Source organism: Mycobacterium zoologicum, from assembly GCF_020181635.2.
Lineage (GTDB): Bacteria > Actinomycetota > Actinomycetes > Mycobacteriales > Mycobacteriaceae > Mycobacterium > Mycobacterium zoologicum.
The window spans coordinates 228,667-286,337 of record NZ_JAYJJS010000002.1 but is presented as its reverse complement, the minus strand read 5'-3'; the positions used below and the strand labels follow the sequence as shown (position 1 = coordinate 286,337).

Below are 57,671 nucleotides of genomic sequence, written 5' to 3'. Positions count from 1 at the left end.
GAGATGGGCAAGCTCCAGGAGGAGCTCGACGCCGCCGACGCCTGGGACATCGACTCGCAGCTCGAACAGGCGATGGACGCGCTGCGCTGCCCGCCGCCCGACGAGCCCGTCACCCACCTCTCGGGGGGCGAGCGCCGGCGGGTGGCCCTGTGCAAGCTGCTGCTGGCCAAGCCCGACCTGCTGCTGCTCGACGAGCCCACCAACCACCTCGACGCCGAGAGCGTGCTCTGGCTCGAGCAGCACCTGGCCTCCTATCCGGGCGCGATCCTGGCGGTCACTCACGACCGCTACTTCCTGGACAATGTGGCGCAGTGGATCCTCGAACTCGACCGAGGCCGGGCCTACCCGTATGAGGGCAACTACTCGACCTACCTGGAGAAGAAGGCCGAGCGCCTCGAGGTGCAGGGCAAGAAGGACCAGAAGCTGCAGAAGCGGCTCAAGGACGAACTCGCCTGGGTGCGTTCGGGCGCCAAGGCTCGGCAGGCGAAGAACAAGGCCCGCCTCGGCCGGTACGACGAGATGGTCGCGGAGGCCGAGAAGACCCGCAAGCTCGACTTCGAGGAGATCCAGATCCCGACCCCGCCGCGGTTGGGCAGTGTGGTCGTCGAGGTGGAGAATCTGGACAAGGGCTTCGATTCGCGCCAGCTGATCAAGGATCTGTCGTTCACGCTGCCGCGCAACGGCATTGTCGGTGTGATCGGCCCCAACGGCGTCGGTAAGACGACCCTGTTCAAGACCATCGTCGGTCTGGAGGAGCCGGACAGCGGCACGGTCAAGGTCGGTGAGACAGTCAAGCTGAGCTACGTCGACCAGTCCCGCGCGGGTATCGACCCGAAGAAGACGGTCTGGGAAGTGGTCTCCGACGGGCTGGACTACATCCAGGTCGGACAGAACGAAATCCCCTCCCGCGCTTACGTTTCGGCGTTCGGATTCAAGGGCCCCGACCAGCAGAAGCCGTCCGGCGTGCTCTCCGGTGGTGAACGCAACCGGCTGAACCTGGCGTTGACCCTCAAAGAGGGCGGGAACCTGATCCTGCTTGACGAGCCGACCAACGACCTCGATGTCGAAACGCTCAGCTCGCTCGAGAACGCCCTCGAACAGTTCCCCGGGTGCGCCGTCGTCATCAGCCACGACCGCTGGTTCCTCGACCGCACCTGCACCCACATCCTGGCCTGGGAGGGTGACGACACCAACGAGGCCAAGTGGTTCTGGTTCGAGGGCAACTTCGGTGCCTACGAGGAGAACAAAGTGGAACGGCTCGGCGCCGATGCGGCCCGTCCGCACCGAGTGACCCACCGCAGACTGACCCGCGACTAATGTGAACCCGGTAGCGGCAGCTGCCGGAACTCACGCGGGGCGGGGAGGGTTCAGATGACGGGGTCCATTCCACACGGATCGATGGCCTGGACACGTTTCACCGATCCATCCGATGTTCCCGAGTGGGTAGCCGCCGCCTACATCGAGAGCTATCGCGGCCCGCACAGCGACTCGCTGGGCGTCGATGACTCAGAAGCCGACTCGGCCGGCCGTGCCGCGGCGGCCGCAGTGGTTACCCCGGCGGTGCTGGCCGCCCACGCGCGGTTGGCGCGCGAACGCCCGGGTGCGGCAACCAGGGTCGCTGTCTACGCCGCCGACGATCCGGCCGGCTTCGGCCCGGCGCTTCAGATGATCACCGAACACGGCGGCATGCTGATGGACTCGGTCGCGGTACTGCTGCACAGGCTCGGGGTCGCCTACCTAGGGATCATGACCCCGGTGTTCACCGTGCAGCGCGATGCCGCCGGTGAATTGTCCAGTGTGGAGCCGAATTCCGCGGGCTTGAGCGGCGGTTCGAGCCTCGCCTCACCAGGCACCGAAGCCGGCGCCGAGACCTGGATCCACGTCCAGCTCTCGCCGTCGGTCAGCCACGGCACCCTGACCGAGATCGAGCAACTGCTGCCGCATGTGATGGCCGATGTCCGTCAGGTCGCCGCGGATTCCACCGCGATGCGCGAGGCGCTCGACGCCCTGGCCGCTGAGGTCGAAGCCGACGCGCACGGTCACTACGACGCCCCGGACCGTAACGAGGTGGCCAAACTGCTGCACTGGCTGGCTGATGGGCATTTCGTACTGCTCGGCTACCAGCGCGGGGTGGTGCAGGACGGGCGGGTGCTGGTCGAGGACGCCGACCGGATGGGGGTGCTGCGGGTGCGGGCGTCCTTGCGGCCCAGGCTCACCGGCGACAAGTTGCTCACCCTGGCGCAGGCCACCGTTCCCAGCTACATGCGGTTCGGTTCACGCACCTACGTCGTGGTGATCCGGGAGGACACCGGCGAGAGCATCGTCGCGCATCGCTTCGTGGGGTTGTTCACCGCCGGAGCCATGAACGCCGACGTCTTCGAGATACCGGTGATCTCCCATACCGTGCGCGAAGCGCTCGCTCTGGCCGAGAGCGAGCCCGGCCACCCCGGTCAGCTACTGCTCGACATCATCCAAACCGTCCCGCGCTCAGAGCTTTTCGCGGTCGACGCCGCCCAGCTTCTCAAGATGGCGATGGCGGTCTCGGATCTGGGGTCGCGGCGCGGTGCGCTGCTGTTCCTGCGCGGTGACCGAACCGGGCGATTCGTGTCCTGCTTGGTCTACCTGCCGCGGGACCGCTACACCACCCCGGTCCGGCTGCAGATGGAGGACATCCTGGTCGGTGAGTTCGCCGGGACCGGCGTCGAATACAGTGCCCGGGTCAGCGAAGCCCCCTGGGCGCTGGTGCATTTCATGGTCCGGCTCTCCGACGAACCGCAGGCGCGCACCGTCGACGTCTCCGAGGCCAACCGGGTTCGGATCCAGGGACGGCTGACCGAGGCCACCCGCACCTGGGCGGATCGGATGGTCGGCCTGGCGGACGGTGCGCTGACCGAGGCGCAGGCGCAGCACTACGCGGGGGCGTTCGCCGAAACCTATAAGCAGGCGGTCACGCCGGCCGAAGCCGTCGATGACATAGCAATCATCGAGCAGTTGTCGGACGACTCGGTGAAGTTGGTGTTCACCCACTACGGCGAGGCCGACGGAAGTCAGTTGGCCTGGTTTCTCGGCGGGCACGGCGCGTCGTTGAGTCAACTGCTGCCGATGCTGCAATGCATGGGGGTGGCGGTACTCGACGAGCGGCCATTCACCGTCACCCGCGCTGACGGTCTACTGGTGTGGATCTACAAGTTCAGGGTGTCGGCGCACCCCAGCATCGATATCCCGGAGACCGGAGCCGAACGCGACGCCGCCGAGCAACGCTTCGCCGACGGTGTCACCGCGATCTGGGAGGGCAGAGTCGAGGTCGACCGGTTCAATGAGTTGGTGCTGCGAGCCGGACTGACCTGGCAGCAGGTGGTGGTGCTACGCGGCTACGCAAAATACTTGCGCCAGGCCCGTTTTCCCTACAGCGAGAGTCACATCGCATCGGTGCTCAACGAACATCCGGGGACCGCGCGGGCATTGGTGGAGTTGTTCGAGGCGCTGTTCGTCCCGTCCCGGCCGGCCGGCGGCCGTGATGCGCAAGCCGCTGCCGCGGCTGTCTCGGCCGGCATCGACGCTGTGGTCAGCTTGGACACCGACCGGGTGCTGCGCGCGTTCGCCTCGCTGATCCAGGCCACCATTCGAACCAACTACTTCATCACCCGACCCGATTCGGCTCGCGCGCAGAACATTCTGGCGTTCAAGCTCGAGGCGCGCCTGATCGACGAACTTCCCCTGCCGCGTCCCAAGTTCGAGATATTCGTGTACTCACCACGCGTCGAGGGGGTACATCTGCGATTCGGCTTCGTGTCCCGCGGCGGGCTGCGCTGGTCGGACCGGCGGGAGGACTTCCGCACCGAGATCCTCGGGCTGGTCAAGGCCCAGGATGTGAAGAACGCCGTCATCGTCCCGGTCGGGGCCAAGGGCGGATTCGTGGTGAAGAACCCGCCGCTGCCCACCGGTGACGCCGCGCTCGACCGTGACGCCACCCGCACCGAAGGAGTGGCCTGCTACCGGCTGTTCATCTCCGGACTGCTGGAGATCACCGACAACGTCGACCACGCCACCGGTGCGATCAGCACGCCGGCGCAGGTGGTGCGCCGCGACGGCGACGACGCCTACCTTGTGGTGGCCGCCGACAAGGGCACCGCCAGTTTCTCCGACATCGCCAACGACGTCGCGAAGTCCTACGGATTCTGGCTCGGCGACGCCTTCGCCTCCGGCGGCTCGGTCGGCTACGACCACAAGGAGATGGGCATCACCGCCAAGGGTGCATGGGAGGCGGTCAAGCGGCACTTCCGGGAGATGGGCGTGAACACCCAGACCGAGGAGTTCACCGTCGTCGGTGTGGGGGACATGAGCGGCGACGTATTCGGCAACGGAATGCTGCGCAGCCGACACATCCGGCTACTGGCTGCGTTCGACCACCGGCACATCTTTCTCGACCCCGATCCGGACCCGGCTCACTCCTTCGCTGAACGGCAGCGGATGTTCGACCTGCCCCGATCCAGTTGGGACGACTACGACAAGTCGCTGATCAGCGAAGGCGGCGGCATCTACCCGCGCGATCTGAAATCGGTTCCGGTCAGTCCACAGGTGGTAGCGGTGCTGGGTCTCGACGAGGGCACCACCGAGCTGACCCCGCCGGCACTGATCCGCGCGATCCTGCGCGCGCCGGTCGACCTGCTGTTCAACGGCGGCATCGGCACCTACGTCAAAGCCGAGACCGAATCCGACGCCGACGTCGGTGACCGCGCCAACGATCAGGTCCGGGTCAATGGAAATCAAGTGCGCGCCAAGGTGATCGGCGAAGGCGGCAACCTGGGCGTCACGCCGCTGGGCCGCGTCGAGTTCGACCTGGCCGGCGGCCGGATCAACACCGACGCGATGGACAACTCCGCGGGGGTGGACTGCTCCGACCACGAGGTCAACATCAAGATCCTGATCGACTCCCTGGTCACCTTCGGCAAGGTGGACCCGGCCGACCGGGCGCAGCTGCTGGCGTCGATGACCGACGAGGTCAGCGCGCTGGTGCTCGAAGACAATGCCGCCCAGAACGATCTGATGGGCACCAGCCGCGCCAACGCCGCCAGCCTGCTGCCGGTGCACGTAGAGCAGATCCGGCACCTGGTCGCCGACCGCGGCCTCAACCGGGAGCTGGAGGCGTTGCCGTCGGAGAAGGAGATCATCCGCCGCGCCGACGCCGGGCTGGGGTTGGCCTCACCGGAGCTGGCGACGCTGATGGCCCACGTCAAGCTGACCCTCAAGGCCGAGGTGCTGGCCACCGACCTGCCCGATCAGGAAGTGTTCGCCGCCCGGCTGGCGCAGTACTTCCCGAGTGCGCTGCAGCAGCGCTTCGCCGACGAGATCCGCTCGCACCAACTGCGCCGCGAGATCGTGGCCACCATGCTGATCAACGATGTGGTGGACACCGCCGGAATCACCTACGCCTACCGGATCACCGTGGATGCGGGCGTCGACCTGATCGATGCGGTGCGGGCGTATGTGGCCACCGATGCGATCTTCGGGGTGGGCGAGTTGTGGCGCCGGATCCGGGCGGCCGGTGAATGCGACGGACTGCCGGCCGCGGTGACCGACCGGATGACGCTGGACCTGCGGCGGCTCATCGACCGGGCCGGGCGCTGGTTGCTCAACTATCGACCGCAGCCCCTGGCGGTGGGTGCGGAGATCAATCGGTTCGCCGAGCAGGTGCGGCTCTTGACGCCGCGGATGGCCGAGTGGCTGCGCGGCGCCGACGCCGACATCGTCGCCAAGCACGTCGGTGAGTTCAGGGCGCAGGGTGTGCCCGAGGATCTGGCCGCCGACGTCGCCGTCGGCCTGTATCGCTACAGCCTGCTCGACATCATCGACATCGCCGACATCGCCGAACGCGATGCCGCCGAGGTGGCAGACACCTACTTCGCTTTGATGGATCGGCTCGGCACCGACGGACTGCTGACCGCGGTCGCCGAGCTGCCCCGCGCAGACCGTTGGCATGCGTTGGCGCGGTTGGCGATCCGTGACGACATCTACAATTCGGTGCGAACGCTGTGCCGGGATGTGCTGGCGGTCGGAGAACCGGACGAGGACGGGGTGCAGAAGATCGCCGAGTGGGAATCGACCAACGGGTCACGGGTGGAGCGGGCGCGGCGCACGCTGACGCAGATCTATGACTCCGAGCAGCGGGATCTGGCCACGCTGTCGGTGGCGGCGCGGCAGATCCGCAGCATGACCCACGCCAGCGGTCAGGTATCGGTTTCATGACCGCCAAACCAGGTTTCGTCGCGGCGGTTCCGGTGCGCTGGTCGGACATCGACATGTACCAGCACGTCAACCACGCGGTGATGGTCACCATCCTCGAAGAGGCGCGGGTGCCGTTCCTGTCACCGGCGTTCGCGGTCGACATCACCACCACCGGCCTGCTGATCGCCGAGGTGAAGATCGGCTACAAAGGCCAACTGCGGCTGATGGATTCGCCGCTGCAGGTGACGATGTGGGTGTCACGGCTGCGGGCGGTGGACTTCACCATCGGCTACGAGGTCCGCTCGGTGCACGCCGCGCCGGACTCCAAGCCCGCGGTGATCGCCGAGACCCAGCTGGCGGCGTTCAGCATCGACGAGCAGAAGCTGGTGCGGCTGTCGCCGGAGCACCGGGCCTACCTGGAGAAATTCGTGCACTGAGCTGCAACAGGCATCGAAATGTCGATAAAGTTTGGCGCACCATGAGCGACGACGCCAGTTCTCTTCCCGCGGAGGCACGGGCCCGTGTGCTCATCGACCAGCAGCTCACCCAGGCCGGTTGGCAGGTTCAGGACAAGAAGAACCTCAATCTGTTTGCCGGTCAGGGAATCGCGGTCCGCGAGGTCATCATGAAAGCCGGGCACGGCCGGGTCGACTACCTGCTGTACGTCGACAAGGCCGTCGTCGGCGTCATCGAGGCGAAACCGGCAGGCACGCCGCTGTCGGGAGTCGAATGGCAGTCGGCCATGTATGCCGACGGGCTCCCCGCAGACGTGCGGCTCAAAGCGACGACCCGGGACGGCCGGCTACCGTTCGTCTTCGAGGCATCGGGCGTCGAAACCCACTTCACCAACGGTTTCGACCCGGCGCCGCGGGCCCGGCTGATCTTCAACTTTCCGCAACCGGCCACCTTGGCCCGAATCCTGCGGGACGCGCAGAATCCGCGCGAGCGCCCGACGTGGCGTGCCAAGGTCCGCGACCTGCCGGCTCTGGACACCACCGCGCTGCGCCCTGCACAGATCACCGCCATCAACGGCGTCGAAACCAGCCTGGCCGATCAGCGCTTCGACCGGTCCCTGGTACAGATGGCGACCGGCGCCGGTAAGACCTATACCGCCGTCACCGAGGCCTACCGGCTGCTCAAGCACGGTGGTTTTCACCGAGTGCTGTTCCTGGTCGACCGGAACAACCTCGCCGATCAGACGCTGGCGGAGTTTCAGAACTACCGCACCCCCGACGACGGACGCCGATTCACCGAGCTCTACAACGTCGCCAAACTGTCCAGTGCGGGGCTGCTGGGGTCGACCAAGGTGTCGATCTCGACGATCCAGCGGGTCTACAAGTTCCTGAATGAGGGTGAAGTCAGCGACGCCGACGATCCCGGCCTCGACGAGTTCACCCCGGACGTCCCGGTGACCGTCGCCTACAGCGCCGCCCTTCCCCCGGAAACGTTCGACCTGGTCATTGTGGACGAGGCCCATCGCAGCATCTACGGAGTGTGGCGCGGGGTTTTGGAGTATTTCGACGCCCACATCGTCGGGCTGACCGCCACCCCGGGCAAGCAGACCTTCGGGTTCTTCCGGCAGAACCTGGTCTCGGAGTACACCTATCCGGAGTCGGTGGCAGACGGTGTCAACGTCGACTTCGACATCTACCGCATCCGCACCAAGATCAGCGAGCAAGGTAGCCGGATCGACGCCGGAACCATCGTGCCGAAAGTCGATCGCCGCACCCGTGTGCAGCGCCTCGAAACCCTTGATGAGGACCTGGAATACGGCACGACCGACCTCGACCGCAATGTCACCACCCCCGATCAGATCCGCACCGTGTTGGAGACCTTCCGGGACCGGTTGTTCACCGAGATCTTCCCGGGGCGCTCCACCGTGCCCAAGACGCTCATCTTCGCCAAGGACGACAACCATGCCGAGGAGATCGTCACCCAGGTCCGGCAGGTGTTCGGCAAGGGCAACGACTTCGCCGCCAAGATCACCTACAACGCCCGCAATCCCAAAGAACAACTCCAGGCGTTGCGCACCAGCCCGGCCCTGCGGATCGCGGTCACCGTCGACATGATCGCCACCGGTACCGACGTCAAACCGCTGGAATGCGTGTTCTTCATGCGCGATGTGCGCTCCGCCCAGTACTTCGAGCAGATGAAAGGTCGTGGGGCGCGCACCATCGCCTCCGCCGACTTTCGGTCGGTCACTCCCGATGCCGACAACAAGACCCGATTCGTCATCGTCGACGCGGTCGGGGTCACTGAGCATCCGTTTGTCGAGCCGCCGTTGAACCGGCAGAAATCGGTGAGCCTGAAGAAGCTGCTGGACAAGGCCGCCGCGCTGACCCTGACCGAGGACGAGGCGGCCACGCTGGCGTCGCGGCTGGCGAAGCTCGAACTCGACCTCACCGATGAGGAACGCCACGAGCTCGACGACGTTGCCGGGCGGTCTGTGCGTGACATCGTGCGGTCCCTGGTCGGCGCGGTTGATCCGGCGACGACCTCAGCGGAGGTCATCGAGCGGGCCGTTCAACCCATTGCGTCAAACCCGGAGCTGCGCAACCGGATTCTGGAGCTGCGCCGTGCCCATGATCGGGTGATCGATGAAGTCAGCAGCGACGAGCTCCTGGAGGCCGGCGGGGTGGTCGACACCGAGCGGGCCCGCTCGATCGTGGAATCCTGGCAGGCGTACCTCGATGAGCACCGCGACGAGATCACCGCGATTCAGCTCGGTTACGAGGCCGGTCAGCAGCGCATCGACTTCGCGCACATCCAGGGACTGGCGGTCCGGATCGCGCGCCCGCCGCACAACTGGACGCCCGAAATCCTCTGGGATGCCTACGCGGCGGTCGACGCAGCCAAGGTGCACACCTGCGCGACCCATACCCTCACCGACCTGGTGTCGTTGATCCGGTACACCGTCGGCGTCGACGACGAACTGGTTCCCTACGGTGAGCGGGTGCGCGAGAGGTACGCGGGCTGGCTGGCCCAGCAGCAACAGGCGGGTGTGGAGTTCAGCGCCGCCGAACGCTGGTGGCTGGACCGGATGGTGGCGGTGATCGCCAGCTCCGCGGGCATCCGCGTCGAGGATCTCGACGACGCACCGTTCAGCGAGCGCGGCGGAACCGACGGGGCGATAAGGGATTTGGGGGAGCGGGCGGGAGAGTTGGTTGACGAGTTGAATGCGGAGCTGACGGCGTGAGGTGGCCGTTGGTGCAGCTCGGGGATCTCATTGAGGATATCACCGCAGGCAAATCGTTTGGCGCTTCAAACGCGCCTGCGGAAGAAGGGCATTGGGGCATCATCAAGGTAAGTGCGATGACGTGGGGCAAGTTCAAACCAGAGGAGAACAAGGCCGTACCGGCCGAGCTTGCAGACCCGAGGTTTGAGATTCGCGAAGGTGATCTACTTGTAAGTCGGGCCAACACAGCCGAATATGTGGGAGCCAGCGTCCTTGTCCCCGCTGTTCGCCCGAAGCTACTTCTGAGCGACAAGAGCCTTCGACTGACGCCCAAGTCCAGCGTTCACCCGGAGTGGCTCTGGTACACGCTACAAGCACCCGCGGTTCGCAGTCAGATTCGCGAATTAGCCACTGGTACAAAAGATTCAATGCGCAATATATCGCAGTCAGCTTTGCGCACGATTCAGATCCTGTTCCCGCCGCTCGACGAACAACACCGCATCGTCGACCTCCTCGAAGACCACTTGTCGCGTCTCGATGTGGCCGGGATTGGAATCGCTAGATCGATCAAGCGCCTCGACGTGCTGCGTGGTGCAGCACTCGCTGAGTGTGTATCCGAGGCTGAGTCCGCTGCTGACTGTCGGATCATGGAACTCGGCAATCTTGGCCGGGTAGCAACTGGGGCGACACCGCTCAAGAGCAACAAGGCCTTTTACGACAACGGCACAATACCTTGGATCACCAGTGGCGATCTTCATCAAGGCCATATCACCGAGGCGTCGCAATTCGTCACTGAGCGTGCTTTAGCGGAGACCAGCCTTAAGCTCTTTCCGGCCGGTTCCATCTTGGTTGCGATGTATGGCGAAGGGCGTACGCGAGGCACCGCTGCGCACCTAGCGATTGCGGCAACAACGAACCAGGCTTGCGCTGCAGTGATAGTTCAAGAGCCCGAGCTTCGGCCATGGATACGTCTGGTGCTTGACGCTAACTATGTCGGACTGCGGCGAATGGCTGCCGGCGGAGTCCAACCGAATCTCAACTTGTCCCTGGTGCGTGCCATTCAGATCCCCGTGCCGGGTGCGCGTGTACAGGAGCAACTGCTGGCTAGGATGCTTGAGATCGATACTGCGCGTGAGCGTTTGAAACGTTCGTTGGACGCTGCGCATGCCCGGGGCCTGAATCTGCGGAGTTCCCTCCTCGCCGCAGCCTTCTCCGGCCGCCTGACAGGCTCACCCTTTGACCTGTCAGCGATTGACGAGACGATCAACGCATGAGCGGCAAGCAGATCAAGCTGTTCCTCGTCGACGGCACACCCGGCGGATTGACCACGGCGGAGATCACCAACTGGACCGGCCATGTGCTCTCTGGCAGCCGTTCGGACCTGGCGGATCTGCTCAAGCGTGACGAAGCCCAACGCACCGGGGCCTACATCCTGCTGGGTGATGACGAGGCGGCCGTCGGCAACACCCGCTGCTATATCGGGGAAGCCGACATCGTCGCCGAACGGCTGCGCTATCACCAGCGGGAGAAAGATTTCTGGGACCGGGTGGTGGTCATCACGTCCAAGGACGCCAACCTGACCAAGGCCCACGGCCGTTACTTGGAGTCTCGGCTGATCGCGTTGGCGACACGCGCCGGCCGGGTCACGCTGGAGAACGGCACCGCTCCCGCGCTCCCGGCGCTGCCCGAGGCGGACGCCTCGGATATGGACTATTTCGTGTCCCAGCTGCAGATCGTGCTGCCGGTGCTCGGCGTCAACGCCATCCGGGTTCCGGTGGCCAAACCCGTGGCGCCCGCGGCTTCCCCAGCGGCCGAATCACCGATCTTCCGGCTCCGGCACGCCAAGCTCGGCGTCGATGCGCAAGCCCAGCAGATCGACGGGGAGTTCACCGTGCTGCCGGGTTCGCTCGTCGTCGGGGCCTGGCACGGCGTCGGCAAAGCCGACAGCACCATGAAGGCCTACGCCTCCTATCGGGCTCAGCACGAGCAACTCATCGCCAACGGCGCCATCGCGGTCGACGGTGCGATCGGCCGGATCACCCGTAGCGTCGTGTTCACCTCCCCATCGACCGCCGGTGCCGTCGCGCTGGGCCGGTCCTGCAACGGCCGGCGCGAGTGGATCTCGTCGGAAGGGACCTTCGGCGCGTGGGAGAGCCGGGGGGTCGAGTAGTGCCGGCAGCGTTGGGCAGCGGCACCGACCTGTCGGAGGCGACTGCCACCATGTGCAAACGGGGTGCAGTTCGACGACGAGGGCAAAACAGCGTGGACGGTCCGCAGGTACATGGCGAGGTACCGGAGCAAAAGAATTGCCCCGGCGCGGCGACCGCGGGAGCGGCCTCGTCCGGGGCTTACCGTAATCAGGATACCCTCGCCGATGGGGCCGCGCCAGCGTCCGTCGATATCACTGAGTTGAGCAGGCTACTGAGCGCGGGTCGGCTTGCGACGTATATCGATGCATGCGGAGGTAACCAGGAAAGGGCCTTGCGGTTGTACGCCTGGAACGTGGCAGTGGCGTCGGCGTTCTGGGGCGGGTTCAATGTGCTCGAAGTCGCGGTGCGCAATGTCATCCACAGCCAACTGGCGCGACTTGCCGGGCGGGAGGACTGGTGGACCGGAGGACTTCGTTTGCATCCGTTTGAGCAGCAGCGCATCGCGGACGCGATTTCGACGGCGCGACGGGCGAAAGGTGACAGGATGCTGCCCGGGCATGTGGTCGCCGAGCTCAGCTTCGGCTTCTGGACGGGTTTACTCGCCAACCGCTATCACCAACGACTGTGGGTACCCGCGCTGAGCCAGGCATTTCCGTGCCTGACGGGCCCGCGCCGTGAGCTGCATCGCCAGCAGGAGAGTCTGCGCAAGCTGCGCAATCGGATCGCCCACCATGAGCCGATCTTTGGCAGGGACCTCGCTGCAGATCACGATCGACTCATGAGCGTCTTGAGTGCGATTTCGCCTGCCGCAGTTGTGTGGGTTCAGAGCAACTCACGCGTCCCCGATGCCCTCGCCGGCCGCACGTCAGTGACGACTGGCGTTGCAAGCAGCACATTCTAGGAAGAGGCGGCCATATGGCGACCGACAATGATGATGTCAGGGTTACAACAGCGTCTGATTCGCGTCGTCTTGTCGACAAGCTCTGGTCCTACTGCAATGTGCTGCGCGATGACGGCGTCGGCGTCATCGAGTACACCGAGCAGCTCACGTACCTGTTGTTTTTGAAGATGGCGCACGAGCGGGCCACCCGAAAGCTCAACCCGCAGCAGATCGTTCCCAGCGAGTACTCGTGGCAGACGCTCCTGGACGCCGAGGGCACCAGACTTGAGGTCAAATACACCGAGATCCTGGTCGCTCTCGCCCAGCAGCCCGGCACGCTGGGCACCATCTTCCGCAAGGCGCAGAACAGGATTCAAGACCCGGCAAAGCTCAAACGGCTGATCGTCGATCTGATCGACAAAGAGAACTGGTCAGCGTCGGGAACCGACCTCAAAGGCGACGCCTACGAGTCGCTGCTGGCCAAAGGCGCCTCCGACAAGGGCTCCGGAGCCGGTCAATATTTCACCCCGCGCGATCTGATCCGGGCGATCGTCGACGTGATTGACCCCACGGCCACCGACACGGTCGTGGACCCGGCCTGCGGCACCGGCGGTTTTCTGCTGGTCGCCCACGAACACGCCGCGAGCGATGCCGACAACCTCACCCCGCCGCAGCGCAAGCATCTGCGTGACGACTTCGTCTCCGGCTACGAGCTGGTCGACGGCACGGCTCGGCTGGCCGCGATGAACCTGCTGCTGCACGGCATCGGCACCGCCGACGGCGACTCACTGATCGACGTGCGAGATGCCCTGGTCGCCGACCCCGGTCAGCGTTGGTCAGTGGTGTTGTCCAACCCGCCCTTTGGCCGCAAGTCCTCGCTGACGATGGTCGGTGCTGACGGCCGCGAGGTCCGCGAGGACATCGAGATCGAGCGGCAGGATTTCGTCGTCACCACCAGCAACAAGCAGCTGAACTTCTTGCAGCACATCATGACGATCCTGGACATCAACGGCCGCGCCGCCGTCGTCCTACCTGACAATGTGTTGTTCGAGGGCGGTGCGGGGGAGACATTGCGGCGGAAATTGTTGGCCGACTTCGATCTTCATACGATGCTGCGTCTGCCCACCGGGATCTTCTACGCCCAGGGCGTCAAGGCCAATGTGCTGTTCTTCGACAAGAAGCCCGCCTCCGAACAGCCCTGGACCACCAAACTCTGGGTGTACGACTTGCGTACCAACCAGCATTTCACGCTCAAGCAGAACCCGTTGCGCCGCCAGCACCTCGACGAGTTCGTCGATCTCTATCTCAGTGGCAAGCCACGCGACGAACGTGTCGAGTCGGAGCGGTGGAAGGCGTTCAGCTACGACGAGGTGATCGCCCGCGACAAGGTGAACCTCGACATCACCTGGCTGCGCGATGATTCACTGGAGGACACCGACAACCTGCCGGCACCCGAGATCATCGCCCGCGAGATCGTCGAAGACTTGACCGCTGCCCTTGCTGAGTTCGAGGCGGTGGCGGCGGCTCTGGAGGCTGCGGCGAACGGGCCGAGGTAGCGGGGTCAACCGTTGGTCAGCATGGCGTCGAGCAGGCGGTGCACCACGTTGCTCACCTCGGCGCGCGTCTGCTCGGGGTCGTCGGCTGTCGCGATCAGCATCGCGGCCTCGTCCAGTGCGCCGATCAGTACGTGTGCCAGCGCGCGGACCGGCTGTTCGGGGAGTTGCCCGGCTTTCATCGCCTCGCTGAGCAGTTGCTCGGTCATGCCCAGGCTGTAACGCTGTGCCACATCGCGAAAGCCGTCCCAGCCCAGGACATTCGGGGCGTCGAGCAGGATGATCTGGCGTACCTCGGGGTCGTCGGCCACTACCAGCCAGCTGTCCGCCGCCGACCGCAACGCGGCGGCGGGAGTGGTAGCAGCGGAGGCGGCCACCGCATCGGCAAGGCGCGCCATGATGTCCGCCTCGACGGCCTCCACGACCGCCAGGAACAGCGCCGCCTTGTCCGGGAACTGGTGATACATCGCGCCGCGGGTCACGCCGGCGGCCTCGGCGATCTCGGGCGTGCCCACGGCGGCATACCCGCGCGCCCCCCACAACGTGCGGGCAGCGCTGGTCAGCGCAGCGCGAGTGGCGGCCGAGCGCTCGGCCTGCGTCCGACGCTTGATTTCCGTACAGGCTGTCGGTAAGTTATCGGCAGGTTGCACGTAACTATGTTAGGAGCTTCCCATGCCCACCGTTGACATTGACGCCGGAACCATTCACTACGACACCGCGGGCCCGCAGGACGGGCGCCCGGTGTTGTTCGTCCACGGCTACGCCATGGGCGCCTCGCTGTGGGGGCCGCTGAGCGCACGCCTGGCGAAGCAGAATCTGCGCTGTATCGCCCCGAACTGGCCGCTGGGCGCGCATCCGCAGGCGCTGCGGGCCGGCGCGGACAGGACCTTGCCGGGGATCGCCGCGATGGTCGACGCGTTCATGGGTGCGCTCGGCCTCGAGGACGTGGTGTTGGTGGGCAACGACACCGGGGGCCTGGTCAGCCAACTGGTCGCAGTCGACCACCCGGACCGGCTCGGGGCGTTGGTGTTGACCAGCTGTGACGCCTTCGAGCATTTCCCGCCGCCCATCATCAATCCGTTCATCGTGGCCGCCAAGACCGCGTTCACCTTTCGGGTTGCGCTACAGCCGATGCGGCTGCGCGCGTTTCGGCACTACGCCTACGGGAAGCTGGCGCACCGCGACATCCATGACCTGGTGCGCGAATGGGTCAAACCCGCCCTGCGCGACGCGGCGGTCGCCGAGGACCTCCGTCACCTCACCAAGTCGCTCAACCAGCAGACCTCCCTCGATGCCGGGGCGCGACTGTCCGGGTTCACCAAACCGGCCCTTGTCGCCTGGTCCGCCGACGATCTGTTCTTTCCGGTCGAAGACGGCAGGCGAGTGGCCAAGACCTTGCCCGACGCGCGGTTCGAACTCATCGAGGGCGCGCGAACCTATTCGATGATCGATCAACCGGACCGGCTGGCAGATCTGGTCGCCGAATTCGCCAGTGCCGCAAGTGGTCCAGGGGCCCGTAGTCGACTCTGAGGTGACCCGGCTGTTCAGATCAGCCAGGCGGCGGTGTTCGGTGCCAACTCGGCGCCGGACAGCGGCCCGCTGATGAGCAGCAGCTCGCCGTCGGGCAGCGCCACCGGCTGCGAACCGGTGTTGAGCACGCAGACCAGGGTGCCGCGCCGGAACACCACGGCGCCCTCCGGTGCCGGCAACCACTGCAGCCCGGCATCGAATCCCGCCTGCTCCCGGCGGATTTGGAGTGCCCGCCGGTACAGCGACAACGTCGATTCGGCGTCGTCGAGCTGGCGCTGAACGGTCAGCGACACCCAATCAGACGGCATGGGCAGCCACGTCTCGGCCTGCTCGGAGAAGCCGAACGGCGGTGTGTCGCCTGCCCACGGCAGCGGCACCCGGCAGCCGTCGCGCCCGCGTTCGGTGTGCCCGGAGCGCTCCCAGACCGGGTCCTGCAGCGCGGCGTCGGGCAACTCGACCTCCGGCAGCCCCAACTCCTGGCCGTTGTAGACGAACACCGTGCCCGGCAGCGCCAGCAGGACCAGTGCCATCGCCCGCGCCCGGGCCGGGCCGACCGCGCCGTCGCCGTACCGGGTGACCGACCGCTGCACGTCGTGGTTCTCCAGCGCCCAGGTGGGGTTGGCGTCGACCGAGGCGACGGCGGCCAGCGAGTTATCGATCGCGTCGCGGATCTCGCCGGCGTCGAAGTCGGCCTGCAGCAGCCGGAAATTGAAGGCCAGGTGCAGCTCGTCGGGCCGCAGGTAGGCGGCGAACTGGGCGTTGTCATGCACCCAGACCTCACCGACACTCACCGCGCCCGGATAGTCGTCGATCACCCGGCGGATCGCGCGGTGGATCGCATGGACGCCGGGCCGGTTGAACCGCGGGTCGTCATCCTGATGGGTGAGCAGCTTGATGTCGGTGACGGGCATGTCCGGCAGGCCGGGCGGCTTGGCCATGCCGTGCGAGACGTCGATGCGGAAGCCGTCCACCCCGCGGTCCAGCCAGAACCGCAGGGTCTTCTCGAAGTCCGCCAGCACCTCGGGGTTGTCCCAGTTCAGGTCCGGTTGCTGGACGTCGAACAGGTGCAGATACCACTGACCGTCGGGCACCCGGGTCCAGGCCGGCCCGCCGAACACCGATATCCAGTTGTTGGGCGCCTGCTCCCCGTCCGGTCCGCGGCCATCGCGGAAGAAGTAGCGGTCTCGGGCGGGACTGCCCGGCTTGGCTGCCAGCGCCTCGACGAACCACGGATGCGCCGAACTGGTGTGGTTGGGCACCAGGTCCATGGTCAGTTTGAGTCCGCGCTCATGGGCGGCCGCGACCAAGCGGTCCAGCGCCGCCAGGTCCCCGAACAGCGGATCGATGTCGCGAGGGTCGGCGACGTCGTAACCGTGGTCGGTCATCGGCGACACCATCACCGGGTTGAGCCAGAGCGCGTCGACGCCCAGCTCGCGCAGGTAGTCCAGGTGCGCGGTCACCCCGTCCAGATCACCCACCCCGTCGCCGGTGCTGTCGGCGAACGAGCGGGGATAGACCTGGTAGAACACGCAGCCTTCCCACCACGGGATACGGTCGCCGGTGCCCATCAGATCGGCGCGTTGACCAGAAAGTCCGCCACCGTGTGCAGGTAGTCCAGCAGCTCGGCGCGGTGCGCGTCGTCGAGGGTCTCGCGGTCGACCTCGCCGACCGCGGTCACCATGCAGCGCAGCCACGCGTCGCGTTGCAGCGGGCCGATCCGGAAGGGAATGTGCCGCATTCGGAGCCGCGGATGGCCACGGAGATCGCTGTAGGTGCGCGGGCCGCCCCAGTACTGCTCGAGGAACATCCGCAGCCGATCCTCGGCGCCGTCCATGTCGTCGTCGGGGTACATCGGCCGCAGAATCGCGTCCTGGGCCACCAGTTGATAGAACCGCGACACGATCGCGTGGAAGGTGTCCGCACCACCGACGGCGTCGTAAAAGGAGAGTTCTTCTATCGGCTGCATCGCCCCCCATTGTGGGCCATCTGTGGGATGGTGCCGCCACCCGCGGTGTGAACACACGGCAAATGGGCGTGCGACCAGTGCCGAATCATGGTGAACTGGTCGGCGGAGGATCTATGGTGCAGCACTTAAGCCGGCGATGAAGCGTCGGGGCCACCGCAAGACCGGTGCCCCCGCGGCGAGCCTGACCGGGCTTGCCGCCGCCCCATGCCTGCACTCGGTCGCCCATTCGTTGCCCGACGACGATGCCGCCGCGTCGATCTGGAACAGACGCCGGGTTCTGCTGCTCAACTCCACCTACGAACCGCTGACCGCGCTGTCGCTGCGGCGCGCCGTCGTCATGCTCATCTGCGGTAAGGCCGACATGGTGCACGACGACCCGTCGGGGCCCGCCATCCACTCGGCCACCCGCACGGTGCCGGTGCCGTCGGTGATCCGGCTGCGGTCTTATGTCCGGGTGCCCTACCGCGCGCGCATCCCGCTGACCCGGGCCGCGCTGATGCACCGTGACCGGCACTGCTGCGCCTACTGCGGCGGCAAGGCCGACACCGTCGACCACGTGGTGCCGCGCAGCCGGGGCGGGGACCACTCCTGGGAGAACTGCGTGGCCGCCTGCTCGGCCTGCAACCACCGCAAGGCGGATCGCCTGCTGACCGAACTCGGCTGGACGTTGAGCCTGGTGCCCACCTCACCGAAAGGACAGCACTGGCGACTGCTGGCGGTGATCCACGACCTGGACCCGGTGTGGATGCGCTACCTGGGCGAAGGGGCGGCCTGAGGCGCCACGTGGCGCCGATACCAGCGTCGCCCGTGCCAGCGCTGGTAGTGCCATACCGCGGCGGGCAACATCCCCCGACGATGCAGCCAGAAGCCGGCCGGCGGGTCCAGCGCAGGCGGTCGGCGCTCCAGGGTGATCTCACCGAGCACTACGCCCTCGCCCTCGTTGACGCCACGTTCGGCGACGACCGTGCCGTCCGCGGCGGCGATCAGGGTGGCCCCCTCGAAATGGCCGCGGTAGCGCACGGGCAGCCAAGGCATGGCGCAGGTCAGATCACCGGCGTGAGCGGCATGCACCACGGGTGCGCCCACGTATTGGGCGAACGATGCCGCCGACCATCGGGCGGTGCGGGCGTTGGTGCGTTCGAGGCGATCGAAGAGTCGGTGCGGACGCCAGCGCGGAATCGACCACCAACCCGAGCCCGTCATCACCAGATCCACCCGGCCGCGCAGCCGTCGTACGGTCTGGGTGCGCATCAATTCCCAGCACACCGCCGCACCCACCGTGTGCTCGCCCGCGCTGAGCACACCGTCGTCGTCGCCGCAGGTGTAGAACGCGTTCTCCCACATCGTGGGCAGGTCCTTGTCGTGCCGGCCCACCACGCCGGTGGGACCGGCCAGCAGATAGGCGTTGCGGACATGGCCGTCGGCGTCACGGCACAGAAACGACCCGCCGACCAGCGCGCGGTGCCGTCTGGCCAACGAGGTCAGCAGGTCGGTGGCCGCACCGTCCGGCGGCAGGGCCGCGGTGGCCAGCGACTCGGCGAACCCGATCCCGGTGGTGAAGAACTCCGGCAACGCGATGATGCGTGCACCGGCCCGGCCCGCCTCGCCTCCGAGCCGTTCGCAGGAGGCCAGGTTGGTGGCGACATCGCCGAGCACGGCCTCCAACTGAACTGCCGCCGCCAGCACCATGACGCTGACCATAGTCGGGTGTCGTCGCGAACTCGGCCCGGGTTCTCGCACCGATCGATCAGCGGTGGGATACGGTCTACGGCGTGAGCGTGTTGGAATTCCTCGGCTACTTCATCGCCATTCCGGCCTTGCTGGTGTCGCTGCTGGCGGCGCGGGTGCTGTCCTACAAATCGCCGCGCGCGGCCACCTACCGGATGGCCGACGGCTGGACGCATCCGCCGATCCTGTGGGCGGCCACCGACGAGCGCGTCGGCGGGCACGGTCACGGCGCAGCCGAGTTCAGCCTGGGAGGTGGAACCAGTGGCAACTGGTGAGGTCGCGACCATCGATCCGGCGGACCTGCCGTACGGCTCGGCGATCACCTACAGCGGCCGGGTCTCGGGAGTCACCGAGCCCGGTGAGCTGTCACTGCACTACCCGTTCCCGACCAAGGACCTGGTGGCGCTCGACAACGCGCTGTCCGACGGTTCACGGGCGGCCAAGGCCCGGTTCGCCACCTACATCGGTGACCTCGGTGCCGACAGCGCTGCCCGGGCGGCTGAGATCCTGGCCAAGGTGCCCACCCCCAACGATGCCGTGCTGATCGCGGTCTCACCAGACCAGCGGCTCATCGAGGTGGCCTACGGCGCCGGCGTGGCCGATCGGATCGCCCCCGCGGCGGCACCGCAGGGTGTGGCCGCGGCCACCGCGGCGTTCACCGAAGGCCGGCTCGTCGAAGGTTTGATCAGCGCGGTGCAGCTGATCAGCGCCGGGATCTCCCGGCCCTAGCAGCCCCGCTTGCCGGTGGTCGTTGTGCTCGTCCCCCGGTCACACCGCGCCTGGCTGGCCAACATCGACCGACAGGCGGTCGCCCCGCAGGCGTTGGCCGACATCGTCCGCAGCCAACGCATCACCCGCGACAGCTTCGGCATTCTCGATGCGATGGAGCAGATCGCCGATCCGGATGGCAAGAGCTACTTCGCTATCGGTTGCGACACCCGGCCCGACGACGCCCGGCGTGCGACCCTGCTGACCTACATCCTCAACGCCGGCACCGGCTACGGCGGAACCCGCTGCGATTTTGCCGCGACACCCTACGGTGCCGCCGAGATGCACCGGATCATCGACCGGCAGTGGTCGAACCGCTGGAGCTATGCGGCGATTCGTCGGGTCTGCGACTCCGGCGGTCGGCTGGTGACCACCCCGAACGGGATGCTGATGGGCTTGGGCGGCAACCGTATTCACTCCCACTTCAGCCGACGCGGTGGCACCACCTGGGGTGATCTGTTCATGGTCAGCATGAATCAGGTCGACGACCCGGCCGGTCGGCTGCGAGCGATCATCGAAACGGGACGGGCTCATGCGGGTGGCCCGGGCCTGGACCGGTTGCTGCACCACGAGGAGATCCACGCCCAGCAGTGGGCCGAATTCGGTCCGGTGCAACTGCCCGCACGCTATCTGGCCGAAGAGACCAGGGTGCGGATCTTCGGCGGTACCAACCGATTCGAGAAGCAGGCCGGGTTGTCCGACGGGGGATACCGCTGATCAGGCGGTATCCACCCCAGCGGCATCGAAGTTCCGCGCCCGCAGTGACCGCTCGACACCGGCCCGGCCCTCCGTCACCAGGCGTCGCAGCGCCGGCGGCAACTCCGGGTCGGACAGGAACTTCTCCGCCGCGTCCAACCCGGCTTCGCTGACGTCCCACCCCGGGTACAGGCCCACCACCACGGTCTGCGCCACCTCGCTGGAGCGGCGCTGCCACACCCCGTTGATCGCCTCGAAGTAGCGCGCGGTGAACGGCGCCAGCAGCTCACCCTGCCCGGGCTGCACAATTCCGGCGATGATCGCCCGCCCGGTGATGTTGGCCAGCGTGTCGTCCTCGATCACCTGCTGCCACGCCGCCTTCTTGACCTCCGGTTGCGGGCGGGCCGCCGCGGCCTGGGCCCCCTGACGCTGACCGGTTGCGGTCGGGTCGCGCCGGACCTCGGCGGCGATCAGCTCCTCGTCGGCCACACCGCCGCGGGCCAGTGCCACCACGATCCGCCAGCGCAGGTCGGTGTCGATCGACAACCCGTCCAGACCTTGAGCGGCGGGAACGGCGTTCAACAGTTCCGCCAACACCGCGGTGTGCCGCTCGGCGAGCACCGAGGTGCACAGCGCATTGACGAAGGCCAGCTGGTGATCGGACCCGGCCTCGGCTGCGCGGGCCAACTCCAGCAGACGGTCGGCGAATGCCGGCCAGCCATGCTCGGCCGCCCATCCCGGTTCGGCATAGAACCCCAGCGCGGTCTGCGCCTGCAGCAGCAACCGCGAGGCGACGCCGACTTCGGTCTCGGCGCCGATCCCGCGCTGCACCAGCGCCAGGAAGTCCCGGGCACGCATCTCGGCCTCGCGGGTCATCTCCCAGGCCGCCGACCACACCAGGGTGCGCGGCAACGGCTCGGCGATATCGGCGATCCGGTCCAGCGCACTGGCCAGCGACTCCGCATCCAGGCGCAGGGCGCAGTAGGTCAGGTCGTCATCGTTTACCAGGATCAGCTTGCCGCGCGAAACCCCCACCAGGCCAGGCACGGCCGTAGCTGGTCCCTCGATGTCGAGTTCTTCGCGATGCACCCGCACCAGCCGGCCGGAGCCGGTGGGGTCGTCGTCGTAGATGCCGATGGCCAGCCGGTGCACCCGGGTCTCGCCGGCCCCCGGGGCGGCGCCGTCCTGGGTGACGGCGAACCGGGTGAAGCGCCCGGCGTCGTCGAGATCGAAGTTCGCCCGCAGGGTGTTCAATCCGGTGGTCTTGAGCCACTGCGCACCCCAGTCGGACAGGTCTCGGCCGGACGCCTTCTCCAGTGCCGCCAGCAGGTCGTCGAAGGTGGCGTTGCCGAAGGCGTGCGTCGCGAAATAGTCGCGCAGGCCGGCCAGGAAGTGATCCAGGCCGACGTAGGCCACCAGCTGCTTGAGCACCGATGCGCCCTTGGCGTAGGTGATCCCGTCGAAGTTGACCTCCACCGCGGCCAGGTCGGGGATGTCCGCGGCGATCGGGTGCGTCGAGGGCAGTTGGTCCTGGCGGTAGGCCCACGACTTCTCCGCGTTGGCGAAAGTCGTCCAGGCACTGGTGTATTCGGTGGCCTCGCTCTGGCACAGCACCGAGGCAAACGTGGCGAACGACTCGTTGAGCCACAGGTCGTCCCACCAGCGCATGGTGACCAGGTCGCCGAACCACATGTGCGCCATCTCGTGCAGCACCGTTTCGGCGCGGCGCTCATAGGACGCCCTGGTGACCTTGCTGCGGAAGACGTAGTCCTCCAAAAACGTTACGGCACCGGCATTCTCCATTGCTCCGGCGTTGAACTCCGGTACGAACAGCTGGTCGTACTTGCCGAATGCGTAGGGGATACCGAAGTTCTGGTGGTAGAAGCCGAATCCCTGCTTGGTCTCGGTGAACAGTCGCTCGGCGTCCATGTGGTCGGCCAGCGAGGCCCGGCAGTAAAGGCCCAGCGGAATCTCACCGTGGCTGTCACGGTAGACGTCGGTCCATTTGGCGTAGGGCCCGGCGATCAGCGCCACCAGGTAGGTGCTCATCTTCGCGGTGGTGGCGAACGTGTGCACGCCGTCGTCGATCGAGGCCGTGGCGCTGTTGGAGACCACCTGCCAGTGCGCCGGTGCGGTGACGGTGATGTCGAAGGTGGCTTTCAGGTTAGGCTGGTCGAAACAGGCGAACATCCGCTTGGCGTCAGCGGTTTCGAACTGCGAGTAGAGGTACACCTCGTCATCGACGGGGTCGACGAAGCGATGCAGGCCCTCGCCGGTGTTGGAGTAGAGGCAGTCCGCATCGACCTCGACGGTGTTGTGCTCGGCCAGTCCGGTCAGTGCGATGCCGACCGACTCGTCGTAGCCCGAGACGTCCAGTGCGCGGCCGTTGAGGGTGGCGCTGCGAACGGACTGGGCGGCGATGTCGATGACGGTGTCGGCGCCGGGCAGGGCGTCGAAAGTGACGGTGGTCGTCGAGCGGAACGTCTGCTCGCCGTCGGTCAGGTCAAGCGCGACCCGGTAGTTGTCGACGGTGATCAGCGCGGCTCGTTCGGCGGCCTGGTCGCGGGTGAGGTTAGGGAGTGCCACGCCCGCCAACAGTAGACGGCGTGGGGTGTCGGTGGCCGCCAGACCGGGCTTTAATGGTCCCCATGCGCATCGCAGCTTTGGTTTTCGCCGCGCTGGCCGCGGCGGTGCATGTCTACATCTTCGTGCTGGAGTCGCTGCAGTGGACCGCTCCGCGCACCCGAGCAGTGTTCGGGACCACCGCCGAGGAAGCGGAGACCACCAAGTTGTTGGCCTTCAACCAGGGTTTCTACAACCTGTTCCTGGCGGTGGTGACGGGGCTCGGTGTCGCCGCGGTGGCACAGGGCTGCACGAGTGTCGGAGCGGCGCTGGTGTTCGCCGGCGCGGGTTCGATGCTGGCCGCGGGACTGGTTCTGATTGCTTCGTCTCCCGCCAAGGCCCGCGCCGCCGCCGTGCAGGGTGTGTTTCCGGCCCTCGCGGTCGCGCTGCTCGCCCTGAGCCTGTAAGAACCCGCCAATTTCCGAGAGGATCGCCTGTGACCGTGAGATCGAACGCCGAGTTCTGGTTTGACCCACTGTGCCCGTGGTGCTGGATCACCTCGCGGTGGATCCTGGAGGTCGAGAAGGTCCGCGACATCGACGTCACCTTCCACGTGATGAGCCTGGCCGTGCTCAACGAGGGCCGCGATGACATCTCCGCGGAGTACCGCGAGGGCCTCAAGCAGGCGATGGGCCCGGTTCGGGTGGCGATCGCCGCCGAACAGCAGCGCGGCAATGAGATCCTGCGCCCGCTCTACGCCGCGATGGGAACCCGGATCCACAACCAGAACAACAAGGATTTCCCCGACGTCATCGCCGGCGCACTGGCGGAGGTGGGGCTGCCGGCCGAGTTGGCGGATGCGGCCACCACCGACGTCTACGACGAGGCGCTGCGCAAGTCTCACCACGCCGGCATGGACGCGGTCGGCAAGGACGTCGGCACCCCGACCATCCACGTCAACGGGGTGGCGTTCTTCGGCCCGGTGCTCTCCCGGATCCCGCGCGGCGAGCAGGCCGGAAAGCTGTGGGACGCCTCGGTGACGTTCGCGTCCTACCCGCACTTCTGGGAGCTCAAGCGCACCCGGGGTGAAGCGCCGCAGTTCGACTGACCCCACTCCCCGCGACCGTGCACTCCGGTCCGCCATTGGGCCAGTTGGGGGTGGACGCTGGTGCACGCTCGCGGGAGGGGCGGCCGGCGGGGTCTGACACAATGACGGCCATGCGCGTCTACCTCGGCTGCGACCACGCCGGCTACGAACTCAAAGAACAGATCCTTTCCCACCTCACCAAGGCCGGCCACGAGCCGATCGACTGTGGGGCCTTCAGCTACGACGCCGACGACGACTACCCGGCGTTCTGCATCGCCGCGGCAGCGGCAACGGTGGCCGACCCGGGCAGTCTCGGAATCGTGATCGGCGGCTCCGGTAACGGTGAGCAGATCGCGGCGAACAAGGTGCCGGGCGCGCGGTGCGCGCTGGCGTGGAGCACCGAGACCGCGCAGCTGGCCCGCGAGCACAACAACGCCCAGCTGATCGGCATCGGCGGCCGGATGCATTCGACTGCCGAGGCACTCGCGATCGTCGACGCATTCGTGAGCACCCCGTGGTCGAATGCCGAACGCCACCAACGGCGTATCGACATCCTGTCCGCCTACGAGGCCGACCACCAGGCGCCGCCGGTTCCCGGCGCTCCCGCCTGACCCGATCTGACATGCCCGAGGGGCACATCCTGCACCGGCTGGCCCGGTTGCATCAGCGCCGCTTCGCCGGTGCCCTGGTTCGGGTGTCCAGTCCGCAGGGTCGTTTCGACGCCGGCGCCGCCGCGGTCGACGGGCACTCGCTGACCCGCGCCGAAGCCTGGGGCAAGCACCTGTTCCACCATTACGCGGGCGGCGCGATCGTGCGCGTGCACCTGGGTATCTATGGCCAGTTCAGCGAGTTCGACGTGCGCGACGGCGCAGTGCCCGAACCGGTCGGCCAGGTGCGGATGCGGATGATCGGCGCCGAGTACGGCACCGATCTGCGCGGGCCGGCGGCCTGCGAGGTCATCGACGAGGCACAGCACGCCGATGTGATCGCCCGCCTCGGGCCCGACCCGCTGCGCGCCGACGCCGATCCGGACCTGGCATTCAAGCGGATCATCAAGTCCCGCAAGGCTATTGCGGCGCTTCTGATGGATCAGTCGGTGTTGGCCGGTGTCGGCAACGTGTATCGCAGTGAGGTGCTGTTCCGCCACCGGATAGATCCGTACCGGCCCGGTACCGACGTCGACGAGGGGGACTTCGCCGCGATCTGGGCAGACCTGGTGGCGTTGATGAAGGTCGGGCTGCGTCGCGGCAACATCGTCGTGGTCCGGCCCGAAGACGACCACGGCGCGCCCGCCTACGCACCGGGCAAGCCGCGCACCTACGTCTACCGCCGCGCCGGCGATCCGTGCCGGGTGTGCGGGACCGCGGTGCGTACCGCTGAACTGGAGGGCCGAAACCTGTTCTGGTGCCCGTCCTGTCAGTCGTGACGCAGCGCTGACAGGGGACTCCCAGCGAAAGCCCATGAGATTGAACGTGTTTCGCGGGGTTGGTGGGTCGGCGGCGCGGGTATAAATGGCCGAATCAAATCGATCAGCAAATTGGTTGCCGCCGTCGCGGTGGCCGCAGGGGCGGGGCTGGCCGGCGTCGGCATCGCAATTCCAGCACGGGCTCTGCCGGCGCCCATGCCGATGTATCACTGGTGCCCGGGGCAAGCCTGGGACCAGGCGTGGGGCATGAACTGGGACAACAACGAGTGCCATGACGATCATCACCGCGATCGTGACGGCAACGACCACAGTCGCGATTTCGGTGGCGACCAGCGGGGGCCGGGGGACCAGCAAAGGCAGGGCGACCAGCGGGGGCCCGGCGATTTCGAGCACCAGGGCGACCAGCCCGGGTTCGGCCAGCACTGATCCCGGCGGCGTCAGTCGTCGTAGATTCCCTCGCGCCGGGGCGGTATCGCCACGCCGAGCGCGCGGTAGATCTCGTTGGACAGCACAACGCTGCGCGGGTCGGCGTTGGCCTGGGTGTGGTCGAAGCGGTTCATCACGTACCCGTAGCCGATTCGGTGCTCGAGGTCGACGAACGCGAATGACCCACCGAGCCCGCCGTGGCCGAAGATCCGCCGGTTGGGGCCGTTGACGCCCTCGGCGTTGAGCATGTAGCCCAGGCCCCAGCCATGCTCGGCGACCCGGGGGCCCAGCACCAGATCCGTCTCGGTGCCGCCCTGCAGCACCCTCAGCCGGTCCATGGTGGGACGGCTCAGCAGCTTCTCCTGCGCCAGTGCGTTATAGAACGTGGCCATACCCAGCGCTGAGACCTGGGCGTTGGTGCCGGGGAACTCCAGCTCGCGCCACAGGGTCAAGTCGTTGGTGGCGATCTCGTCGTCGGGGGCGAATCCCATCGCCACCGCCAGGCCCGCCTTGGAGTGGTCGTCCAGCGAGGTCGGGCGTTTCGGGGCGCCGGCCGACGCCAGCATCTCCCGGATCGTCGGCTTGCCCACCGGGTCGGTGCAGCGGTAGGGCTGCTGGTCGGCCGGTACCCCGATGTGCACCTCGGCGCCGATCGGACCGGCGACCTCGCGCCGCAGATACTCGCCGACGGTCATGCCCGTCACCCGCTTGACGACCTCGCCGATGATGAACCCGTAGGTGGTCATGTGATAGCCCTGCGCGGCACCCGGGCGCCACCACGGTTCGGCCGCGGCGAGCCGCTCGCAGACCAGATCCCAGTCGGTGACGTCGCGCCAGTGCATCGGCTCGCGCGGCCCGATCGCCCCGGAGCGGTGCGCCAGCACCATCGCCAGCGAGATGTCGCCCTTGCCGGCCCGGCCGAACTGCGGCCAGTAGTGCGCCACCGGGATTCGCAGGTCCAGTTCCCCGGCTTCGGCGAGCCGGTGCACGCAGGTGCTGGTCAGGCCCTTGCTGCCGGACAGCACGGTGCCCAGGGTGTCTTCCTGCCAGGGCCGCACGCCCTCGGGGTCGGCCGAGCCGGCCCACAGATTGACGACGAGTTCGCCGTCCACGTACGCCGCGACGGCAGCGCCGAGTTCCTCGCGCTCGGTGAAGTTGCGCTCGAACTCGTGGCGCACCTTCTCGAAGCGCGCGGAGCACGTCCCGTGGATCTGGACGTGCCGTGTGCCGGCCATGGAGTGCCTTCCTGCTTTTGGCGAATCCCCTTCGGCGGGGTCTTCTTCCTCGGTGTCGACCGGACCCCGCGAGGCTTGTTAGGAAGGATAGGTCGGCGGTGGGGCGCCCGTACAACAGGCTGGGGCACAGACCTGGCCCCAGCCGTCGTCCGGGGACCGCATCGGCCCTGGTGGAGCGGGCGACGGGAATCGAACCCGCGTAGCTAGTTTGGAAGACTAGGGCTCTACCATTGAGCTACGCCCGCATGAATGGCTAGAGCGAGACTGTACCGGCGTGGCCGACTGCAAATCCAACTGGGACCCCTGCGGGGGCGTGCGGAGCGGGCGGCTGCATTGCCGTCGTCGCCGGGCCGTAAGATCGCCTGGTCAGTGCGGGGTGTAGCGCAGCTTGGTAGCGCATCCGCTTTGGGAGCGGAAGGCCGCAGGTTCAAATCCTGTCACCCCGACCAGCAGCGCGCGCCGCACCGGCATGACCGTCCATCACCGAAATATCGAGGAGTACGCCCGTGAAGAGCACCGTCGAGCAGCTGACCCCGACCCGGGTTCGCATCAACGTGGAGGTGCCGTTCACCGAACTGAAGCCGGACTTCGAGCGCACCTACAAGGAGCTGGCCAAGCAGGTGCGGATGCCGGGCTTCCGTCCGGGCAAGGCGCCGGCCAAGCTCATCGAGGCGCGCTTCGGCCGGGCCGCGGTGCTGCAGCAGGTGGTCAACGAGGCGCTGCCCAGCCGCTACAGCGAGGCGGTTACCACCTCCGAGCTCAAGCCGCTGGGCCAGCCCGAGATCGAGGTCACCAAGATCGATGACGGCGACCAGATCACCTTCACCGCCGAGGTCGACGTTCGTCCTGACATCGCCCTGCCCGACCTGGAGCAGATCAAGATCAGCGTGGACCCGATCGAGGTCGCCGACGAAGAGGTGGATGCCGAGTTGGAATCGCTGCGCGCGCGGTTCGGCACCCTGACCGGTGTGGACCGGGCGGCGGCGGCCGACGACTTCGTCTCGATCGACCTGGGCGCCACCATCGACGGCGAAGAGGTCCCCGGTGCGGCCACCGAAGGCCTGTCGCACCAGGTGGGATCCCGCCAGCTCATCGACGGGCTCGACGACGCGATCATCGGACTGTCGGCCGGTGAGAGCGCGACGTTCACCACCAAGCTGGCCGCGGGACCGCAGGCCGGAAAGGACGCCGACGTCACCGTCACGGTGCAGGCGGTCAAGGAACGCGAGCTGCCCGAGGCCGACGACGAATTCGCGCAGCTGGCCAGTGAATTCGACACCATCGGCGAGCTGCGGGACAACCTCGTCGAGCAGGTGCGCAGGACCAAGCGCATCCAGCAGGCCGAGAAGGTCCGCGAGGCGACGCTGGAGGCCCTGGTCGAGCAGGTCGAGATGCCGCTGCCCGAGGCCGTGGTCAAGGCGCACGTCGACAACGCTCTGCACAACGCTCTGCACGGTCTTGACCACGACGAGAACAAGTTCGCCGAGTCGCTTGTCGAGAAGGGATCCTCGCGCGCCGAGTTCGACGCCGAGACCCGCGCCGAGGCAGAGAAGTCGGTCAAGACGCAGCTGCTGCTCGATGCACTCGGCGACGAGCTGGACATCCAGGTCGGCCAGAACGACCTCACCCAGCACCTGGTGCTGATGTCGCGTCAGTACGGCATCGCGCCGCAGCAGCTGATGGGCTTCCTGCAGCAGAACAACCAGCTGCCCGCGGTCTTCGCCGACGTACGCCGGGGCATGGCGCTGGCAGCAGCCGTGCGTGCCGCCGCGGTCAGTGACACCGCCGGCAACGAGATCGACGTCACCGAGTTCTTCGGCGGCGGCCAGGTCGACGACGCCGCTGACGAGGCCGCTGAGGCCGCTGAGGCCCTTGACGAGGCTCTGGAAGCCGAGGCCGAAGGCGACGAGTGACGCTGTGAGCGAACGAGGGCGGTTCGGACCGTCCTCGCAGCCGCGGTTTGGTTAGGGTCGTAAACATGTCTCGGCAGACGAATCTCGAGAAAGCAGGTATCCCACTGTGAGCCAGCCCGGTCTGAATCTCGTCGACTCGGTGTACGAGCGGCTACTGCGAGAACGCATCATCTTCCTGGGGTCTCAGGTCGACGACGACATCGCCAACCGGCTGTGCGCCCAGATCCTGTTATTGGCCGCCGAGGACCCGACCAAGGACATCTCGCTCTACATCAACTCCCCTGGCGGTTCGATCAGCGCAGGGATGGCGATCTACGACACCATGGTCCTGGCCCCGTGTGACGTTGCCACCTACGCGATGGGCATGGCCGCCTCGATGGGTGAGTTCCTGCTCGCCGCGGGCACCAAGGGCAAGCGATACGCCCTGCCGCACGCCCGGATCCTGATGCACCAGCCGCTGGGCGGGGTGACCGGCAGCGCCGCGGACATCGCCATCCAGGCCGAGCAGTTCGCGGTCATCAAGAAGGAGATGTTCCGGCTCAACGCCGAGTTCACCGGCCAGTCCATCGAGCGCATCGAGGCCGACTCGGACCGCGACCGGTGGTTCACCGCCCCCGAGGCCCTCGAGTACGGCTTCGTCGACCACATCATCACCCGCGCCCACGTCAACGGAGATGCCAAATGAACCCCGAAACCTTGCGAGCCACCGCGCCGCAGGCGCGCTACATCCTGCCGTCGTTCGTGGAGCACTCCAGCTGGGGCGTCAAGGAGTCCAACCCGTACAACAAGCTGTTCGAGGAGCGCATCATCTTCCTCGGCGTGCAGGTTGACGACGCCTCGGCCAACGACATCATGGCCCAGCTGCTGGTGCTGGAGTCGTTGGACCCGGACCGCGACATCACCATGTACATCAACTCCCCGGGTGGCTCGTTCACCTCGCTGATGGCGATCTACGACACCATGCAGTACGTGCGGGCCGACATCCAGACCGTGTGCCTGGGTCAGGCCGCCTCGGCTGCTGCGGTGTTGCTGGCGGCGGGCACGCCGGGCAAGCGGATGGCGCTGCCCAACGCCCGGGTGCTGATCCACCAGCCGTCGCTGTCCGGAGTGATCCAGGGCCAGTTCTCCGACCTGGAGATCCAGGCCGCCGAGATCGAGCGGATGCGCACGCTGATGGAGGGCACGCTGGCCCGCCACACCGGCAAGGACCCCGAGCAGGTCCGTAAGGACACCGACCGCGACAAGATCCTCACCGCGGCCGAGGCCAAGGAGTACGGGATCATCGACACCGTCCTGGAGTACCGGAAGCTGTCGGCTCAGACGGCCTAGTCTCTCCGTCGAACAGTCGCGAAAGCCCCCTGGCAGCACCGCTACAGGGGGCTTTCGCGACTGCTCGCTGACAGGGCGGCGATGTCGGCCGGGCGCACCCGGCAGCAGCCGCCCACGATGCGGGCGCCGGCGGCCACCCATCCCGGCACCAGGTCGGGGGAGAAGCGCGCCGGCCCGCTCCAGCCGCCACGGACCCAGCGTTCCCCGCTGTTGGGGTAGGCGATCACCGGCTTACCGGTGACGCGGCGGGCGATCTCGACGGCGTTCCGCACGTCGCCGGGCGCGCAGCAGTTCACCCCCACCGCGACGATCTGCGGCACGCCCGCGGCTACCGCGAACGCCTCCGCCAGGGGCTGCCCGGCCCGGGTCGTGGTGCCTTCGATGGTGTAGCTGAGCCAGGCCGGTACGTCCGTTTGGCGTATCAGGTTCACCAGGGCTTCGGCCTCATCAACGTCCGGCACCGTCTCGCATGCCAGCACGTCGGCCCCGGCGTCGGCCAGGATTTCCAGGCGGGGCCGGTGCCACGCCGTCAGCTGCGCGACCGAAAGCCCGTAGCGGCCAAGGTATTCCGAGCCGTCGGCCCGGGCGGCGCCGTACGGGCCGACCGATGCGGCCACCCAGTGGCCGCTTCCGGCGGCGTCACGGGCCAGCTCGACGCTGCGGCGCAACAGCAGTTCCGCGTCCGCCCGCCCGATTCCGCGGGCGGCGAAGCCCTCGAAGCTCGCCTGATAGCTGGCGGTGGTCGCGATCTGGGCGCCCGCGGCGAAGAAGGCTCGGTGTACGGCGGTGATCTCATCCGGGGCATCGATCAGTGCCCGGGCCGACCACAACGGGTCCCGGGAATGGTTCCCGGAAAGCTCAAAGCCGCGGGCTTCCAGCTCCGTCGCCAAGCCCCCGTCGGCGATGAGCACGGCTCCGGTCGACGAGCGCTTGCGCGAGGAGAGCCGGGGCCCATCGGGCACGGTATCGTCGGGAACGGCGAACCCCACGTCCGCCACTGTAGGGCTCCAGATAACACCTGCAACACGCTTGCGCCGCGCCAGCGCGTCACGCGCCGCGTCGGCAGCTCGGGCGATATGTTCTTGGGCAGACAGGTACCGGGCGTAGAAACCAAATACCAACGACGCGATTCGGCCTTATCGGTCGCCTCGCAACCGAACGAGCGGGTAGCGTCGGGGAATACACACCGATCCCCGACGACAGACGGCGAACAGGAAGTAGGTCCTCACGCACCATGGCGCGCATCGGAGACGGCGGTGACCTGTTGAAGTGTTCCTTCTGCGGAAAGAGCCAGAAGCAGGTCAAGAAGCTCATCGCGGGTCCGGGCGTCTACATCTGCGATGAGTGCATCGACCTGTGCAACGAGATCATCGAAGAAGAGCTCGCCGACGCCGACGACGTGAAGCTCGACGAGCTGCCCAAGCCCGCCGAGATCCGGGAGTTCCTGGAGGGTTACGTCATCGGTCAGGACACCGCCAAGCGGACGCTGGCCGTGGCCGTCTACAACCACTACAAGCGCATCCAGGCCGGCGAGAAGAGCCGCGATTCGCGCTCCGGCGAGCCCGTCGAGCTGACCAAGTCCAACATCTTGATGCTCGGACCCACCGGTTGCGGTAAGACCTACCTGGCTCAGACCCTGGCGAAGATGCTCAATGTCCCGTTCGCAATCGCGGATGCCACCGCGCTGACCGAGGCGGGCTATGTCGGCGAGGACGTCGAGAACATTCTGCTCAAGCTGATTCAAGCCGCCGACTATGACGTCAAGCGCGCCGAGACCGGCATCGTCTACATCGACGAGGTCGACAAGATCGCCCGCAAGAGCGAAAACCCGTCGATCACCCGCGACGTCTCCGGTGAGGGCGTTCAGCAGGCGCTGCTGAAGATCCTGGAGGGCACCCAGGCCTCGGTTCCGCCGCAGGGTGGACGCAAGCACCCGCATCAGGAATTCATCCAGATCGACACCACCAACGTGCTGTTCATCGTGGCCGGGGCGTTCGCCGGCCTGGAGAAGATCGTCTCGGACCGAGTCGGCAAGCGTGGCTTGGGCTTCGGTGCCGAGGTCCGTTCCAAGGCAGAGGTCGACACCGTCGACCACTTCGCCGAGGTCATGCCCGAAGACCTGATCAAGTTCGGGTTGATCCCGGAGTTCATCGGCCGGCTCCCGGTGGTGGCCTCGGTGACCAACCTGGACATGGAGTCGTTGGTCACGATCCTCTCCGAGCCCAAGAACGCTCTGGTCAAGCAGTACACCCGGCTGTTCGAGATGGACGGGGTGGAGCTGGAGTTCACCCCGGACGCGCTGGAGGCCATCGCCGACCAGGCGATCCACCGGGGCACCGGCGCGCGTGGCCTGCGGGCGATCATGGAAGAAGTCCTGCTGCCGGTCATGTACGACATCCCCAGCCGCGACGACGTCGCCAAGGTCGTCGTCACCAAGGAAACGGTGCAGGACAACGTGCTGCCGACCATCGTGCCGCGCAAGGCGTCCCGGTCGGAGCGCCGCGACAAGAGCGCTTGACCCCGGTGGCGCTCCGCGCCGCCGAAAGTTACTCAGCGGTAGCGGACGTTTCTTAAAGTTGGCCTGCTGTCTATAGTGATGAAAACCACATTTCCGCTCTTGGCTGACTCAGAACCCTGCCCTGACGTCGGGGTTTAGCGGTCATGCGGTGGAGTTTCGACACGGTGTGGCGTCGAATACTCTCTAAGAACGGTGCAATAATCGGTACTGCCAGTGACAGAAAAAAAATGTGGGTGCGCCAGACGTGCTGTGCGAGCCCGATCAGGACAGTGATGGAAGGCGGGGCCGTGGGTCCGAGCGGTAACGGAGCCGGGTCGGCGCCCGGGCGTCAAAAACTCGAAAAGGTCGTGATCCGCTTCGCTGGTGACTCCGGCGACGGCATGCAGCTCACCGGCGACCGATTCACCTCCGAGGCGGCGCTGTTCGGCAACGACCTTGCCACCCAACCGAACTACCCCGCCGAGATCCGCGCACCTCAGGGCACCCTGCCCGGTGTCTCCTCGTTCCAGATCCAGATCGCCGACTACGACATCCTGACCGCCGGTGACCGCCCCGACGTGTTGGTGGCGATGAACCCCGCAGCGTTGAAGGCCAACATCGGCGACCTGCCGCGCGGTGGCATGGTGATCGTCAACTCCGACGAGTTCACCAAGCGCAACCTCGCCAAGATCGGCTACGAGACCAGCCCGCTGGAGACCGAAGAGCTCTCCGAGTACGTGGTGGTCCCGGTGGCGATGACCTCGCTGACCCTGGGTGCGGTCGAGGCGATCGGCGCCACCAAGAAGGACGGCGCCCGCGCCAAGAACATGTTTGCACTGGGTCTGCTGTCCTGGATGTACGGTCGGCCGATCGAGACCAGCGAACAGTTCATCCGGGAGAAGTTCGCCAAGAAGCCCGACGTCGCCGACGCCAACGTGCTGGCGCTCAAGGCGGGCTGGAACTACGGCGAGACGACCGAGGCGTTCGGTACCACCTACGAAATCTCCCCGGCCAAGCTGCCGTCGGGGGAGTACCGCCAGATCTCGGGCAACACCGCGATGGCCTACGGCGTGATCGTGGCCGGTCAGCTGGCCGACACCCAGGTGGTGCTGGGCACCTACCCGATTACCCCGGCGTCGGACATCCTGCACGAGCTATCGAAGTACAAGAACTTCAATGTGCTGACGTTCCAGGCCGAAGACGAGATCGCCGGCATCGGCGCGGCCATCGGCGCCTCCTACGGTGGGGCGCTGGGCGTCACCAGCACGTCGGGCCCGGGGTTGGCGCTCAAGGCCGAGGCGCTGGGCCTGGCCGTGATGACCGAGCTGCCGCTGCTGCTGATCAACGTACAGCGCGGAGGCCCCTCGACCGGCCTGCCGACCAAGACCGAGCAGGCCGACCTGATGCAGGCGCTCTACGGCCGCAACGGCGAGTCGCCGGTCGCGGTGCTGGCGCCGTGCACGCCGTCGGACTGCTTCGACGCGGCCATCGAGGCCGTCCGGATCGCGCTGACCTACCGCACCCCGGTGGTGCTGCTGTCCGACGGGGCGATCGCCAACGGGTCGGAGCCGTGGCGCATCCCGGATGTCACTGCGCTGGAGCCTATCGAGCGCAACCTCGCCAAGTCCGACGAGCCCTTCCAGCCGTACGCGCGTGACCCGGAGACGCTGGCCCGTCAGTTCGCCATCCCGGGCACCCCGGGGCTGGAGCACCGGATCGGTGGACTGGAGAAGGCCAACGGCACCGGCGAGATCTCCTACGAGCCGGCCAACCATGACCTGATGGTCCGGCTGCGCCAGGCCAAGATCGACGGCATCAAGGTTCCCGACCTCGAGGTGGATGACCCGACGGGCGACGCCGAGCTGCTGATGCTGGGCTGGGGCAGTTCCTACGGCCCGATCGCCGAGGCGTGCCGACGTGCCCGGCGCGGCGGTGTCAAGGTCGCGCAGGCGCACTTGCGTTATCTCAACCCGCTGCCGGCCAACCTGGGCGAGGTGCTGCGCCGCTATCCGAAGGTGGTGCTGCCGGAGATGAACCTGGGCCAGTTGGCGCTGCTGCTGCGAGGCCGCTACCTGGTCGACATTCAGTCGGTGACCAAGGTGGCCGGCAAGGCCTTCCTCGCCGACGAGGTGGAGGCCATCATCGATGACGCATTGGCCGGCACCTTGGCCGATCGGGAGAACGAGAAGGCGTCGCTGGCCAGGGCCGCGGCGGTCACCATTGCAGGAGCGAGCTGATGACAACCACCGAATCCGGCACCTCCCTGGTCGGCACCGACCTGGGGCTGACTGCCCTGAGCGGTGTTCCCACCACCGATGAGCCGCAGAAGTCCAAGGACTTCACCTCCGACCAGGAGGTGCGCTGGTGCCCGGGCTGTGGCGACTACGCAATCCTGAACTCGATGCGCAACTTCCTCCCGGAGCTGGGATTGCGCCGGGAGAACGTGGTCTTCATCAGCGGGATCGGCTGCTCGAGCCGGTTCCCGTACTACATGAACACCTACGGTGTGCACTCGATCCACGGCCGTGGCCCGACGTTCGCCACCGGGCTGGCGACCGCCCGCGAGGACGTGAAGGTCTTCCTGATCACCGGTGACGGTGACGCATTGTCGATCGGCGGCAACCACCTGATCCACACGCTGCGCCGTAACGTCAACATCACCATCCTGTTGTTCAACAACCGGATCTACGGTCTGACCAAGGGCCAGTACTCGCCGACGTCGGAGACCGGCAAGATCACCAAGTCGACGCCGTTCGGCTCGCTGGACAACCCGTTCAACCCGGTCTCGCTGGCGATCGGCGCCGAGGCGACCTTTGTCGGGCGGGCGCTGGACTCCGACCGCAAGGGCCTCACCGAGGTGCTGCGCGGCGCTATGGAACACCGCGGATCTGCACTGGTGGAGATTCTGCAGGACTGCCCAGTCTTCAATGACGGCTCCTTCGACCTGCTGCGCAAGGAAGGCGCCGAGAACCGGCTCATCAATGTCCGTCAGGGCGAGAAGGTGACCTTCGGTGCCGAGGGCGAGTACTGCGTGATCAAGTCCGGCTACGGCCTTGAGGTTGCCAAGACCGCCAACGTCTCGGCCGACCAGATCGTCGTGCACGACGCCACGCTGGCCGACTCCTCCTACGCGTTCGCGCTGTCGCGGTTGTCCGAGCAGGATCTGTCGCACTTCCCGATGGGAATCTTCCGCAAGGTCAGCAAGCCCACCTACGACGACCAAGCGCGTGCGCAGGTCGCCGAAGCCCGGCAGGCCTCGGCGCACGACTCCGCCGCGCTTCAGGCGCTGCTGCGGGGCCGCGACACCTGGACCGTCGACTGACGCCGTGACCGGCCGCCTGGCCGGTGTGGTCCTGGCCGGTGGTGAATCGCGCCGGATGGGCCGCGACAAGGCCACCCTGACCGTGGCCGGCTTGTTCGACGGCCGGACCCTGGTCGAACATGTGGTGTCGATGATCGGGCAGCGCTGCGATCCGGTCTTCGTGGTCGCCGCCGCAGGCCAGTCGCTGCCCGACCTTCCCGCGCAGGTGTTGCGTGATGAGGTGCCCGGGCAGGGACCGCTGCCGGCCCTGGGACTGGGCCTGGGTGCTGCTGCTGGGGCAGGCGCGGATCATGCGTTCGTCTGCGCCGTGGACATGCCGAACCTGACGTCCGAGCTGATCGACCGGCTGACCGAATCCGCCCGCGCGTCGGGTGCTGATGTCGTGGTGCCGGTGGCGGGCCGGGACCACTACCTGGCGGCGGTCTACCGCACCGCGCTGGCCGGCACCATCGCCGGGCTGGTGGCGGCCGGGGAGCGCCGGGTCGGTGCGTTGATCGACACCGTCGAGGTCCAGCGGATCGAGCTGGCCGATGCAGGCCCACTGACCAATCTGAACTCTCCGGACGACATCGCCGGGCGGGCGTGAACTGATCCGTCGACAGCAAATAGTGGTCGAGGGATTTAATAATGGATATCGGGCTCTCGCCGCTTACCGAAATATATCTCCGTGTTATCTCGGTAATATTTGAACATTATTGGTCGTGTGATGAATTTTGACGGTTCCGGCCGCTGTGGCCGTTGGTTCGTCCAAAACCGTTGCAGCAGAATCGATTTAGTGCCATCAATGTGCTGAGATGAGCTCAGGGTGCGGGTTCGCCGGCTCGGTTATCGGCGGGTGGATTTTATTCGCCGTACAAGGCGGCCGGCAGGTTTTGCAGGCATGAGACGTCGCTACGCGGCGCGATTGGGACCCGCCCGTCGTCTGGGTTTGCGCGAGACGTGACGTGGCCGGTCCGCAGGGCGACCACCTGCGGTTTATGCGTCGTGTGGGGCTGGTGTGGCGATCGCTGAGCCGCCCCGGAGGCCCGCGGGAGTGTGAAATCCTGCCATTTCCGGTGGCCTAGGCCACAAAATATCCGTGATTTGACTCACGGCCTGCACGGCATGGTCGGAGGTGGTCCGACCGTAAAAGTCATTGCTGACCTGCTAAAACCATTATCGCCCGCGGTGTGATGGTTTCGTTATCTGTTCGAAATGCTTACGTCATGGTGCTGGACGAGCCGTATGAACATTTCGTAAGTTTCCTTCGGCCCAAATAAGGGGCAAACAAATTGAATCGACGGAACCGCGTGTTAGCGGGGCCGCGGGCGGCCCCTCAATGCTTCCGCGGTGCCGGGTGTCATCCCGGCGGGCAGATCTTGCCCCCGCTGTCGTGCCTGAACCGAGATGGCACGTCTCGAAGACCACTCCCCGCCTGGAGCACCCAGGCATGCCAGCCCACGCTGTGGGCGCACTTCGGAGCGCGCACTGCGAAAGGAACGATGTTGAAGAACGTCCGCAAGCCCCTCACCCTCGCCGCGATCGCCGGTGCACTGATCACCGGTTCGGTGGCTCTCTCCGAGGCCACCGCGCACGCGGACAGCGTGAACTGGGACGCCATTGCGGCGTGCGAGTCGGGTGGCAACTGGTCGATCAACACCGGCAACGGCTACTACGGCGGCCTGCAGTTCAACGCCGGCACCTGGCGTGCCAACGGTGGCAGCGGCATGCCGCACAACGCCAGCCGGTCCGAGCAGATCCGGGTCGCCGAGAACGTCCTGCGCAGCCAGGGCATCGGCGCGTGGCCGGTCTGCGGTCGCCGCGGCTGACCTGACGCATCTCTGACGGCGCCGGACTGTTTCAGTCCGGCGCCGTCGCCGTCGGCAGGTTCGGGTCGGCGGGTAGCGTCGGCCACATGCCCGACACGTCACGTGAGCTCGATGTCGTCGTCTACGGGGCGACCGGATTCGCCGGGAAGCTGACCGTCGAATACCTGTCCCGCGCCGCAGGCGGCGTCCGGATCGGCCTGGCGGGCCGCTCGGCTGACCGGTTGCGCGCGATCAGAGATTCCCTCGGCCCAGCGGCGCAGGACTGGCCGATCGTGGTCGCCGACGCCGACAAGCCCGAGACACTGGACGCGATGGCGGCCCGTACCCGGGTGGTCATCACCACCGTCGGCCCCTACACCCGCTACGGCATGCCCCTGGTCGCCGCCTGCGCGGCCGCCGGCACCGACTACGTCGATCTCACCGGTGAGGCGCTGTTCATGCGAGAGAGCATCGACCTCTACCACAAGCAGGCCGCCGACAACGGGGCCCGGATCGTGCACGCCTGCGGCTTCGACTCGATTCCATCGGACATGAGCGTGTACGCCCTTTATCGGGCGGTCCGCGACGACGACGCCGGCGAGTTGCTCGACACCGACTACGTTGTGCGGAGCTTCTCCGGTGGGGTGTCCGGCGGCACCCTCGCCACGATGATCGAGGTTCTGACCACCGCCGCCAACGATCCGGACGCCCGACGCGAAATGTTCGACCCTTACACGCTCAGTTCCGATCGTCCCGCCGAACCCCGATTGGGCCCCGAACCGGACCTGTCCTGGCGCCGGGGCCGCGACATCGCACCCGAACTGGACGGAATCTGGACCGCCGGCTTCGCGATGGCGCCCGTCAACACCCGCATCGTGCGGCGCAGCAACGGACTGCTGGACTGGGCGTACGGACGTCGTTTCCGCTATTCCGAGCACATGAGCGTCGGCTCGTCGGCCGCGGCACCTGCGCTGTCTGGATTGGCGACCGGGATAGGCAAGGTGGCGTTCGGGCTCGGGGGCTACATTCTCCGGCTGGTGCCGACCGGACTGTTGGAACGGGCATTGCCCAAGCCGGGAACCGGTCCGAGCCGGCGCCGCCGGGAGAACGGCCACTACCGCATCGAGACATACACCACCACCAGCACCGGGGCCCGCTACCGGGCCGTCATGGCGCAGCAGGGCGACCCCGGTTACCAGGCCACCGCGGTGTTGCTGGGAGAGAGCGCCCTGGCGCTGGCGTGCAACCGCGACCTGCTCTCCGAGCACCTCGGTGTACTCACCCCGGCTGCAGCGATGGGCGACGCCCTGCTGGTCAGGCTGCCAGCCGCCGGGGTGAGGCTGGAAGTGTCCCGGCTGAACTGACGGACCGAATCGACCGGTGCCCTGCGGCTGGTCTTTCCGCTAGTGTCGTTTTCGACCGCTGCCACAGCAGCACACAGCAACGAAGGTGGATGAAAACCATGGCCGGCCTCGACGATCTCTTCGCGCAGATCCCCATTCAGGACATTGCCAACCAGCTCGGTGCCGACTCAGGGGAAGTGGACAACACCATCCGCACCCTGGTGCCGGTGCTCGTCGGCGGCCTGAGCGAGCACGCTCAAGACCCGGGTCAGGCCGACAACATCGCCAACGCCGCCAACACTTTCGCGGCTCAGGGACTGTTGGACAACGCTCTGGGCGCCAGCCACTCCGAGGGCCAGCAGCTGATCTCGACGATCTTCGGTGGCAACGACACCAACCAGGTCGCCTCGGCACTCTCGGGCGCCGGCGCGGGCAACAACGACCTGCTGCAGAAGTTGCTGCCGATCCTCGCCCCGATCGTGCTCGCCTACATCGGCAAGCAGCTGACCGGGAACAAGGCCGAGCCGGCACAACAGCAGGCCTCCGGCGGCGGCCTCGGCGACGTGCTGGGCGGCATCCTCGGTGGCATGGCCGGTGGTGGCGGTGCCAAGAACCAGTCGATGGGCAGCATCCTGGGCAACATGCTCGGCGGCAAGACCGGCGGCGCCATCGGCGACATCCTCGGCGGATTGCTGGGCGGCAAGAAGTAGCAACCCCTCGCAAAGCCCCCGGACCGCCCGGTCCGGGGGCTTTCGCGTCGTATCGGCGGGCCTTCCTAGAATTGACCGGTGACCGACACCCCCATCGCCGCCGATCCCGAACACCTGCCCAAATCCTGGGAGCCGGGTGCGGTAGAGGACGCGATCTACCAGCGCTGGGTGGACGCCGGTTACTTCACGGCCGACCCGGCCAGCGCCAAGCCGGGCTACTCGATCGTGCTGCCGCCGCCGAACGTCACCGGCAGCCTGCACATGGGTCACGCGATGGATCACACGCTGATGGACGCGTTGACCCGGCGCAAGCGGATGCAGGGCTATGAGGTGTTGTGGCTGCCGGGCATGGACCATGCCGGCATCGCCACCCAGAGTGTGGTGGAGCGGCGCCTGGCCGCCGTCGGCCAGACCAAGGAAGAGCTGGGCCGCGAACGCTTCGTCGAGCAGGTCTGGGACTGGAAGCGTGAGTCCGGCGGCACCATCGGCACCCAGATGCGCCGGATCGGCGACGGGGTGGACTGGAGCCGCGAGCGGTTCACCATGGACGACCGGCTGTCGCGGGCGGTCCGCACCATCTTCAAACGGCTCTACGACGCCGGTCTGATCTACCAGGCGGAGCGGCTGGTGAACTGGTCGCCGGTGCTCCAGACCGCGATCAGCGACCTCGAGGTCAAATACTCCGACATCGAAGGCGAACTGGTGTCGTTCCGGTACGGCTCGCTAGACGACTCGCAACCCCACATCGTGGTGGCCACCACCCGGCTGGAGACCATGCTCGGCGACACCGCAATCGCGGTGCACCCCGACGACGACCGCTACCGCGACCTGGTCGGAACCAGCTTGGCGCACCCGTTCCTGGCCACCGAGATCGTGGTGGTCGCCGACTCCCACGTCGACCCCGAATTCGGAACCGGCGCAGTCAAAGTCACGCCGGCTCACGATCCCAACGACTTTGAGATCGGGCTCCGTCACCAGCTGGCGATGCCGACGATCCTGGACCCCAAGGGCCGGATCACCGGCACCGGAACACAGTTCGACGGGATGGACCGCTTCGAGGCGCGGGTCGCGGTGCGCGAGGCGCTGGCCGCCGAAGGTCGCATCGTGGCAGAGAAGCGGCCCTATGTGCACAGCGTCGGGCATTCCGAGCGCAGTGGTGAGGTGATCGAACCGCGGCTGTCCATGCAGTGGTGGGTCGACGTCTCCTCGCTGGCCAAGGCTGCCGGCGATGCGGTCCGCGACGGCCACACCGTCATTCACCCCAAGAGCCTGGAGCCGCGCTGGTTCGGCTGGGTCGACGACATGCACGACTGGTGTATCTCCCGCCAGCTCTGGTGGGGGCACCGCATCCCGATCTGGCATGGGCCCAACGGCGAGAAGGTGTGCGTCGGCCCGGATGAGACCCCGCCGCAGGGGTGGCAGCAGGACCCTGACGTGCTGGACACCTGGTTCTCCTCGGCGTTGTGGCCGTTCTCCACGATGGGCTGGCCCGACCGTACCCCTGAGATCGAGAAGTTCTATCCGACTTCGGTTCTGGTCACCGGCTACGACATCCTGTTCTTCTGGGTGGCCCGGATGATGATGTTCGGCACCTTCGTCGGGGACGACGAGGCGATTACCCTGGGCGGCACCCGCGCGCCGCAGGTGCCATTTCGGGATGTCTTCCTGCACGGCCTGATTCGCGATGAACACGGCAGCAAGATGAGCAAGTCCAAAGGCAACGGTATCGACCCGCTGGACTGGGTGGACAGCTTCGGCGCCGACGCCCTGCGGTTCACTCTGGCCCGCGGGGCCAGCCCCGGCAGCGACCTGTCCATTGGCGAGGATCATGCGCGCGCATCGCGCAACTTCGTCACCAAGTTGTTCAATGCGACCCGCTTCGCGCTGCTCAACGGCGCTCGGCCGGCGCCACTGCCGCAGTCCGATGAGCTGACCGATGCCGACCGGTGGATTATCGGCCGATTGGAAGAGGTTCGCGCCGAGGTGGATTCGGCGTTCGACAGCTACGAGTTCGGGCGTGCCTGCGAGGCGCTGTACCACTTCGCCTGGGACGAGTTCTGCGACTGGTACGTCGAGTTGGCCAAAACCCAACTGGGGCAGGGGTACACCCACACCACCGCGGTTCTGGCGGCGGTGCTCGACACCCTGCTGCGGCTGTTGCACCCGGTGATCCCGTTCGTCACCGAGACCCTGTGGCAAGAGCTCACCGGCGAGGAGTCCCTGGTGATCGCCGACTGGCCGTCGTCGTCCGGCGTCGCCTTGGACCGGGTTGCCGCGCAACGGATCACCGACATGCAGAAGCTGGTGACCGAGGTGCGTCGCTTCCGCAGCGATCAGGGCCTGCGGGACCGGCAGCGGGTTCCGGCCCGGTTGACCGGTATCGACGAGGCCGATCTGGCCAGCCAGGTGGCCGCGGTGGCTTCCCAGGCATGGCTCACCGAGCCCGGCGCGGACTTCGCGCCGTCGGCCACCGTCGAGGTGCGCCTGGGCGGAGGCACCGTGGTGGTGGAACTGGACACCTCCGGCACCGTCGACGTCGCAGCCGAGCGCCGGCGGCTGGAGAAGGATCTGGCGACCGCGCAGAAGGAGCTCGCCGCCACCTCGGCGAAACTGGGCAACGCGGAGTTCCTCGGCAAGGCGCCCGAAGCGGTGGTGGACAAGATCCGGGCCCGCCAGCAGCTGGCCGGCGACGAAGTGGAGCGGATCACCGCTCGTCTTGCGGGCCTGGCGTGACCGAGCATCCGATCAACACCGGCGAGCCGACCCCGGACGAGATCGCCGCGCTGCTGCAGGTCGAGCACCTGCTCGACCAGCGGTGGGGCGAGACCACGATCGAGCCGAGCCTGACCCGGATCAACGCGGTGCTCGAACTGCTGGGCTCCCCGCAGCGCGGCTATCCGTCTATCCACGTCGCGGGCACCAACGGCAAGACGTCGGTGGTGCGGATGATCGACGCGTTGCTCACGGCGTTCTCCCGCCGCACCGGGCGCACCACCAGCCCGCACCTGCAGTCGGCGGTCGAGCGCATCGCCATCGACGGCCAGCCGATCAGCCCGGCCAAGTACGTGGAGACCTACGCCGAGATCGAGCCCTTCGTGCAGATGGTCGACGCATCCTCGCAGGAGGACGGGGGACCGGCGATGAGCAAGTTCGAGGTGCTCACCGCGATGGCGTTCGCAGCCTTCGCCGACGCCCCGGTCGACGTCGCCGTGGTGGAGGTCGGCATGGGTGGGCGCTGGGACGCCACCAACGTCGTCGACGCCCCGGTGGCGGTGATCACCCCGATCAGCGTTGACCACGTCGAATACCTCGGTGACTCCCTCGCCGGAATCGCCGAGGAGAAGGCCGGCATCATCCACGCCTCCACCGATGAGCTGGCCGACACCGTCGCAGTGATCGCCCGCCAGGAACCCGAGGCGATGGAGGTGTTGCTGGCGCAGTCCGTGCGCGCGGACGCGGCTGTGGCCCGGGAGAATTCGGAGTTCGCCGTTCTCGGCCGCCAGCTCGCGATCGGCGGCCAGATGCTGGAGCTGCAGGGCTTGGGCGGGGTGTACTCGGAGATCTTCCTACCGCTGCACGGGGAGCATCAGGCCCGCAACGCGGTGCTGGCACTGGCGGCGGTCGAGGCGTTCTTTGGCGCGGGTGCCGACCGGCAGCTCGATGTCGACACGGTCCGGGCCGGGTTCGCCGCGGCGCGCAGCCCAGGCCGGCTGGAGCGGATGCGCAGTTCGCCCACGGTGTTCATCGACGCCGCGCATAATCCGGCCGGCGCCGTCGCCCTGGCCCAGGCGCTGACCGAGGAATTCGGATTCCGGTACCTGGTCGGCGTGGTCAGCGTGTTGGGAGACAAGGACGTCGACGGGATTCTCGCCGCGCTGGAGCCGGTGTTCGACACGATCGTGGTGACGCACAACGGATCTGGGCGGGCAATGGATGTCGATGCGCTGACCGCGATGGCGGTGCGGCACTTCGGTGAGGACCGGGTGGTGACCACCGAGACGCTCGGCGACGGGATCGACGCGGCGACCGCCTTGGTGGACGAGTTCGACTCCGACGGCGAAATCGCCTCGGGGACAGGCATCGTGATCACCGGCTCGGTGGTCACCGCCGGAGCGGCCCGCACGCTGTTCGGAAGGGACCCGGCATGAGCGAACAGGCGCAGACTCCTGACCCGTGGCGCGGTTTCCGCGGGATCATGGCCCTGACTCTGATCCTGGAGGCCATCGTGGTGCTGTTGGCGCTGCCGGTGGTCAGCATGGTCGGCGGGGGCCTGACACCGGTGTCGCTGGCCTACCTGCTCGGCCTGGCAGTGGTGCTGTTGCTGCTCTGCGGAATCCAGGGCCGACCGTGGGCGATCTGGGCCAATCTGGGCGTGCAGGTCGTCTTGATCGCGGGATTCGCGGTCTATCCGGGTGTCGGCGTGATGGGGCTGGTCTTCGCCGCGGTGTGGGGGCTGATCGCCTATTTCCGGGCCGAGGTGTTGCGCCGCGGCTGACCCGCCGGAGTGTTCGGTACGCTGTCGCCCGTGACTGAGCGGACTTTGGTGTTGATCAAGCCGGACGGTGTCAACCGTCGGCTGGTGGGCGAAATCATCAGCCGGATCGAGCGCAAGGGCCTGACGCTGGCCGCGCTGGAGCTGCGGCCGGTGCAGCAGGCGGTGGCCCGCAAGCACTACGCCGAGCACGACGGCAAGGCGTTCTTCGCCTCGCTGCTGGACTTCATCACCTCCGGGCCGGTCGTTGCCATGGTCGTTGAGGGGGAGCGGGCGATCGAGGCGTTCCGGCAGCTGGCCGGTGGCACCGACCCGGTCGCCAAGGCCACCCCGGGCACCATCCGCGGTGACTTCGGGCTGGAGACCCAGTACAACCTGGTGCACGGTTCGGACTCGCCGGAGTCGGCCGAGCGCGAGATCGCGCTGTGGTTCCCTGACCTGAAGCCGTCGGCTCCGACGTCGCCGATGACGCTGGCCTGAGGCCGGACTTACGGCCTTTCGCACGGACTCGCGCCGTTGTGTGGGATACTGGCCAACGGGTGAACGTCGCCGGATCGGTGTCCGACACCCGAATGAAGACTTAGGCGAGTGCGACGGTCGCGCTGAAGTGATGCGGCGCCGATCGCCGGTCCTCATTCAGCCAGGCACCGAGTCGGTTCCACCCGAGCCCCTCGGAGCGAGACCACTACAAGCCCGGGGAATCGAACCGGGCGAATAACGAGAAGCCCTCGCGTGGCCGCGTCGAAATGACGCGCCCGGGGGCTTGAGGAGACTTACGTGTCAGACGGTTCTCTTTTCCAAGGCTTTGAAGGCCCCGCGTCGGACCCCGGCTCGGACCCGGCACCTGCACCGGCCGAGCACCAGGTGCCGGCCGAGCATGAGGAGCTGCCGGACCGGCTTCGAGTCCACTCGCTGGCGCGGGTCCTGGGCACCACCAGCAAGCGGGTGCTCGATGCCCTGATCGAGCTGGACGGCCGGACGCGCAGCGCCCAGTCCAGCGTGGACCGCGTCGAGGCGGTTCGGGTCCGTGACCTGCTGGGTTCCACCGATGCCTCGGAAGCCCCGGAGGTGGCGGAAGGGTCGGCCGAGGTCGCAGACGAACCAGAGTCCCGGCTACTGCTGGAGACCGTCCCGGAAGCCACACCCACCCGGGTGGACTACATGCCGTTGTTCGTCGCACCCCAGCCGGTCGCCTACCAGCCCCCGATCGTCCGTGAGACCGACGACGACCTCGACGAAGACGACGACGACACCGCCGGCGCAGACACCGACGCCGACACCGACGACGAGAACGGCGACCGCCCAGCCAACCGCCGGCGCCGCCGGGGACGCCGGGGACGCGGCCGGGGTCGCGGATCCGACGGTTCGGCCGATGACGGAACTGATGGCTCTGATGGCGCCGACGACTCCGAAGACGATGTCGCAACCGACTCCGACGAGGCCGGCGACGGCGAGGAGGAAGCTGGCGACGACGAGAACGGATCGGGCGAGGACGCGGGCAACCGCCGTCGCCGCCGTCGTCGTCGTCGCAAGTCCGGCGCCGGGGACGACGACGACACCGCATCGTCGGACGACCCGCCCAATACCGTCGTGCACGAGCGGGCCCCGCGGGCCAAGTCCGGCAAGACCGGCCGCGGTACGGGCGACGACGAGATTCAGGGCATCACCGGCTCGACCCGGCTGGAGGCCAAGCGGCAGCGTCGCCGCGACGGCCGTGACGCCGGGCGCCGCCGCCCCCCGATCCTGAGCGAGGCCGAGTTCCTGGCCCGCCGCGAGGCCGTTGAACGCCGGATGGTCGTTCGGGACCGGGTGCGCACGGAACCGCCGCATCAGGGCGCGCGCTACACCCAGATCGCCGTGCTGGAAGACGGCGTGATGGTCGAACACTTCGTCACGTCGGCGGCATCGACGTCGCTGGTGGGCAACGTCTACCTGGGCATCGTGCAGAACGTCCTGCCGTCGATGGAGGCCGCGTTCGTCGACATCGGCCGGGGCCGCAATGGTGTGCTCTACGCCGGTGAGGTCAACTGGGAGGCTGCCGGCCTGGGTGGCGCCAACCGCAAGATCGAGCAGGCCCTCAAACCTGGCGACTACGTCGTGGTGCAGGTCAGCAAGGACCCGATCGGACACAAGGGTGCCCGGCTGACCACGCAGGTGTCGCTGGCCGGTCGTTACCTGGTGTATGTGCCGGGGGCGTCGTCGACCGGGATCAGCCGCAAGCTGCCCGACACCGAGCGGCAGCGGCTGAAGGAGATCCTGCGTGAGGTGGTGCCGGCCGACGCCGGCGTGATCATCCGCACCGCGTCCGAAGGTGTCAAGGAAGCCGACATCCGCTCCGATGTGGAACGACTCCAGGAGCGCTGGACCCAGATCGAGGCCACCGCCGCGGAGACCCAGGCCAAGGCCGCCGGCGCCGCCGTCGCGCTCTACGAAGAGCCCGACGTGCTGGTCAAGGTCATCCGGGACCTGTTCAACGAGGACTTCTCCGAGCTGGTGGTCTCCGGTGACGACGCCTGGGCGACGATCAACGACTATGTGGGTTCGGTGGCGCCCGAGCTGGTTTCGAAGCTGACCCAATATCAGGCTCCCGAGGGGCCCGACGGGCAGGCGGGACCGGATGTGTTCGCGGTGCACCGCATCGACGAGCAGCTTGCCAAGGCGATGGACCGCAAGGTCTGGCTGCCCTCGGGCGGCACGCTGGTGATCGACCGGACCGAGGCCATGACGGTCGTCGACGTCAACACCGGCAAGTTCACCGGCGCCGGGGGCAACCTCGAGGAGACGGTGACCAAGAACAACCTGGAGGCCGCCGAGGAGATCGTGCGGCAACTGCGGTTGCGCGACATCGGCGGCATCATCGTCGTCGACTTCATCGACATGGTGCTCGAGTCCAACCGGGACCTGGTGTTGCGCCGGCTGACCGAGGCACTGGGCCGTGACCGCACCCGCCACCAGGTCTCGGAGGTGACTTCGCTGGGCTTGGTGCAGCTGACCCGTAAACGGCTGGGCACCGGGCTGATCGAGGCGTTCTCGACCAACTGTCAGCACTGCGCCGGGCGCGGAATCATGCTGCACGCCGACCCGGTGGATTCGGCCGCTCCGGGCCGCAGGTCGGAGTCGAGCAGCGGCAGCCGTCGCAGTAAGCGCTCCCGCAAGCCCAAGGTCGACGAACCGGCCGTGGCCAAGGTTCCGGTGCACACCCCCGGTGACCACCCGATGTTCAAGGCGATGGCCGACCGTCACGAGGACGACGAGTCCGAGGACGGCGTCGGGGTCGAGGGCGAGAGCGCCGACGCCGAGGTGCAGGGCACCGACGCCCGAGCAGGCGTTGACGTCGATCAGCAGGCGGCGTCTGAGGTGGTCGACGACGACCTGGACGAGGCTGACGACACCGACGAGGTCGACGACTCGGATGAGGATGAGGACGCTGACTCCGACGAGGACGAGGTCGACCTGGACGGCGACGACGACGAATTCGACGAGGACCTGGAAGGACTCGACGATGACTCCGATGAGGACGACGACTCCGACGAGGACGATGACTCCGACGAAGACGACGAGGATCACGACGACGACGAGGAGTCTGACGAGGAGGCCTGGCCGGCCGCTTCGGCCTATGAGGCCTATCAGCGGCCCCCTCGGCGCCGCGCCGCTGCCCGTCCGGCGGGTCCGCCCAGCTGACAAAGACCCGGAAGAGGCCGGTTTGACCCTTTAGTTGCTGGTCAAGTACCCTAGACCAGTTGTCTGCAGCCGGGTATCGCCCCGGCCCGGCGGGCAGAACCCAAACCACCTGCGCAAGTCCCGATGGCGTGCGCTGTGAGCGGCACCCGAGAAGTAACCGAGAAGTAGAGGTAGAGACCAACGATGGCGACGTACGCAATCGTCAAGACCGGCGGCAAGCAGTACAAGGTTGCCGTCGGTGACGTGCTCAAGGTCGAGAAGCTCGAATCCGAGCCGGGTGCCTCCGTCTCGCTGCCGGTCGCGCTGGTCGTGGACGGCAGCACCGTTACCACCGACGCCGCCAAGCTGGCGAAGGTGTCGGTCACCGGTGAGGTGCTCGAGCACACCAAGGGCCCCAAGATCCGTATCCACAAGTTCAAGAACAAGACCGGCTACCACAAGCGGCAGGGTCACCGTCAGCAGCTGACCGTGCTCAAGGTCACCGGAATCAAGTAGGAGCGAACGAGATGGCACACAAGAAGGGCGCTTCCAGCTCACGTAACGGTCGCGACTCAAACGCTCAGCGACTCGGCGTCAAGCGGTTCGGCGGCCAGGTGGTCAAGGCCGGCGAGATTTTGGTGCGGCAACGGGGTACTCATTTTCACCCCGGCATCAACGTCGGGCGCGGTGGCGACGACACGTTGTTCGCCACGGCCCCCGGTGCGGTCGAGTTCGGTGCGAAGCGCGGCCGCAAGACCGTCAACATCGTGCCTGTCGCCCGCGACTAGTCGCCGGCGTAACTGGGCGCCGCAGGGCGCCGGATAGGTAGTAGCGCCATGTCCCGGTTTGTCGACCGCGTCGTCATCCATGTGAGCGCGGGCGACGGGGGCAACGGCTGCGCGTCGATTCACCGCGAGAAGTTCAAGCCACTCGGCGGCCCGGACGGCGGTAACGGAGGACGCGGCGGCAGCGTGGTGCTGGTCGTCGACCCGCAGGTGCACACCTTGTTGGACTTCCACTTCCGGCCGCACATCGCCGCGACGTCGGGAAAACAGGGGCAGGGCAACAACAAGGAGGGCGCGGCCGGCGCCGACCTGGAGATCAAGGTTCCCGACGGCACCGTGGTGCTCGACGAGCACGGCCGGATACTCGCCGACCTGGTGGGCGCCGGCGCCCGCTTCGATGCCGCCGCCGGTGGCCGCGGCGGATTGGGCAACGCGGCCCTGGTGTCGCGCGCCCGCAAGGCGCCCGGCTTCGCGCTGCTGGGGGAGAAGGGCGAGACCCGCGATCTCACCCTGGAACTCAAGACGGTTGCCGACGTCGGCCTGGTCGGCTTCCCGTCGGCGGGAAAATCCTCACTGGTGTCGGTGATCTCGGCGGCCAAGCCGAAGATCGCCGACTACCCGTTCACCACCTTGGCGCCCAACCTGGGAGTGGTCTCCGCTGGTGATCAGACCTACACCGTCGCCGACGTTCCGGGTCTGATCCCGGGTGCCTCGGCCGGTCGTGGCCTGGGGCTGGACTTCCTGCGGCACATCGAACGCTGCGCGGTGCTGGTGCACGTGGTGGACTGCGCCACCATGGAGCCGGGCCGCGACCCGGTCTCCGACATCGACGCGCTGGAAGCCGAACTAGCGGCCTACACGCCCACCCTGCAAGGGGATTCGGCGCTGGGCGATCTGGCTGAGCGGCCGCGGGCGGTGGTGCTCAACAAGATCGACGTGCCCGAGGCGCGGGAGATGGCCGAGTTCGTCGCCGAGGAGGTGGCTGCTCGGGGCTGGCCGGTGTTCAGCGTATCCACCGCCAGCCGGGAAGGCTTGCGGCCGTTGATGTTCGCGCTGGCTGAGATGGTCGTCGAATATCGTGCCGCGCAACCCGAGCCGGTGGCGCGCCGGCCGGTGATCCGGCCGATCCCGACTCGGGGCCAGACCGGCTTCACCGTCGAATCCGACGGCGACGGCGGCTTCATCGTCCGCGGTGAGCAACCCGAGCGCTGGATCAACCAGACCAACTTCGACAACGACGAGGCCGTCGGTTACCTGGGTGACCGGTTGGCCCGGCTCGGCGTCGAGGACGAACTGGTGCGACGCGGCGCCACACCCGGTTGCGCGGTGACGATCGGGGCGATGACCTTCGACTGGGAGCCGGCCACGCCGGCCGGAGTCGACATGACCTTGTCCGGTCGGGGCACCGACGTCAGGTTGGAGCAGACCGACCGGGTCGGGGCCGCCGAACGCAAGGTGGCGCGCAAACAGCGCCGAGAGCATTCGGAGGACACGTGACCGGCGGCGGTGCGCGAGAAGCGATTCGCACCGCGCGCAGCGTCGTCGTCAAGATCGGTACCACCGCACTCACCACCGAGTCGGGGATGTTCGACGCGGGCCGGCTGGCCGGGCTCGCCGCGGCCATCGAGGCCCGGATGAAGGCCGGATCGGACGTGACGATCGTGTCCTCGGGCGCGATTGCCGCCGGCCTGGAGCCGCTGGGACTGTCCAAGCGGCCCACCGATCTGGCTACCAAGCAGGCTGCCGCCAGCGTGGGACAGGTGGCGCTGGTCAACGCGTGGAGCGCCGCCTTCGGTGAGTTCGGCCGCGCCGTCGGGCAGGTGCTGCTCACCGCGCAGGACGTGTCGATGCGCGTGTCGCACACCAATGCCGCCCGAACGCTGGACCGGTTGCGGTCACTGCACGCGGTCGCCATCGTCAACGAGAACGACACCGTGGCCACCAACGAGATCCGCTTCGGCGACAACGACCGGCTCTCGGCGCTGGTGGCGCACCTGGTCGGCGCCGACGCGCTGGTGCTGCTCTCCGACATCGACGGCCTGTACGACGCGGACCCTCGCAAGGGTCCGGCGCGGCTGGTCCCGGAGGTGGCCGGCCCGGACGACCTCGCCGGCGTGGTGGCCGGCGAGGGCAGTCATCTGGGCACCGGCGGGATGGTGTCGAAACTGTCGTCGGCTCTGCTGGCTGCCGACGCGGGTGTGCCGGTGTTGCTGGCCGCCGCCGGCGACGCAGCAGCGGCGCTGTCCGAGGCGTCGGTGGGCACCGTGTTCGCTCCTCGCGCGCAACGGCTTTCGGCGCGCAAGTTCTGGGTGCGCCATGCCGCCGACGCGGCCGGCACCCTGACGTTGGATGCCGGTGCGGTCGAGGCGGTGCTGATCCGGCGGCGGTCGTTGTTGCCGGCCGGGATCACCGCCACCTCGGGCGCATTCCACGGCGGTGACGTCGTCGAACTCTGCGACCCGGACGCGACGGTGGTGGCTCGCGGCGTCGTCGGCTATGACGCGGTGGAGCTGGCCGCCATGATCGGGCGTTCCACCACGGATCTGGCACCTGATGCCCGCCGGCCGGTGGTCCACGCCGACGACCTGGTCGCAGTCTGACACCCACCGGCATGAGCACCGTTTTCACCATCGAAGGGGCAGGCTGGAGCGGCTTGCTGCGATTCATGTGCCGTGGCGCTGTCGCCAAGGGCAAGAAGGTGCGGAACGTCAAGTACCCCAACACCTATTTCGACGGCCTGCGCTATGTCCCAGCGGTCGAGGCGGTGCGGCGCGGTGCGCAGGCCCTTGACGACATGCTGACCGCACACTTCGCCGGCCGGCCTGACGCCGACGATGTGCTGGTCTACGCCGTGAGCATGGGCTCGCAGGTGGCGTGCAAATGGTTGCGCGACTACGGTCCGGGCACCTCGATCCCGGTCGGCAGGGTGTCGTTTCTACTGCTCGCCAATCCCGAGCAGCCGTTCCATGGCATCTATGCGGCCGACCCGAAGCTGGTGTGGTTCATGACGTTGCCCGACTACGGCGGCGTCGGCGTGCCGCCGAACACCCCGTTCGCGGTGACCGATGTGTGCCGCCAGTACGACGGCATGGCGGATTTTCCCAACCGTCCCGCCGCACAAGTCAGTTGGCTGGCCGTATGCAACGCACTGGTGGGACTGGTGACCGTGCACAACAACTATTTCCGGGTCAACCTGGAGAGCCCCGACAACCTCCGGGTCCGGCGTGGCAACGTCAGCTACGTGTTGTGTCCCACCCGGCGCAGGAGGCGGCAGCGGATCGAGGGCAGCTATGACCGCTCGGCCTGGAGCTACTGAACGGCGGAGCGGAGATACAGTGCGCCCCAGACGATCTCGGTCAAAGCCGCGGCGAGTTCGGAATCATAACCCGCATCTCGGGTCGGCAGGGTCTGCTGGCAGGATCGTTCCACCATCCACGTGAGTGCGCTCGCGGTGGCATCGACGGGCAACTCGCGGCGAATGGAACCGTCGGCCTGACCGTCCTCGATGACCTGGGCCACCCGGCCGGAGATCCCGGTCAGCAACTCCCGGTAGGCGGACGCGACCAACGGGTCGTAGCCGGCCATCTCGCTGAGCGCGATCAGCAGCGGCTGGTGCCGCCGGTAGCTGGCGATGATCGCGGCCATCGCGGCGCGGACATCGTTGGGGTCGCGGCGCTGCGCCACGGCCCACCAGCGATCGCCGCCCGAGGCGAGGTCGCCGAACACCTGGCCGGCGAGGCTCCGCAGCAGATGACCCTTGTCCTCGAAGTAGATGTAGAAGGTGGCGCGGGAGATCCCGGCTTCGGTGGCGAGCCGGTCGACGGACAGTTCGGTGAAACTGGCGCCTTCGCCCATCAGCCGCTCGGTGGCATCGAGCAGCCGACGCTCGATCTCCCCACGGCGCTCGCGGCGGCCGGTCGGGGGCTTGCGGGTCACAGATGGCACGACGCACAGCGTACCGGCCGATACAACATCTTGACTAGACATACTGTCTAGATTTACTGTCGGATCATCCGATCGTGATTCAGGTCATACGCCGAGGAGGCTCCATGTCAGCACCGTCCGCCACGATCCGCAGCTATGACCCGGTCGACTTGTCGTCGCGCACGTTCTGGTCGGGTACCGCCGCGGAACGCGAACGCTCGTTCGCCGTGCTGCGTGCCGAACGGCCGGTGAGCTGGCACCCGCCGGTCGAAGACGCCATGCTCAACGATCCCGACGACGCGGGGTTCTGGGCCGTCACCCGCCACGCCGACATCGTCGAGGTGAGCCGCAACAACGACGTGTTCCTGTCCGGCAAGGGCGTGCAGTTCGAGAACTATCCCGCGGACATGCTGGCGTCCACGCAGTCCTTCCTGGCGATGGATCCGCCCCGGCACACCAGGCTGCGCAAGCTGGCCACCGCGGCGTTCACTCCCCGGCAGATCCGGCGCATCGAGGATTCGATCAAGGCCAGCGCCAAGGACATCGTCGGAGAACTGCGGGCCGCCGGCAGCGGTGCCGACTTCGTCGAGTACTGCGCCAAGGAACTGCCGCTGCGCACGCTGGCCGACATGGTGGGCGTTCCGGATTCCGAGCGTGCACAGGTAGCCCGCGCCGCTGATGCGCTGGTGTCGACCAATGATCCGGTGTTCCTCGACGGGCGAGACCCGTTGGCGGTGATGGGCGAAAACATCATGTACCTGCATCAGGTCGCCGCCACGCTGGCCGCGCAGCGCCGCGAGCGCCCCGGCGACGACCTGTTCAGCGCGCTGGTGACCGCCGAGGTGGACGGCGACCGGCTCACCGACGCCGAGGTGTGCGCCTACTTCGTGCTGCTGTCGGTGGCGGGCAACGACACCACCCGCCAGACCACCAGTCACGCGATGCGGGCACTCACCGATTTCCCCGAGCAACGGGCCTGGCTGATGGACGATTTCGACCGGCGCATCGGGATGGCCGTCGAGGAATTCATCCGCTACGCCACCCCGGTGATGACGTTTCGGCGCACCGCCGCAACCGATTACGAACTCGGCGGCCAGCTGATCCGGGCCGGCGACAAGGTGGCGATGTTCTACGCCTCCGGCAACTGGGACGACCAGGTCTTCACCGACCCGGACCGGTTGGACCTGAACCGGGATCCCAACCCGCACCTGGGCTTCGGCGGTGGCGGGCAGCACTACTGCCTGGGCACCCACGTCGCGCGAGCCCAGCTGCGTGCCATCTTCGCTGAGTTGCTGCACGAGCTGCCCCGCATCGAGGCCGGGGAACCGGAGTACTTAGCGGGCAGCTTCATCCACGGGATCCGGGCCATGCCCTGCACGTTCTGACCCCGTTTTTCTTGCCGCGAGCGTGCAGAGCGGTCCGGCATTTCCCCAGGTGGGAGTGGATTTTAGTGCACGGTCGCGGCAAGAGGGAACGCCCTACGAGGTCCCGAACCGGATACCGGTGGCGTCCTTGCCGATCGCGGTCAACACCACGACCGCGATCAGCGTCGGCACCACCGTGACGATCAGGGCGTACGGGTAGCCATGCGCGGCCGCGAGGTGTTCCTGGATCGGCAGATTGAATGCGGCGAACAGATTGCCCAGCTGATAAGTCACGCCCGGATAGAAGCCGCGGATCGCGTCCGGCGACATCTCGGTGAGGTGCGCCGGGATCACGCCCCAGGCGCCCTGCACGCAGATCTGGATCAGGAACGCGCCGAGGCACAGCATGCCCGCGGTCTGCGACAACGCGAACAGCGGCACGATCGGCAGACCCATCGCCGCCGCCCAGATGATCGCGTAGCGCCGGCCCAGCCGCTGGGACAGCGAGCCGAAGAACAGCCCGCCGATGATCCCGCCGATGTTGTAGATCACCGCGATCCACTTGGCCGTGACATGCGACAGGCCGGCGCCGTTCTCGGAGGTCAGAAACGTCGGATAGATGTCGTGGGTGCCGTGGCTCATCCAGTTGAAGGCCGTCATCAGCAACACCAGGTAGCAGAAACGGCGAATCACCTTGGCTTCGGTGAACACGTCACGAATCCTGGTGCTGGTCAAGCGCATCCGATCCTGGGTGGCCCGCCACACCTCGGACTCGGCGACCCGGTAGCGGATCAGCAGGCTGACCATGGCCGGCAGGATCGACAGTCCGAACAGCCAGCGCCAGGACAATCCGAGCACGTCGTTCACCAGCAGCGAGGCCACCGTGGCGGCCAGATAGCCGAACAGGTAGCCCTCCTGCAGCAGCCCCGAGAAGAAGCCGCGGCGCTCCGGCGGGATCTTCTCCATGGCCAGCGCGGCGCCCAATCCCCATTCGCCGCCCATTCCGATCCCGTACAGCAGCCGCAGGATCACCAGCACGGTGAAGGTGGGCGCGAAGGCGCACAGGAATCCCACCGTCGAGTAGAAGATCACGTTGACCATCAGCGGGATACGTCGCCCGACCCGGTCGGCCCACAGGCCGAAAATCAGCGCCCCGAGCGGACGCATCATCAAGGTGGCGGTGGTCAAGAACGCCACCTCGGTCTTGGTGTGGCCGAAGGTCTTGGCGATGTCGGCGTAGACGAACACCACGATGAAGTAGTCGAAGGCATCCATCGACCAGCCCAGCACGGCGGCCAGGAAGGAATTGCGCTGGTCGGGGGTGAGGCGCTGCTTCGTCACCCGAGCATCGTGCCGGATTTCGGCGCGATTGTGTGCGCTGTGCGGCGATTATCGCGCCGAAATCGCAGGGGTCAGCTCCTCGGCCAGCACCGCCAGGGCCGCCGAACAGCCACCGTCGAACTTGATGGCCGCCAGCTCGTCGCCGCGGGTCGGACCGCGGTTGACGATCGCGATCGGGACCCCACGCGCCGCTGCGTGCCGGACGAACCGGTAGCCGGAGAACACGGTCAGCGAGGACCCGGCGACCAGCAGCGCCTCGGCGTCGTCGACCACTGAAAACGCCTGTTCGACACGGTCTTTGGGGACGTTCTCGCCGAAGTAGACGATGTCGGGTTTGAGCATCCCGCCGCACCGATAGCAATCCACGTAGCGGAACGACGCGGTATCGGCGACAACGGCGTCCGCGTCGGGTGCCACCGCGATACCGCCGAGGTCCTCGGCGCGCTCGATGAACCCCGGGTTGAGCTCCTCCAGCTGCTCGGCCAGAGTCATGCGGCTCATGGTGATCCCGCACCCCAGGCAGACCACCGTCGCGTAGCTGCCGTGCAGGTCCACGACCCGGTGACCGCCGGCCTTGGTGTGCAGCAGATCGACGTTCTGGGTGACGACCCCGGTCACCACGCCGGCGGCTTCCAGCGCGGCCAGCGCCCAGTGACCCGCGTTGGGCGCGGTGGCGGCCATGTGGCGCCAGCCCACGTGGTTGCGTGCCCAGTACCGCTGGCGGAAGACCGGGTCGCCGGTGAACTGGGCGATGGTCATCGGATTGCTCGGCGGGGAGTCCGGCCCGCGATAGTCGGGAATGCCGGAATCGGTGGAGATCCCAGCGCCGGTGAGTACCGCAATTCGACGGCCTGTCAACAGAGTCAGTAGGTCGCAGACCGTCGGCGTGATGTCGCCCATCCGGTCCAGCCTAAGCACCCCGCGGCAGCCGGCCACCAGCGCCGCGTCGTCGGCCGGTGGCACCCCGAAAGCTGCGTATGGACACATTCCAGGCGACAATGGCAGGCGATGGACTATTCAGGGGACTTCTACAGCGCCTACCGGCACGGGTTTGCGCGGGTCGCTGCCTGCACACACCGCGCCACGCTTGCCGACCCGGCCGCCAACGTCGAGTCGGTGCTGCAGCGGGCGCGCCAGTGCCACGACGACGGCGTGGCACTGGCCGTCTTCCCCGAGCTCACGCTGTCGGGCTACTCGCTCGATGACATCGTGGCGCAGGACACCCTGCTCGACGCGGTCCAGGCCGCGCTGCTCGACCTGGTCGCCGCGTCGCTGGAACTGCTACCGGTCCTGGTGGTGGGGGCGCCGCTGCGCTACGGCCACCGGGTGTACAACACCGCCGTCGTCGTTCATCGGGGCCGCATCCTCGGGGTGGTGCCCAAGTCGTACCCGCCCACCTACCGCGAGTTCTACGAGGGCCGCCAATTCGCCGCCGGTACCGGAGAACGCGGCCTGATCCGGCTGGCCGGGGATGAGGTGCCGTTCGGCTCGGACCTGTTGTTCGCCGCAACCGACCTGCCGGGCTTCGTGCTGCACGCCGAGATCTGCGAGGACATGTTCGTGCCGGTGCCGCCGAGTGCGCAGGCGGCGTTGGCCGGCGCGACTGTGCTCGCCAACCTCTCTGGCAGTCCCATCACCGTGGGCCGCGCCGAAGACCGGCGACTGCTGGCCCGCTCGGCGTCGGCGCGGTGTCTGGCCGCCTACGTCTATGCCGCTGCGGGAGAGGGGGAGTCGACCACCGATCTGGCCTGGGACGGCCAGACCATGATCTGGGAGAACGGCACGCTGCTCGATGAC

50 protein-coding genes and 2 tRNA genes (2 of these 52 only partly in view) are annotated in these 57,671 nt (G+C 67.3%); 41 read left to right on the top strand and 11 right to left on the bottom strand.

All coding sequences use genetic code 11. From position 1 onward, the window contains the following. The 8 genes from ettA to K6T84_RS02820 all read left to right on the top strand — a co-directional run. On the top strand, positions 1-1,317 hold the 3' portion of the coding sequence (gene ettA, locus K6T84_RS02855) for an energy-dependent translational throttle protein EttA (protein ID WP_224865134.1). Its footprint begins 357 nt before the window's first position; 1,317 of the gene's 1,674 nt are visible here — the last part of the coding sequence; its start codon lies beyond the left edge, outside the window; it ends in the stop codon at positions 1,315-1,317. 54 nt (positions 1,318-1,371) lie between these two features. Next, the gene (locus tag K6T84_RS02850) at positions 1,372-6,246 is read left to right on the top strand and encodes an NAD-glutamate dehydrogenase (RefSeq protein WP_225401737.1); all 4,875 of its coding nucleotides are present in this window, start codon (positions 1,372-1,374) and stop codon (positions 6,244-6,246) included. Continuing rightward, entirely contained in the window at positions 6,243-6,662 is a 420-nt protein-coding gene (locus K6T84_RS02845) for an acyl-CoA thioesterase (RefSeq protein WP_225401738.1), read from the top strand. The genes K6T84_RS02850 and K6T84_RS02845 overlap by 4 nt, the downstream gene beginning before the upstream one ends. Before the next feature lie 41 nt (positions 6,663-6,703). Then, complete coding sequence (locus K6T84_RS02840; protein ID WP_225401739.1) at positions 6,704-9,421, top strand: type I restriction endonuclease subunit R; 2,718 nt, start codon at positions 6,704-6,706, stop codon at positions 9,419-9,421. 11 nt (positions 9,422-9,432) lie between these two features. Beyond that, entirely contained in the window at positions 9,433-10,674 is a 1,242-nt protein-coding gene (locus K6T84_RS02835; protein ID WP_225401740.1) for a restriction endonuclease subunit S, read from the top strand. Continuing rightward, a complete protein-coding gene (locus K6T84_RS02830) occupies positions 10,671-11,570 on the top strand; it encodes a GIY-YIG nuclease family protein (RefSeq protein WP_225401741.1) in 900 nt (299 codons plus the stop codon). The genes K6T84_RS02835 and K6T84_RS02830 overlap by 4 nt, the downstream gene beginning before the upstream one ends. A gap of 332 nt (positions 11,571-11,902) precedes the next feature. Beyond that, positions 11,903-12,451, top strand: coding sequence for a hypothetical protein (locus K6T84_RS02825; RefSeq protein ID WP_224865151.1), 549 nt, complete (start codon positions 11,903-11,905; stop codon positions 12,449-12,451). A 14-nt stretch (positions 12,452-12,465) separates the two neighbouring features. Further along, positions 12,466-13,986: a class I SAM-dependent DNA methyltransferase gene (locus K6T84_RS02820; protein WP_224865152.1), complete on the top strand. Its 1,521-nt coding sequence runs from the start codon at positions 12,466-12,468 to the stop codon at positions 13,984-13,986. A 5-nt stretch (positions 13,987-13,991) separates the two neighbouring features. Here the strand turns inward: K6T84_RS02820 and K6T84_RS02815 are convergent, their stop codons facing one another. Next, positions 13,992-14,633, bottom strand: coding sequence for a TetR/AcrR family transcriptional regulator (locus tag K6T84_RS02815; RefSeq protein WP_224865153.1), 642 nt, complete (start codon positions 14,631-14,633; stop codon positions 13,992-13,994). 22 nt (positions 14,634-14,655) lie between these two features. On the opposite strand from K6T84_RS02815, the gene K6T84_RS02810 reads away from it, so the two are divergent. Beyond that, positions 14,656-15,513, top strand: a complete 858-nt coding sequence (locus K6T84_RS02810) for an alpha/beta fold hydrolase (RefSeq protein ID WP_224865154.1) — start codon at positions 14,656-14,658, stop codon at positions 15,511-15,513. Between the two features lie 14 nt (positions 15,514-15,527). Here K6T84_RS02810 and K6T84_RS02805 read toward each other — a convergent pair whose 3' ends face one another. Next, a complete protein-coding gene (locus K6T84_RS02805) occupies positions 15,528-17,081 on the bottom strand; it encodes a glycoside hydrolase family 13 protein (protein ID WP_225401742.1) in 1,554 nt (517 codons plus the stop codon). Then, positions 17,081-17,479: a globin gene (locus K6T84_RS02800; RefSeq protein WP_225401743.1), complete on the bottom strand. Its 399-nt coding sequence runs from the start codon at positions 17,477-17,479 to the stop codon at positions 17,081-17,083. Before K6T84_RS02800 ends, K6T84_RS02805 begins: the two co-directional genes overlap by 1 nt. 136 nt (positions 17,480-17,615) lie before the next feature. On the opposite strand from K6T84_RS02800, the gene K6T84_RS02795 reads away from it, so the two are divergent. Next, a complete protein-coding gene (locus K6T84_RS02795) occupies positions 17,616-18,254 on the top strand; it encodes an HNH endonuclease (protein WP_224865157.1) in 639 nt (212 codons plus the stop codon). On the opposite strand, the gene K6T84_RS02790 is transcribed toward K6T84_RS02795, so the two are convergent. After that, positions 18,230-19,168: a carbon-nitrogen hydrolase family protein gene (locus K6T84_RS02790; protein WP_224865158.1), complete on the bottom strand. Its 939-nt coding sequence runs from the start codon at positions 19,166-19,168 to the stop codon at positions 18,230-18,232. The genes K6T84_RS02795 and K6T84_RS02790 overlap by 25 nt on opposite strands. Before the next feature lie 83 nt (positions 19,169-19,251). Between K6T84_RS02790 and ctaJ the strand changes: the two genes are divergently transcribed. The 3 genes from ctaJ to K6T84_RS02775 are packed head-to-tail and all read left to right on the top strand — an operon-like array spanning position 19,252 to position 20,692. Beyond that, entirely contained in the window at positions 19,252-19,482 is a 231-nt protein-coding gene (gene ctaJ, locus K6T84_RS02785; protein WP_408066041.1) for an aa3-type cytochrome oxidase subunit CtaJ, read from the top strand. Beyond that, positions 19,469-19,936: a DUF5130 family protein gene (locus K6T84_RS02780; protein WP_224865159.1), complete on the top strand. Its 468-nt coding sequence runs from the start codon at positions 19,469-19,471 to the stop codon at positions 19,934-19,936. The genes ctaJ and K6T84_RS02780 overlap by 14 nt, the downstream gene beginning before the upstream one ends. A gap of 15 nt (positions 19,937-19,951) precedes the next feature. Next, entirely contained in the window at positions 19,952-20,692 is a 741-nt protein-coding gene (locus tag K6T84_RS02775) for a hypothetical protein (RefSeq protein ID WP_225401991.1), read from the top strand. Here K6T84_RS02775 and pepN read toward each other — a convergent pair whose 3' ends face one another. Then, the gene (gene pepN / locus K6T84_RS02770; protein ID WP_225401744.1) at positions 20,693-23,257 is read right to left on the bottom strand and encodes an aminopeptidase N; all 2,565 of its coding nucleotides are present in this window, start codon (positions 23,255-23,257) and stop codon (positions 20,693-20,695) included. It abuts the gene before it with no gap. Positions 23,258-23,319: 62 nt separating this feature from the next. On the opposite strand from pepN, the gene K6T84_RS02765 reads away from it, so the two are divergent. From K6T84_RS02765 to K6T84_RS02745, 5 genes are all read left to right on the top strand, one after another. Beyond that, positions 23,320-23,700, top strand: a complete 381-nt coding sequence (locus tag K6T84_RS02765) for a DUF1304 domain-containing protein (protein ID WP_225401745.1) — start codon at positions 23,320-23,322, stop codon at positions 23,698-23,700. Between the two features lie 29 nt (positions 23,701-23,729). Next, positions 23,730-24,341, top strand: a complete 612-nt coding sequence (locus K6T84_RS02760) for a mycothiol-dependent nitroreductase Rv2466c family protein (protein ID WP_224865163.1) — start codon at positions 23,730-23,732, stop codon at positions 24,339-24,341. Between the two features lie 110 nt (positions 24,342-24,451). Next, a complete protein-coding gene (locus tag K6T84_RS02755; protein ID WP_224865164.1) occupies positions 24,452-24,931 on the top strand; it encodes a ribose-5-phosphate isomerase in 480 nt (159 codons plus the stop codon). 11 nt (positions 24,932-24,942) lie between these two features. Next, positions 24,943-25,746, top strand: coding sequence for an Fpg/Nei family DNA glycosylase (locus K6T84_RS02750; protein ID WP_225401746.1), 804 nt, complete (start codon positions 24,943-24,945; stop codon positions 25,744-25,746). Between the two features lie 111 nt (positions 25,747-25,857). Then, positions 25,858-26,172: an Mtp family mycobacterial-type pilin gene (locus K6T84_RS02745; RefSeq protein ID WP_225401747.1), complete on the top strand. Its 315-nt coding sequence runs from the start codon at positions 25,858-25,860 to the stop codon at positions 26,170-26,172. Positions 26,173-26,183: 11 nt separating this feature from the next. Here K6T84_RS02745 and K6T84_RS02740 read toward each other — a convergent pair whose 3' ends face one another. Next, positions 26,184-27,407: a serine hydrolase domain-containing protein gene (locus tag K6T84_RS02740; protein WP_224865167.1), complete on the bottom strand. Its 1,224-nt coding sequence runs from the start codon at positions 27,405-27,407 to the stop codon at positions 26,184-26,186. A gap of 171 nt (positions 27,408-27,578) precedes the next feature. Further along, positions 27,579-27,652 (bottom strand) — tRNA-Gly (locus tag K6T84_RS02735). A 127-nt stretch (positions 27,653-27,779) separates the two neighbouring features. Here K6T84_RS02735 and K6T84_RS02730 point away from each other — a divergent pair. The 4 genes from K6T84_RS02730 to clpP2 all read left to right on the top strand — a co-directional run bounded on the left by K6T84_RS02730 (position 27,780) and on the right by clpP2 (position 30,649). Then, a tRNA-Pro gene (locus K6T84_RS02730) sits at positions 27,780-27,856 on the top strand. A 57-nt stretch (positions 27,857-27,913) separates the two neighbouring features. Beyond that, positions 27,914-29,320 (top strand): trigger factor, encoded by a 1,407-nt coding sequence (tig, locus tag K6T84_RS02725; protein WP_224865168.1) that lies wholly within the window; start codon positions 27,914-27,916, stop codon positions 29,318-29,320. Between the two features lie 106 nt (positions 29,321-29,426). After that, a complete protein-coding gene (locus K6T84_RS02720) occupies positions 29,427-30,005 on the top strand; it encodes an ATP-dependent Clp protease proteolytic subunit (protein ID WP_224865169.1) in 579 nt (192 codons plus the stop codon). Then, positions 30,002-30,649, top strand: a complete 648-nt coding sequence (clpP2, locus tag K6T84_RS02715; RefSeq protein ID WP_224865170.1) for an ATP-dependent CLP protease proteolytic subunit ClpP2 — start codon at positions 30,002-30,004, stop codon at positions 30,647-30,649. Before K6T84_RS02720 ends, clpP2 begins: the two co-directional genes overlap by 4 nt. A gap of 41 nt (positions 30,650-30,690) precedes the next feature. Here the strand turns inward: clpP2 and mmuM are convergent, their stop codons facing one another. After that, positions 30,691-31,611: a homocysteine S-methyltransferase gene (gene mmuM / locus K6T84_RS02710; protein WP_224865727.1), complete on the bottom strand. Its 921-nt coding sequence runs from the start codon at positions 31,609-31,611 to the stop codon at positions 30,691-30,693. 272 nt (positions 31,612-31,883) lie between these two features. On the opposite strand from mmuM, the gene clpX reads away from it, so the two are divergent. From clpX to K6T84_RS02625, 17 genes are all read left to right on the top strand, one after another. Next, a complete protein-coding gene (clpX, locus tag K6T84_RS02705; RefSeq protein ID WP_224865171.1) occupies positions 31,884-33,167 on the top strand; it encodes an ATP-dependent Clp protease ATP-binding subunit ClpX in 1,284 nt (427 codons plus the stop codon). 272 nt (positions 33,168-33,439) lie between these two features. Continuing rightward, the gene (locus K6T84_RS02700) at positions 33,440-35,383 is read left to right on the top strand and encodes a 2-oxoacid:acceptor oxidoreductase subunit alpha (RefSeq protein WP_224865172.1); all 1,944 of its coding nucleotides are present in this window, start codon (positions 33,440-33,442) and stop codon (positions 35,381-35,383) included. Beyond that, entirely contained in the window at positions 35,383-36,468 is a 1,086-nt protein-coding gene (locus tag K6T84_RS02695) for a 2-oxoacid:ferredoxin oxidoreductase subunit beta (RefSeq protein WP_224865173.1), read from the top strand. Before K6T84_RS02700 ends, K6T84_RS02695 begins: the two co-directional genes overlap by 1 nt. 4 nt (positions 36,469-36,472) lie before the next feature. Continuing rightward, entirely contained in the window at positions 36,473-37,054 is a 582-nt protein-coding gene (gene mobA / locus K6T84_RS02690) for a molybdenum cofactor guanylyltransferase (RefSeq protein WP_225401748.1), read from the top strand. Between the two features lie 898 nt (positions 37,055-37,952). Then, positions 37,953-38,276 carry a transglycosylase family protein gene (locus K6T84_RS02685; protein ID WP_224865728.1) on the top strand — a complete coding sequence of 108 codons (324 nt, stop codon included), beginning with the start codon at positions 37,953-37,955 and terminating at the stop codon, positions 38,274-38,276. Positions 38,277-38,362: 86 nt separating this feature from the next. Then, positions 38,363-39,619: a saccharopine dehydrogenase family protein gene (locus K6T84_RS02680; protein ID WP_224865175.1), complete on the top strand. Its 1,257-nt coding sequence runs from the start codon at positions 38,363-38,365 to the stop codon at positions 39,617-39,619. Between the two features lie 98 nt (positions 39,620-39,717). After that, a complete protein-coding gene (locus K6T84_RS02675; RefSeq protein WP_224865729.1) occupies positions 39,718-40,308 on the top strand; it encodes a DUF937 domain-containing protein in 591 nt (196 codons plus the stop codon). Positions 40,309-40,386: 78 nt separating this feature from the next. Continuing rightward, positions 40,387-43,041 (top strand): valine--tRNA ligase, encoded by a 2,655-nt coding sequence (locus K6T84_RS02670; protein ID WP_224865176.1) that lies wholly within the window; start codon positions 40,387-40,389, stop codon positions 43,039-43,041. An 11-nt stretch (positions 43,042-43,052) separates the two neighbouring features. Then, positions 43,053-44,456, top strand: a complete 1,404-nt coding sequence (gene folC / locus K6T84_RS02665) for a bifunctional tetrahydrofolate synthase/dihydrofolate synthase (RefSeq protein ID WP_304621332.1) — start codon at positions 43,053-43,055, stop codon at positions 44,454-44,456. Then, positions 44,453-44,803, top strand: a complete 351-nt coding sequence (locus tag K6T84_RS02660) for a DUF4233 domain-containing protein (RefSeq protein WP_224865178.1) — start codon at positions 44,453-44,455, stop codon at positions 44,801-44,803. The genes folC and K6T84_RS02660 overlap by 4 nt, the downstream gene beginning before the upstream one ends. A gap of 30 nt (positions 44,804-44,833) precedes the next feature. Next, a complete protein-coding gene (ndk, locus tag K6T84_RS02655) occupies positions 44,834-45,280 on the top strand; it encodes a nucleoside-diphosphate kinase (protein WP_224865179.1) in 447 nt (148 codons plus the stop codon). 384 nt (positions 45,281-45,664) lie between these two features. Then, positions 45,665-48,481: a ribonuclease E gene (gene rne, locus K6T84_RS02650; protein ID WP_224865730.1), complete on the top strand. Its 2,817-nt coding sequence runs from the start codon at positions 45,665-45,667 to the stop codon at positions 48,479-48,481. A gap of 183 nt (positions 48,482-48,664) precedes the next feature. Further along, positions 48,665-48,976, top strand: coding sequence for a 50S ribosomal protein L21 (gene rplU / locus K6T84_RS02645; RefSeq protein WP_224865180.1), 312 nt, complete (start codon positions 48,665-48,667; stop codon positions 48,974-48,976). An 11-nt stretch (positions 48,977-48,987) separates the two neighbouring features. Beyond that, positions 48,988-49,248, top strand: a complete 261-nt coding sequence (gene rpmA, locus K6T84_RS02640; protein WP_224865181.1) for a 50S ribosomal protein L27 — start codon at positions 48,988-48,990, stop codon at positions 49,246-49,248. 48 nt (positions 49,249-49,296) lie between these two features. Beyond that, positions 49,297-50,742: a GTPase ObgE gene (gene obgE / locus K6T84_RS02635; RefSeq protein ID WP_224865182.1), complete on the top strand. Its 1,446-nt coding sequence runs from the start codon at positions 49,297-49,299 to the stop codon at positions 50,740-50,742. After that, a complete protein-coding gene (proB, locus tag K6T84_RS02630) occupies positions 50,739-51,845 on the top strand; it encodes a glutamate 5-kinase (RefSeq protein WP_224865183.1) in 1,107 nt (368 codons plus the stop codon). Before obgE ends, proB begins: the two co-directional genes overlap by 4 nt. 11 nt (positions 51,846-51,856) lie before the next feature. Beyond that, positions 51,857-52,561, top strand: a complete 705-nt coding sequence (locus K6T84_RS02625; protein ID WP_224865184.1) for a PE-PPE domain-containing protein — start codon at positions 51,857-51,859, stop codon at positions 52,559-52,561. Here K6T84_RS02625 and K6T84_RS02620 read toward each other — a convergent pair. After that, positions 52,555-53,190 (bottom strand): TetR/AcrR family transcriptional regulator, encoded by a 636-nt coding sequence (locus K6T84_RS02620; protein WP_224865185.1) that lies wholly within the window; start codon positions 53,188-53,190, stop codon positions 52,555-52,557. The two genes, K6T84_RS02625 and K6T84_RS02620, sit on opposite strands and share 7 nt — an antisense overlap. Positions 53,191-53,294: 104 nt before the next feature. Between K6T84_RS02620 and K6T84_RS02615 the strand changes: the two genes are divergently transcribed. Continuing rightward, positions 53,295-54,554 (top strand): cytochrome P450, encoded by a 1,260-nt coding sequence (locus K6T84_RS02615; protein ID WP_225401750.1) that lies wholly within the window; start codon positions 53,295-53,297, stop codon positions 54,552-54,554. Between the two features lie 93 nt (positions 54,555-54,647). Here K6T84_RS02615 and K6T84_RS02610 read toward each other — a convergent pair whose 3' ends face one another. Both K6T84_RS02610 and K6T84_RS02605 read right to left on the bottom strand, forming a co-directional pair. Then, the gene (locus tag K6T84_RS02610) at positions 54,648-55,874 is read right to left on the bottom strand and encodes an MFS transporter (RefSeq protein ID WP_224865187.1); all 1,227 of its coding nucleotides are present in this window, start codon (positions 55,872-55,874) and stop codon (positions 54,648-54,650) included. A gap of 48 nt (positions 55,875-55,922) precedes the next feature. Beyond that, positions 55,923-56,774 carry an NAD-dependent protein deacetylase gene (locus tag K6T84_RS02605; RefSeq protein ID WP_225401992.1) on the bottom strand — a complete coding sequence of 284 codons (852 nt, stop codon included), beginning with the start codon at positions 56,772-56,774 and terminating at the stop codon, positions 55,923-55,925. A gap of 108 nt (positions 56,775-56,882) precedes the next feature. Between K6T84_RS02605 and K6T84_RS02600 the strand changes: the two genes are divergently transcribed. Continuing rightward, positions 56,883-57,671, top strand: the 5' portion of a protein-coding gene (locus K6T84_RS02600; RefSeq protein WP_225401751.1) for an NAD(+) synthase. Its footprint extends 1,266 nt past the window's final position; only the first 789 of its 2,055 coding nucleotides appear in the window; its start codon is at positions 56,883-56,885; its stop codon lies beyond the right edge, outside the window.

Bases quoted from the DNA above. Each gene is read 5' to 3' on its own strand.
- K6T84_RS02750 (WP_225401746.1), top strand. From the start codon at position 24,943: ATGCCCGAGGGGCACATCCTGCACCGGCTGGCCCGGTTGCATCAGCGC.
- K6T84_RS02805 (WP_225401742.1), bottom strand. From the start codon at position 17,081: ATGGGCACCGGCGACCGTATCCCGTGGTGGGAAGGCTGCGTGTTCTAC.
- K6T84_RS02740 (WP_224865167.1), bottom strand. From the start codon at position 27,407: ATGGCCGGCACACGGCACGTCCAGATCCACGGGACGTGCTCCGCGCGC.
- K6T84_RS02765 (WP_225401745.1), top strand. From the start codon at position 23,320: ATGCGCATCGCAGCTTTGGTTTTCGCCGCGCTGGCCGCGGCGGTGCAT.
- K6T84_RS02790 (WP_224865158.1), bottom strand. From the start codon at position 19,168: ATGGTGCTGGCGGCGGCAGTTCAGTTGGAGGCCGTGCTCGGCGATGTC.
- K6T84_RS02850 (WP_225401737.1), top strand. From the start codon at position 1,372: ATGACGGGGTCCATTCCACACGGATCGATGGCCTGGACACGTTTCACC.
- K6T84_RS02615 (WP_225401750.1), top strand. From the start codon at position 53,295: ATGTCAGCACCGTCCGCCACGATCCGCAGCTATGACCCGGTCGACTTG.
- clpP2 (WP_224865170.1), top strand. From the start codon at position 30,002: ATGAACCCCGAAACCTTGCGAGCCACCGCGCCGCAGGCGCGCTACATC.
- K6T84_RS02700 (WP_224865172.1), top strand. From the start codon at position 33,440: ATGGAAGGCGGGGCCGTGGGTCCGAGCGGTAACGGAGCCGGGTCGGCG.
- K6T84_RS02845 (WP_225401738.1), top strand. From the start codon at position 6,243: ATGACCGCCAAACCAGGTTTCGTCGCGGCGGTTCCGGTGCGCTGGTCG.
- K6T84_RS02840 (WP_225401739.1), top strand. From the start codon at position 6,704: ATGAGCGACGACGCCAGTTCTCTTCCCGCGGAGGCACGGGCCCGTGTG.
- K6T84_RS02795 (WP_224865157.1), top strand. From the start codon at position 17,616: ATGAAGCGTCGGGGCCACCGCAAGACCGGTGCCCCCGCGGCGAGCCTG.
- K6T84_RS02755 (WP_224865164.1), top strand. From the start codon at position 24,452: ATGCGCGTCTACCTCGGCTGCGACCACGCCGGCTACGAACTCAAAGAA.
- K6T84_RS02675 (WP_224865729.1), top strand. From the start codon at position 39,718: ATGGCCGGCCTCGACGATCTCTTCGCGCAGATCCCCATTCAGGACATT.
- K6T84_RS02660 (WP_224865178.1), top strand. From the start codon at position 44,453: ATGAGCGAACAGGCGCAGACTCCTGACCCGTGGCGCGGTTTCCGCGGG.
- rplU (WP_224865180.1), top strand. From the start codon at position 48,665: ATGGCGACGTACGCAATCGTCAAGACCGGCGGCAAGCAGTACAAGGTT.
- K6T84_RS02800 (WP_225401743.1), bottom strand. From the start codon at position 17,479: ATGCAGCCGATAGAAGAACTCTCCTTTTACGACGCCGTCGGTGGTGCG.
- K6T84_RS02680 (WP_224865175.1), top strand. From the start codon at position 38,363: ATGCCCGACACGTCACGTGAGCTCGATGTCGTCGTCTACGGGGCGACC.
- K6T84_RS02830 (WP_225401741.1), top strand. From the start codon at position 10,671: ATGAGCGGCAAGCAGATCAAGCTGTTCCTCGTCGACGGCACACCCGGC.
- rpmA (WP_224865181.1), top strand. From the start codon at position 48,988: ATGGCACACAAGAAGGGCGCTTCCAGCTCACGTAACGGTCGCGACTCA.
- K6T84_RS02810 (WP_224865154.1), top strand. From the start codon at position 14,656: ATGCCCACCGTTGACATTGACGCCGGAACCATTCACTACGACACCGCG.
- clpX (WP_224865171.1), top strand. From the start codon at position 31,884: ATGGCGCGCATCGGAGACGGCGGTGACCTGTTGAAGTGTTCCTTCTGC.
- K6T84_RS02625 (WP_224865184.1), top strand. From the start codon at position 51,857: ATGAGCACCGTTTTCACCATCGAAGGGGCAGGCTGGAGCGGCTTGCTG.
- K6T84_RS02820 (WP_224865152.1), top strand. From the start codon at position 12,466: ATGGCGACCGACAATGATGATGTCAGGGTTACAACAGCGTCTGATTCG.
- K6T84_RS02695 (WP_224865173.1), top strand. From the start codon at position 35,383: ATGACAACCACCGAATCCGGCACCTCCCTGGTCGGCACCGACCTGGGG.
- obgE (WP_224865182.1), top strand. From the start codon at position 49,297: ATGTCCCGGTTTGTCGACCGCGTCGTCATCCATGTGAGCGCGGGCGAC.
- K6T84_RS02605 (WP_225401992.1), bottom strand. From the start codon at position 56,774: ATGGGCGACATCACGCCGACGGTCTGCGACCTACTGACTCTGTTGACA.